The organism is Paenibacillus sp. 32352 (assembly GCF_002042965.1).
In the GTDB taxonomy this organism is placed as follows: domain Bacteria; phylum Bacillota; class Bacilli; order Paenibacillales; family NBRC-103111; genus Paenibacillus_S; species Paenibacillus_S vulneris.
Map to the genome: position 1 here is coordinate 807,402 of NZ_MZNT01000001.1, position 57,671 is coordinate 865,072.

Consider the following 57,671-nt stretch of genomic DNA (forward strand, 5'->3'; position numbering starts at 1 on the left):
TCTTGTGCTGCTGGGTACATCATCCACTAATGTGCTGCTGCTGGACCAGGCACGAGGCTATTTGCTACCGGAGCAGGGAACCGGGCTTCAGCCGGGACACGCGGCGGTTAGCCTGGCGAATTCGCCCTTTGTCGGAGAATATCAGGCGCTAAATGTCATAGCGAATGATATTGCAGGTCTCACCGCAGCTGTAGATGAACTGGTTCAGCTGGCGCCGCCGGCACCCGGAGCAGTTCAATTCCTCGGCGTGACACGGATTACGGCCTCGTCGGCTGTCTTGTCTTGGGCGTCCGATCCGCTGGCCTCCGGTTATCGGGTAGAACGGCGCAGCGGGGGAAGCGCCGCCTGGCAGACTGTAGCTGCCTCGGTTACGGGAACGACTTATCACGACGAAGGGCTCAGCCCCGGCGTGTTCTACACGTACCGGATCACAGGCTTCAACGGAAGCGGCGACGGACCCGCTGGCGACCCCGTCTATATCTTCGCTCAAGGCGTGCCTGCCGCAGAGACTAATCCTCCGCAAGCACCTGCCAATCTGACTGTGCTTGGAAGAACGGCTTCCTCAGTCCGGCTTGGCTGGAGCGAGCCAGTAGGGCATACAGCTATCGCAGGCTACGAGGTATACAAGGGATCCGAGAAAGTGAACAGCCAGACGGTGACGGGGACGACGTACACGGTATCCGGCTTGGCTCCGGCTACGTCCTATACGTTTACGGTCAAGACCAAAACGGCAGCAGGGCTCGAATCGCAGGATTCGCTGCCTGTCACGGCTGCAACCTACGCTTCACCGGGAGGAGTCTATAAGCTGGAACGGACCGGCTGGACGGCTGCGGCATCCCATCAACCAGCTAAGGCTGTGAGCGCACTGGACGGTAATCTTGCTACCCGGTGGGATACGGGGGTACATCAGCTAAGCGGGCAGTGGTTTCAGGTGGATATGGGTACGCAGAACATCTTCAACGGCCTCGAATTGGACGCTGCCGGAAGTGCTTACGACTATCCGAGAGGCTATGAAGTCTACGTATCCTCGGATGGGGTGAATTGGGGGACGGCCGTTGCTGCAGGCGCCGGCACGCAAAAGCTAACGATCCGTTTCCCGGAAGCGAAGACAGCGCGCTATATCAAGGTCGTACAGACAGGAAGCGTGGGCAATTATTGGTCCATTCATGAGTTGAATGTGCTGGAGTATCCGCCGGACTAAGCAAACCAGGGTGCAAAACGGCAACGGTTGGCGAATGTAACATCGGATACCCGGATTCGGGAGCTGCAGCATCTGAAGAATGGCCATAAGGGCTTTTACTAACAAGCCCGCAAAGTAAGACAAACAGAGCTTTAATGAAAAAGAAGGCAGCCGTTTATAAATGGCCGCTTTCTTTTTTATTGTTTTAGACTGACTAGAGCAAGTCTTTCCATTGACTTGCAGGACGGGCGGCACCGATGGACGAGCCGTATATTTCCCGAAAAAGTCCACTTGATTCCCTTTGTGAGCTCCCGTTAAGGAATGCCAAATGGAAGAAGATTGTTATGGCGGTGATCCATGATATGGGAAATGAAGGAAATAAGACCGAATACGCCCTGACAAAATTCGCCTAAGGCACATATCTTATTGGGAGTTCACGGTTCGAACAAAAGGAGAGGGTTTACTTGTGGAAGATTCGATTTCACCGTATGTTTCAGAAGGTGCCTCAACTTAGGAAATATTTGCCGGAAACTGCACTGTGCAACGAAGCAAGGTTAGCCGATTATTTAGACCGTTATCCAGCAGTATACATTAAACCGGATGGAGGCGGACGCGGAAAAGGTGTCATTAAAGCTTGGAAAAAGGGGAATTTGATTTATTACGTAAAGGTAAAAGGCGATGTGCAGAGCGTTAATTCCGTTAAAGAATTATTTCTTAAGTTGAAATTAAATAAACCGGTTCATATCGTTCAGCAAGCCATTGATCTTGCAAGAATCAACGGCCGCCCTTTTGATATTCGCGTGATGATGATGAGGGATCGACAAGAACGATGGAACTATATCGGAATGGTCGCCAAAGTTGCTGGAACCAAAAGCATAATCACTAATGTGGCTAGAGGAAAAGGGTACGTTTTACCCATTGATAGGGCGTTACGGGAATCATTAGGGCTTTCTGGTTCAAGGATTGCAAAGAAAAAAAACGAAATGATTCAAGTAGCTGAATTATGCACCCGTACCCATAGTAAAAGCCGATACGACTGGCAGATAGGTTACGACATTGCTATTGACCGTAAAGGCAAGGTATGGTTTATAGAAACGAACCCAGCCGTACCGGCTCATAATCTATTTCGTTCAGAGCCATCCGTTTACCGAACAATGAAACAGCTTGCCGCTTTTCATAAAAGAAAACAAAAACATGTCTAAGTCTCGCACTCTACTTATAGTCGAAGGGTTAAATCCACACAAAAACAAACCGCATTGTCAACAGACGCCTGTGGTTTGTTTTTGTGTGTAGGGTATTGTATATGACTAGGTGGTGGGGAACACCCGGCCTTAGACTTAGTTCGCACCAGATGACTTTTGCAGATGCTTACGAAGATCTGCGTAGGTCTTGATGATAGGGACAGTCGCTGAAGGTGCGTACGGTAAATATTTGTCAGCGTGGGACGTGTTGAATAGTACAACGGTCTCCGAACGGGCAATCCACCCCTTCTCCTGCAGCTGCAGCAGGCCAGCAAGCGTGGCGGCTCCTTCGGGCGAGCTGGAGATTCCGAGACGCCCCAACCGCTTTTGGGCGCTTTGGATTTCTTCGGCCGTCACGCTGACGGCTGCGCCCTGGGATTGCTTCAGGATGCGCACCACAAGCTCGCCATCCGGCGGATTTGGCACACGAAGACCTGTTGGGTTGGACCGGACTGAATCGGGCGGTGATGCAGTGAATGCCCCCCTAGTCATCGCGTCTACTAAAGGTTGGCATCCTTCTTCCTGTATGCTGACCATACGAGGGAGGCTCCCGCTTACCCATCCCAATTGATGCAGCTCTTGAAATGCTTTCCACATGCCGATGATGCCCGATCCGCCTCCTGTTGGATACAGAATCACATCGGGAAGCTTCCAGCCGAGCTGCTCGGCAAGCTCCAGCCCCATGGTCTTTTTTCCTTCAACTCTTCCGGGCTCCTTTAAAGTGCCGGCGTGGAACCAGCCTTGCTCTTTTACTCCTTCTTCGATAATGCAGCTCGCATCGTGAATCATACCGTCGACCACATAAGTCAAAGCACCGTAACGCAGGCACTCCTCAATGATGATACCCGGGCAATCCTTGGGAACGATGACGGTTGATTTTATTTGCGCCCTCGCCGCATAAGCGGCCATGGCTGAGGCTGCATTCCCGTTGGATGGCACGGCAACATGGTCAACCCCGTGCTCTTTCAAAAGGGATAAGGTTGAAGAGAAACCTCTTGACTTGAAGCTGCCAGTAGGATTTTGCTCCTCTCTTTTCAAATACACGCCTTGTATATCTAGCTCTCGCTCAAGGGGGTTCATCGGCAGGAGCGGTGTCCAGCCTTCTCCTAATGTAACAATAGACTTTTCATGTTCCAGTGGAAGCAGTTCCATATAGCGCCACATGGTGGCGGACCTCTCCCTCAGAACAGAAGGATGTAAGCTTCGGCTCACCTGTTCCAAATCGTACTCCACGAGCAAAGTACCGCCGCATTCGCACCTTCCTTTCAGGGAAAAGGGAAAGTGTTTGCTGCAGCGAGTGCACTTTTGACGAAATCTGCTCACAAGCCGCACCTCCTCGTACTGTCACCTCATAGTGTTTAATACGACAGAGCGAATTCGTATTACGATACGTTTTTTCGGCTGTAATGCGACGGCTTTGACCTAATTATCAGAAATTAAGGAAACATTAGGCGTTGCTCTCCATAGGATGTGGTGTAATTTCTTAAAGGAGGAATTCCATTGCTCCGTTTGATGTGTAAAGGCAAAATTCACCGGGCGACCGTCACGGAAGCTCGGCTTGATTACGTCGGAAGTATAACATTAGATGAACTGCTGATGAAAAAGGCCAATATCCAGCCGTATGAGATGGTGCAGATCACAAGCCTCCGCAATGCCACTCGCTGGAAAACATACGCCATTCCAGCACCCGAAGGCTCGGGCAAAGTATGTTTGAACGGTCCGCCTGCGCACTTGTTTCAGCCAGGAGATTTGGTCATCGTGCTCAGTCTCGGACTGTTCTCAGAGCAGGAGATGAACCAATTAAAGCCTTCGGTTGTCTTTGTCGATGAGAATAACCTCATTACCAAGGTGGAACATCATGACCTGGTCATATTGAGGCAGGATGCGGAGCTTAATGAAGAAAGTTAAGGGTCGTTTAAAGTAGGTTTATGACATGATCTGTATGGGGTAATAGACTTCAGCATCCGAATGACTACATTATGAACGGATTCAGACCCGCATCAATCGCGGGTTCTTTGGTTTTATCGGAACTGATTTTCACTTTCCTAAGAGAGGTACAAGAAGCTTGTAGGTATTTTTTTCTTTCATGAGAGTCTGGCTGCACAACCGTTTCGAGTCTATTTTTTCATCAAACGTACATCCATTGGGAAAATATTCCATCTTATTTAGCAGAGCTTTTCTTGTAATTATAGGTCACAGATATATACCGTACTAAAGAGGGGCTAGTTAATGAAAAGCGAAATAAGTAAGATAAATGGCTATCTTGAAGCCTTGGCTAATATAAACACTTTTCTTGGTAGTTGTTATGGTCATCAATACAGGTTGGTTGAACTGAATGTAAGCATCAGTGAGGCTGTGCGCCAGTTTAATAAAAACAGCAATCTTTCCACTCATAAGTATGTTGAGATTATCGGTTTAGAGGAATTAGAATCATGGGAAGAGAGCTTATCTGATCTCTGTACGTATTGGTTTTTTTCAATGTTAAAGATGAGAAACATCGTCTTGGGTGAGAATTATTATACAGATGGTAAAGTTGTACCATTAGAAAATAACAAAGAGTACAATACAGTTTCTACTCAACTAATAACGATGCTTAAGGCATTTTTAGGTTCAAATCTTAAGGTATACCAACTAACAACGAATCCTTCCAATGGTGAAGATGAATTTGAATGGGCGCAGATTTATTTTGATATCGGATCTAAAGTTTATGTTTTAGATTTTTATCAATGGGGCTAGTGTAGAGATAGTATGGAGTAAGGTGGAGCTCAAATATAAAATATAATGGGGCAGCTTGCGTTTCGGGGGATATGATGATATGGGAAAAATTGAACTTAAAGAGGCATATATTATCAATAGTGTTATGAAACGAGATAAAAAATTCGAGGATTGCGTTATTGTTTATGGCCGAATTTCTGGAGGAGAAGTCCTTAAAATTGGAGATAAGCTGATCGATGACCCTGATACAGGTTTCAAATGTATTATCATTAATTTCCCTTTACTTAGAAGAGTGCCTTTCTATGAAGATCATGTACATATCATAATAAAACCAGAAGACCCAGGTTACCCATTAAATGCTATGCGAAAAATGACGTTAATAAAAACAGAAACATCTTCTGGCTAGTTGTCGTGAAGGTGTCCACATTCATGGATATGGAAAGCCGATATTCCTATTATTATTGCAAAAGTTAAGTCAAATGCACAGACTGACCAACCCCTATGGAGAGGACAGTCTGTTTTTTATCGTGGGAATCCTATTCGATCGGAACGCCGTCCATTTTCTCGCCACGCTTGCCGTAATTGCGAAGCGGCGTGTCGTCATCGGCTCTAAAGCCGATACGTTCGTGTGCTGTCGTATCCTCGTACATGGTTTCCGGGTTGCCATCCGTTTCGATATCGATGTGCTCGTTAGGCATTGTTCTAGCCTCCTATTTATCATGATTTCATGGGTCAGCTTCTTTCCTTACCCCCATGACTTTCCGTTCTTTCCTTTATATAGTTAACCAATGATGAACTTTTATACGGCCGGGAGATCTTCATTCTTCTTCATGAAACTTTCATACGTGTAAAAGGAGAATTACAGCAATAAAATCAAGAAATGGATAAAAAATGATCAAATTACTCAATGAATTCTAAAAAAATTTAGTTTATGCTATATCTCATGTGGCGTTTCCAGATTAAATATAACATGTATCACGACCCTTGAAACCGCTTACTAAAAATTTTTATTAGTTAGGTGACACCATTAGGAGGGGAAAAAAGATGAAATTGACTAGAATTGCATCTTCTGTTGTATTGATCACAGTGCTTGCGGGTTGCAGCCAAGGAACAGGCACAAAGGATGATAAAGGGATTGTTGACAAAGGGGCGGGTCAACCGAAAGTTACAAACGAACCGATAACGCTTACGCTTTACCAGCACGCGGCGATCAGCAATGAGGAAATAGACAAATTTATAGTTCAGCCTGTACAAAAGAAATATCCTAACATTTCGTTTAATATTGTACGTAAAGGGACAGGCACCAATCCGGAGGAATTAGTGGCCGCAGGCATCGTCCCGGATCTGATCTATACGACAGACGCTAACACCCCTCTTTGGCGAGAACTTGATGTGCCGGAGGATCTGAATAATTTGATTAAGAGCAACAACTTCGATTTGAACCGTTTCGACCCTAATGCCATAGATGCTGTAAAAGTTTACAGCGGCGGAAAAGGTGCAATCTACGCTTTACCGGTCGCTCAAAATATTGCAGCTCTTCTCTATAATAAAGATATTTTTGATAAATTCGCTGTCCCGTATCCGAAAGACGGGATGAATTGGGATGAGATCATCCAGTTAGCCCGCCAGCTGACCAAAACCGAAAACGGGGTCCGATACATAGGGCTGAGTCCCGATACGGTTTCCCGTTTAGGCTATGGACTTTCTTTACCGTACGTTGATCCGGCTACGAACAAAGCGACCATTAATAATGATAATTGGAAAAAAGTTCTTACCACGATGAAAGCGATGATCGATATCCCCGGATTTCTCGGAGAGGATAAGAAGCTCAATTATGGCAGCGGCGATTTCTTTAAGAACGGGAATATAGCCATGCTGACTGCTTGGATTCCCGATATGATAGCGAGCACGGATCCGAGTATCGCTGATAAATTTCCATGGGATTTCGTCTCGCTTCCTAACTACCCTGAAGCCATCGGTACAGGCCGCATCATTACCCCACATACGATTATGCTGAACAAGCACAGCAAATATAAGAATGAAGCTTTTGAAGTGATGTCGATCTTTACTTCCGATGAGGTGCAAGCAGAGCTGAGTAAAAGCGGAAAAATTTCCGTTGTAGCCAAAGCGGACATTCAAACTCAGTATGGCACCAATGTACCTTATCTAAAAGGAAAGAACGTAAGCGGTATATTTAAGTCAAAAACACGCAAAATAAACGATCCTCTTACGGAATATGACGGTTTAGTTCGTTCGGCACTTGATTCCGCGGCTAAAGAATTGGCAGCAGGGAAAGATGTTAATACGGTCTTACGGGAAACCGAAGAAAAGGCGAACAAAGCAATTGAGGAAAAACTAAAAAAATAAACCGTTCGGTTACTGAAAAAGCCCATGATGATCATGGACTTTTTCTTTTTTGATACTTCCTGTACTGCAAAGGTGACAACCCTGTTGATTCTTTGAAAGCTTTTGAAAAATAATTACTGTCATTAAACCCGCAGTCGAAAGCGATTTGCCTGATAGAATGATTTGTACCTTTTAACATCTGCTTGGCCTTGTTGATTCTTATGATCTGCACATACTCTTTAAAGCCCAGCCCTGTAGTTTTAAGAAAAAGTCTGGATAGATGAGATTTGCTTAAATTAAGCATGTCAGACGCAGAGTCCAATGTTATCGATAAATGATAATTTGCATTAATGTACCGAACAAGTCTTTCTATAGTGGGGTTTGCATTGCTGCTGCTATTATAGACGAATTCCGACTTGTTTCTAATAAAGTAGGAAAGCAGCTGGATGAAATAACTTTTAATAAGATCAGAGGATAAGTCATCATTCCTATCCATTTCCTCTCCTATCATAAAGAATAGCTTTTTAATCCGTTCAGGGTCCTGTGGCTTGTAAATACACTGCTCAAAAAGAGGTCTCAATTTGCATATGAATTTTGAACCTATGTAGTCCTCGGTAAAGTTAATGACGGCCCTCTCATAGCTTCGCGAAATATAATTATTCTTGTGTAACGTTCCTTTGGGAATAAAAAGGATATTATGATCAGAAACCGAATAAGTTTTATCCTTTACAAAGTACTCGCTGCTGCCGGAAATAAGAAAATAAATTTCATAATTGTCATGATAATGATAGCTGGATTTAATAAGAACTGATTTAGAATAACCGTATTGAATCCCTGGTAGAGGGCTATCATCCTTTTTGGGCACTATCGTTCACCTTTCCATGACAATAATAGCAATAAAGCAGTTCTGCTATGCGAGGCGCGATGTAGGGCATTGACTCACTTCCTCACAGCAGAAGGCGGGTATCCCTTAATCGATTTGAAGACATTACTAAAATAGGAAATATCGTGAAAGCCACAACGTTCGGCAACCCCCGTTACAGAAAATCCCCCGGTCGACAAAAGCATCTCGGCATGATTGACACGGATCTGGTTCAAATATTCCTTAAACGAGCAGCCGGTATTGATTTTAAACAGCTTCCCCAGATAAGCCGGATGAAGATTGACGATCCTGGCTATCTTGGTTAAGTCCAATTCCTCCGAATAATGCTCCATGACGTATTCCAGCACTTGATTGATCCTTTTGTCGGATCGAACCGCAGCCTCTTTGCGATAGTAGATGGTCATAACCTGATGCATGATCAGCATGAATAACGCCCTTGATTGCATGATATATCCCGGCTGCCTGCCGGCCCAAACCTGATTGAACTGTCGGATGTAATTTAACATTTCACTTGTAATGATATTTTTGGTCACAATATCGAGCGGAAGCGCATCCGGGCTGCCCATGGGTAACCAGTTGAAATTGAAGGCATAGGAATGCATGGGGGTTTCCTTAATAGTATGAGCCTCGCGTTCGCTTCCCAAAGGGATGTAGATGACATCGCCTGCTTCCACCGTATATTTTACACCGTTGACGTAATAGTTTGATTTCCCCTCAACAACAAAGGTAAGATCATGGAATTGGATGATATCCCTTTCAATCTTCCATTCCGGGAAGCAGCGCCTATCTACAAAATGGATAATACCGGGGAGTCTTGTTTGAAGCTGTTCCATGTTCAACTTTGCCCACCACCTGTATCAAATCGAAAATAACCGGGTGCCTCAACAAAAGTCATCGTACAAGACCATAGTAACATTGATTCATGGCGCAATAAAGAGATGCCAGACAAAAATTATTTAATAATTACAAATAAAATCTAATTCCTCCATGGATTATGAAAGCGTTTTTACTATATAATGAATCCATTAGAAATGCCACAAGCCTAAGCCGATTAGACATGACGGAACGGGACCGCATGGAAACGCCGTATGACGTGCCGGATGGAGGTTCACTGCCCTAAAGCTGAATTATAAAATTACAAACTTTTCTGGTCTGTAAATGCAAGTTTTCTTATTGTAAACCACTATCGTTGAAAGCTGTTCTGCTATGATACATACGAGAAATCATGAATGATATGGGGAGGATCAGAATGAAGACGAGGAATTATTTGATTGTCACGGTTATGCTATCGCTGCTTTCGTTAACGGCTTGCGCAAGTCAGAAAAATGGCGCAGTAGAGACCAGCGGGGATGCTTCTGTAAATACGGAACCCGTTAAATTGAGACTGGCCGTAGTATCAACTGCGTTCTGTCAGTGATGACTAGCGATGAGGTGCAGAATCTGCTGAATAAAAACGGCGTACTTACCTCCTTGAAAAAAACGCCTGAGTTGATAAAGGAGTATGGCGCGGAAATTCCCACAGTCAAAGGGAAAAACGTGAATGCTCTCTTTGCCCTGAAGCCGGCAGTGAAAGAATTTACTAAATTTGAGGATAAAGGCAGATCCCTTGTAAATTCAGCTGCAAACGATGTGCTGCTTAAGGGTACGAACGTGAACACCGCATTGAAGAATGCGGAGGAACAATTGGACCAGTTTATTATACAGCAATCCCAAAATTAATGAGAGTTTCATTGGAAGGGTACCGTCTTCCGACACTTTAAAATGAAGCTTGCTTGACAAAAGCAGCCTGTATGATCCGGGTCGGGGTGATCAGGCTGCTTCTATTCTTGTTTTAAACTGAAAAAATCATAACAAATTCGCATCATTTTCTATTTTCTTAATCTGTAAAAAAGCTTAAAATATGTAATGGCGCAAGCGCTTTAATTAAGCAACGAAACGATGAGAACCGGGGGGACCGGCATGAGATGGTACCGTTGGATCGCCTCCAGTTTAAGGGCAAAAATGTTAGTCATGTTTGTGATGCTGACGGCGGTTCCCTTAATAGTGATAGGGATTATCAGCTACACGAAATCGTATAACACCGTTTCCAAGCACAGCATTGCAACGACGGAGCTTGTAGCGGAGCATCTGAAAAACGATATCGATGTGCTGTTTTCGGACAACCGGAAATTTTTGGACATCAGCAGAAACTCCAATGTGCTGAGGTTTCTGCTCATTCAGAGCGAGACATATAACGAGGCTAAGGATATATTAAAAACGTTCAGCCTTTACCGGGATACATACAGGTTCAGCAATGGCCTGACGAATATTATATTGTTTAACCGCTATGGCAAGGGGATTAGCGAGAAGCGAGGTATTTTTCAAATGGAGGAGGACCCGTTCTTCTATCCTGAGTTCAAGAGCTTGTTGGCTCATCCCGACGAGGTGCTTATCATTCCGCCTGCCGGCTCGCAAGGGATCAGCAATTTGGACCGGGCAGAGGAGGAGCGTCCGCCATTAATTTCGATTATTTCCACGGTAAAGCAGGAGATTACGGACGAAGTCATCGGTTTTATGGTGATGAATTTGGATGTATCGGTTATCGAAAATTTTTGCAACAATACCAAGATGGGGGACAGCGGCTTCTTTTATGTCATGGACCCGCAGGGCAAGCCGATTATTTTGCCAGAAAGGCTAAAATCAACAGGGGCTGTAGCAGGCTTGACGAAGCAGCAATTAAGTGCTGTGTCGGGGAACGACATTCGTGAGCTGGCGGGGAAGAGACAGTTTATCGTGTACAAGACTTCAGAGCTTACAGGCTGGAAGGTCGTCGGGGAAGTGCCTCTGGAGGAAGTGACCAAGGATGCGGATCAGATTCAGACCCTTATATTTGTCAGCGTCATCTTTACGATTGCCTTTACTATTGCTTTATACGCCTACGTATCCAACCGGTTGATCCGACCGATCCGGTACTTAAAAAATAAAATGCGCCAAGCGGCCTCCGGTTATTTGGATGCTAAGGTGCCTGGCGGGGGTCAGGATGAAATAGCCGATTTGGGGGTCAGCTTCAACATGATGCTCGACCAGATCAAGCTGCTGATTGAAGCTAGTATTAAGGAGCAAGAGCAGATCAAGCTTGCGGAGCTCCGGACCCTGCAGGCTCAAATTAACCCGCATTTTTTGTACAATACGCTCGATTCGATTATTTGGCTGGCGGAAAACGGAAAAAGCGAGGAAGTGATCGGCATTGTGAATGCGCTCGCAAGCTTCTTCAGGATTTCGTTAAGCAAAGGCAGGGATGAGATTACGATTAAAGAAGAGCTGGATCATATCGCCAACTATCTCACGATCCAGCAGATGAGGTACAGGGACATTCTGGACTATGAAATTGATGTGCAGGACAGCGTGCTTAGCTGCAGTGTTTTGAAAATGACACTCCAACCGCTGGTTGAAAATGCTTTGTATCACGGCATTAAGAACAAGCGGGGGAGGGGCTGTATTCGAATCACAGGCGGGTTTGGAGCTAACGGCAATATCGAGCTGTGCGTATCGGATAACGGCGCAGGCATGACGGCGGAGAAGCAAGAGCAGCTTAGACAGCTTCTTGCAGAGAGCAAGCACCTTCAAGCCCAGCCGGCGGGGTTCGGAATTATCAATGTGCACCAGAGAATTAATCTTTATAACGGAGACCCGTACGGTATTCGGATCGAAAGCGAATATGGCTTTGGCACGACAGTGCTCGTGAGTATACCGATAAGGAGAGAGCAAGATGAAAAAGGTGTTGTTGGTGGATGATGAAATCCTCGTTCGGGAAGGTATCTGCAACCGGATACAGTGGGAGAAAGAGGGGTTTATTTATTGCGGCGACGCATCGGACGGGGAGATGGCGCTCCCCTTAATCGAGAACCTGGCACCGGATATTTTGTTAACCGATATTAAAATGCCTTTTATGGACGGACTCCAGCTTAGCCGGATTGTGAAAGAGAAGATGCCTGCGGTCAAAATCATCATTTTAAGCGGGCACGATGAATTTCACTATGCAAGGGAAGCTTTGCGGATTGGGGTAGAGGAATACTGCTTAAAACCGATTAACGCGAAGGAGCTGCTTCAAGTACTCCAAGGGGTTGCGGCCAAAATCGATATGGAGCGCGAGGAACAGAAAAATAAAGAGCTGCTGCAGATGAGAGCGAGCATCAACCAGGAAACCGTCAGGGAACAGCTGCTGATCGACTTGTGCTCCGGCGCTATTCCGACAGCGGATGCTATTCATGCGGCCGAGGCGCTTGGTATTGGTCTCATTGCAAGGCATTACCTGGTAGTGCTTGCGGAGTTGACGGATGAAGCTGAGACACACTCGTTATTTAAACAATTATTGAGTGACATGTTGGGCCATCTGCATGTGAAACGCAGCAAAAAAGAGCATGTCTGGATAATAAAAGGGGAAGAAACGGTAGGGGTGGAGAATACTGCCCACGGCCTTATCCGCAAGCTGAAGCAGATAGAAGAAGGACTTGGCTGCATCCTTTATTATGGCAAAGGAACCGTGAAAGGGCGAGTCCAGGAAATTGCCGCGTCGTTTTCTGAAGCAGAGCAAAATAAGTGCTACCATTATTTTTTACGCAATCGTCCGATCGTCAGCGTGGATAAAGGAGGCTTGGCGGGCTATGACCGTCATCAAGTGACCAATTTTTTGAAAATGGGCGATGCTTCCAGGATCGAGAGTTTTGTTTGCGGTTACATTCATAGCATTGATAAGCAGACGGGGGCGGAAAGCAAGTTTTACTGGCATTATCTTATTCTGGATATGATTGCCTCTGTAATGGCGGTTATCCATGAATCGAACGGAGACGTGCAGGCATTTCTATCCGAGATGGCACCGGTGGAGGAAACGCTGTTAATGAGCAATACGCTGGAGGAGGTGCGGGCATGTGCCACCACAGTTCTCATGCTTGCCTTTCAGCATCGGGAGCGCATAACTGACAAATACGGCGAGCTGCTCGCCAAGGCGAAGGATTATATCGATAAAAATTTTGATAATCCGGACCTCTCCTTGCAGGCTGTTGCAGCCTATGTGAACGTAAGCCCCAGCCATTTCAGCGGGATTTTCTCTCAGGGGACAGGGCAGACATTTATCGATTATTTAATTAAGACGCGCATTAAGAGGGCGATGGAGCTGCTCAAAACAACGAGTGCCAAATCATATGAAATCGCTGCCATGGTGGGCTATAACGACCCGCATTATTTTAATACGGTATTTAAAAAAATCACTGGTGTTACAACCAAAGTATTCCGTAATCAGGCATAGCGATAAGAAGGGGGGAACGGCCATGCAGGCCCTAGTTACAAACCGGGCTTTACTGATTCTATGCTGCATTATGATAAGCCTGACCAGCGGCTGCAAGCAAGAGCCGACGGCAGCATCTTCAACTATTCAGCAGCATGGAGCGGGAGGGAGTGTGCAGAAGAAGGGCCGTACGTTCGCTATCGTCTACTCGACTGCCGATGTGTTTCACAAGGTAGTGACGAGCAGGGCAGAAGCCGTTGCAAGCAAGCTGGGTGCACAGCTCGTGATTAAGGCACCGGATGAGGCGAATCTCGAGCAGCAAATTCGGATGATGGAAAATCTGATCAAGCAGCGCGTGGACGGCATTGCAGTTAGTCCGGTTAATGCGGATGCATTAGCGCCTTACATTAATAAAGCGGTGGATGCCGGTATTCAAGTCATCTGCTTCGATAATGACGCACCGCAAAGCAAACGTGCCGCCTTCATAGGTGTCAATAATTATGAGGCTGGCCGTATGCTTGCTTCGTATATTGATCGCGCATTGGACGGGAAGGGAATGATCATTGCCGAGACAGGTACGATATCCTATTCCAGTATACAGCAGCGGGTTGCCGGGCTTAGAGACTACTTGGCCAGGTTGCCGGAAATGCAGCTCCTTGAACTGAGAACGGACGGGGATAGTCTTGATAAAGCGATAGCAAATGTAGAAAAGATGATAGATGCACATCCGCATTTTGAAGCCTATGCCGCCCTGGATTCGTTAGCGGGCTCTGCGGCGATTCTTGTTTGGAAAGCAAAGGGTTTAAGCCAATTATCGGTAACAACCAGCGGTTCCCCGGAGCTGTTGGACGGGGTTATGAACAAGCAGATTACCGCTCTAATGTCGCTTCAGGAGGATGCTTGGGGGGACAGGATCATCCAGCTGCTAAATGATGCTTGCGACGGAAAGGCGGTGCAGGAATGGAATCAGTTAGAGCCGACCTTTGTAACGCAGCAATCATTGAAGAGCATTAAATAATACAATGTGTCTTCATTTCGATAAGGGAAGGTGAATGGGGTGTATAATCGTTGGGGGAAGGCGGTCATCCTTTTGTTGGTATTTCTCTGCGCGTGTACATCTGTGCCTGTACCGAAGGAGACCCTTGTACAAGCTCCCGCCGTGCTCCAAACGGATTCCAGCCTGACAACGGCTCTCAAGCAAGACGAGCGGCCAGTCGTACTTGGGTTCTCGCAGGTTGGAGCGGAAAGCCGCTTTCGTAACGCGAATACCAAATCCATTCAGGATGCCGCCAGGCAAGCGGGAATCGACTTGAAATTTTCGGATGCCGAGCAGCAGCAAAGCAAGCAAATTGAAGCGATCCGTTCCTATATTGCGGCAAAGGTTGACGTGATAGCCTTCTCTCCTGTCATTGAGACAGGCTGGGACAACGTACTTATGGAAGCGAAAGAGGCTGGTATTCCCGTCATTATAACGGATCGGTCTGTGGACGTGAAGGACCACTCCTTGTATATTACGCTTATTGGCTCTAATTTTGTGGAAGAAGGCCGCAAAGCAGGGAAATATGTCATCGATAAAATGAGGAACGTTAACGGGTCCATCCGTATTGCCGAAATCCGCGGTACGGAGAACTCGGCACCTGCGCTGGATCGGAAGCGGGGATTTGAGGAAATTATTAAGGATAACCCGAACATGGAAATCATCGCCAGCGAAACGGGCAATTTTACAAGAGAAGAAGGCAAGGAAGTCATGACCCGTTTTTTAAAGAAGCATGGCCGCGATATTCAGGTGCTGTTCGCCCACAATGATGATATGGCGTTCGGAGCCATGGAAGCCATGGAGGAAATAGGCTTAAGACCCGGCAAGGATATCGTGATCGTTTCGGTCGATGGCGGGAAGGAAGCCTTTCAAGCGATGCTGGATGGCAGGCTCAACTGTACGGTGGAATGTAATCCGCTGTTCGGACCGCTCTTAATGCAGGCGGTTCGGGAGCTTATGGCGGGAAGGAATATCCCGAAGCGAATTATTGTTAAAGAGGGGGTGTTCACGCAGGGGACCGCCGCCCGTGAGATCGGCAATCGTAAATATTAGGATATAAAGCTGTAATAGCTCCGTATAAAGCCCAATTACCGGGCTTTTTTTGTTTATTCTTTGACGCGGCGGGACGAAAAAATTCAAATTACTTCATAAAAAAACAAAATTTCGATTCTCGAGGCTCGAAAACACCGAAAAAGACTCTAATTTATTCAGAATGGATTCTATTCAATCGCATTTGAAAGCGTTTTAAAATAAAGCTACACCCATCGATGGTGAAATAAAAGGAGGGTTTAACGGATGAAAATGAAGTGGAAATCAGGCGCGGCCGTCTTGATGATGGCATCTATGCTTCTAACCGCGGCGTGCGGCGGTAATGCGACGACAGGCGGGGCTAAGGACACAACTGCCAAAGGCGGCGATACGCCGAAACCGGCCGACAAGAAAATTGTGCTTGGCTTCGCTCAGGTTGGAGCGGAGAGCGGCTGGCGCACGGCTAATACCAAGTCCATCCAGGATTCGGCTAAGGAAGCGGGAATTGAACTGAAATTCTCCGACGCGCAGCAAAAGCAGGAAAACCAAATCAAGGCGATCCGCAGTTATATTGCACAAAAGGTGGATGTCATCGCATTCTCCCCGGTGGTTGAGTCTGGCTGGGATACGGTGCTAAAGGAAGCGAAGGATGCGAATATTCCGGTAGTACTGACCGACCGTGCGGTAGATTCCAAGGATACATCGCTGTATAAAACTTTTCTGGGCTCCGATTTCGTAGAAGAAGGACGCAATGCAGGGAAATGGCTGCTCGAAAAAGTGAAGGATCAGAAAGGTCCGGTCAACATTGTCGAGCTGCAAGGTACGACAGGCTCCGCACCGGCGATCGATCGCAAGAAAGGCTTTGAAGAAGTGATTAAAGATAACGCGAACCTGAAAATCGTGAAGTCCCAGACAGGTGACTTTACTCGCGCTAAAGGGAAGGAAGTTATGGAGGCGTTCATCAAGTCCGCGAAGGCGGAGAACACCAAAATGGATGTCTTGTACGCGCATAACGACGATATGGCGCTTGGTGCCATTCAGGCCCTTGAGGAAGCGGGCATGAAGCCGGGCAAAGATATTCTCATCATTTCCATGGACGGAACCAAGGATGCTTTCCAAGCCATGAAGGACGGCAAGATTAACGTAATTATCGAATGTAACCCGCTAATGGGGCCGCAAGTGATGCAAATTGTCAAGGATATTGTCGCTGGCAAAGAGGTGCCTAAGCGTATTTTGACCAAAGAAGGCGTGTTCCCGCAAGAAACAGCTGCGAAGGAATTACCGAATCGTCAATATTAATCTGACCATATTGTGAAAGAGAATGTCTCCCGCCGGCTGAAACAATGTAACTCTGCATCAAAAAACGCAGCTTGGCGGGAGAGTTTGGGATATAGAATGTATTCAGGATAGGAGGCAGCAAGGTGACAGATAAAAAACCTCGATTGCGCATGGAGCGAATTCATAAGCAGTTTCCCGGAGTGAAGGCTTTGACCAACGTATACTTTCGAATGTTTTCAGGTGAAATTCACGCTTTGATGGGTCAAAACGGTGCAGGCAAATCAACCCTCATTAAAGTATTGACAGGTGTACATGCCATCGACGAAGGCCAAGTATGGCTCGACGAGCAGCAAATTCGCGCTAAAAGCCCGTTGGAAGCTCAGGAGCTCGGGATTAGCACCGTTTATCAGGAGGTCAATTTATGTACCAATTTAACGGTTTCTGAAAATATTTTTATCGGGCGCGAGCCGATGCGAAGAGGTTTTATTGATTGGAAAGAAATGAATTCCCGTTCCCGAGAGCTGCTGAAGCGGCTAAATGTAGACATTGATCCCTCCAAGCTGCTCGGTTCCTATTCCATAGCCATTCAACAAATGGTCGCCATTGCCAGAGCCCTCAATGTTTCGGCGAAGATATTAATTTTGGATGAGCCGACATCCAGCTTAGATTCGAATGAAGTGAAGCAATTATTTAACGTCATGCGAAAATTGAAATCGGAAGGCTTGGCGATTTTATTCGTTACGCATTTCCTGGATCAAGTCTATGAAATGTCCGATCGGATCACGATATTGCGAAACGGCCAATTCGAAGGGGAGTACTTGACGGAAGAGCTGTCCCGCATGGATCTCGTATCCAAAATGATCGGCAAAGAGGTAACTGAGTTGGAACAGCTGCCGAATATGACGGCTTCACATAAAAAGAACAGCGGAAAGCAGCCTTTCCTGCAGGCAAAGCAGGTTGCGCGAAAAGGCTCCATCGAACCGTTCGATTTGAACTTGTATCCGGGTGAAGTGTTGAGCCTTGCGGGATTACTTGGTTCCGGCCGTACGGAAATCGCCCGTATTTTGTTCGGAGCCGACCGGGCGGATCAGGGGGAAATGAAAATCAGCGGAAAAGTGGTGCAGCTGAATTCCCCGCGCCAAGCGATAGACGCAAGAATAGCCTTTTGCCCCGAAAACCGGAAAACGGAGGCCATTATTGAGGATTTGACGGTGAGGGAAAATATTATTCTTGCAATGCAAGCAACATTTGGCACATTCCGGTATTTGACGAAGAAGAAGCAAACCGAGCTTGCGGATCAATATATCGAGCTGCTCAATATCAAAACGCCGGGTCCTGAGGCTTTAATCAAAAATTTAAGCGGCGGTAATCAGCAGAAGGTGATCTTGGCACGATGGCTGTTGACCAATCCCGAGCTGCTCATTCTGGATGAACCTACACGGGGGATTGACGTCGGGGCGAAGGCGGAAATTCAGAAACAGATGGCGCTGCTGTGCGAGAAAGGAATGTCCATCTTGTTCATTTCCTCCGAGCTGGAGGAAGTCGTTCGTTCCTCTCAAAAAATTGCCGTCCTGAGGGACAGGAAAAAAATTGCTGAAATAAGAAACGAAGGTGTGAGCCAGCAGGATATTATGAAATTAATTGCAGGAGGGGGAGGCGAATGAGCAACCGTTTGTTGTGGCCTTTAGTGACATTGGCTTTCTTATTGATCGCCAATGTCGTTCATAATCATGATTTTTTCTCCATTACGATGAAGGAAGGCCATCTGTTCGGCAGCCTGATTGATATTTTGAACCGCGCAGCGCCTCTTGTCCTAATCTCCATCGGTATGACATTCGTCATCGCTACCAAGGGGATTGATTTGTCGGTTGGCTCCATCGTTTCCATCGCAGGTGCGATGGCCTGCCTGCTCATCTCTAAGCAGGGCACCAGCGACATAAGCACACTGTTTATGGCTTTAGGCATTGCGTTGCTGCTTTCCTTGGCTGCAGGTGCTTGGAACGGGCTATTAGTCAGCTTCTTGGGCATTCAACCGATCGTCGCAACCTTAATCCTAATGGTCGCAGGGCGCGGGGTGGCACAATTAATTACGAACGGACAAATCATCACCGTGTCCTCCAAACCTTACTCCTTTATAGGAGGAGGGTATTTATTTGGCCTTCCGTTCTCGATTTTTATTATTACGTTCTTCTTTCTTATAGCAGTGATCCTAACAAGAAAAACAGCGATAGGGCTGTTTATCGAATCAGTCGGCTCCAATCCGACGGCGAGCCGGCTTGCAGGAATCCGGTCGAGCTCAATCATTTTTATCGTATATGTACTCTGTGCCTTTTTAAGCGGGCTTGCCGGTATTATCTTAAGCTCGAACGTATCCAGCGCAGATGGGAATAATGCCGGGCTATGGTATGAGCTTGATGCGATTCTGGCCGTTGTGATTGGCGGCAACTCATTGAACGGCGGGAGATTTTATTTATCAGGCACCATCATCGGCGCGCTCATCATTCAAACACTCACGACTTCCATCTATTCCATCGGTGTACCGCCGGAAATTACATTGGTCGTCAAGGCTATCGTTGTGCTGATCGTCTGCCTGATTCAATCGGATGCCTTCCGCGCATCGCTTGCAGCCAAGCGCAAAGCCAAACAAAAAAACGTGGAGCAGGGGGTTACCGTATGAGGCTGCGCAGCATAGATAAAAGATATTTACCGCTTCTGGTGACTATAGCCTTATTTGTTGTTATGTTTGCGGCGGGCTCAGTGGAGTATAGGGGATTTTTCTCACTGCAAGTTTTCTTTAATTTGCTGATCGATAATTCATTCCTGCTCATTGCAGCCATTGGGATGACCTTTGTCATCATTTCGGGCGGGATCGATTTATCCGTCGGTTCCATGATTGCATTAACTACTATGATATCCGCAAGCTTGGTCCAAAATCATCATTGGCCGCCAGGTGCCGTTATTCCGTTAGTGCTGCTTATGGGAAGCGTGTTTGGATGGTGCATGGGCAGTTTGATTTATCATTTCAATCTGCAGCCGTTTATCGTAACATTGGCGGGAATGTTTTTGGCAAGAGGACTATGCTATGTCATCAGCATTGAGAGTATTACGATCGAGAATGAATGGTATAAGGCGGTTTCACAGACCAAAGTGTACGTATTTGGCAGCTCCTATGTTTCCATTAGTGTCATTATCGCTCTATGTATGGTTGCTGGAGCTATCCTACTTGCACATTATACCCGATTTGGACGCAATATTTATGCATTAGGCGGCAACGAGCATTCGGCTATGTTAATGGGGTTGCCCGTCAAACGGACAAAAGTACTTGTCTATACCTTAAGCGGCTTCTGCTCTTCACTTGCGGGTGTGGTCTTTACCTTTTATATGCTGTCGGGTTACGGCTTACATGCGCTGGGGACGGAGTTGGATACGATAGCGGCTGTCGTCATTGGCGGCACCTTGCTGACCGGTGGCACCGGTTATATTGCGGGCACGCTGGTTGGTGTGTTGATTCAAGGTATCATCCAAACGTTGATCATGTTTGAAGGAACCCTTAGCTCCTGGTGGACCAAAATTGCAATCGGACTGCTGCTATTCTTGTTTATCGTACTGCAAAAGCTGCTTGGCACTAGAAAGAAGGCTGGCGGGGAGGTCGTCTGATATGCATAATACAACAGAAATCGGCTGGGAAATTTCAAAGACGGCGAATCAATTCCGTTCATCTTGTGTGCTGAAATTCGGGGATGTCATTGTTGACGCGAAAAGCATTCTTAGTGTGTTTGTGACCCTAGTTGATCATCACAATTATGAGCTGTATGTGATGGGCCCGGATGCGGAGGAAGCCAAGAAAGCGATGTCGGATTTATTCGCCCGCTATGATTTGTCTTATGTAATCAAATAAACGGGGGGAGAAAGAGTGGTCCGCCTATAGCGGACTGAGTCTGTCGAGAAACCTAGTTTTGCGAGAACTTTGCTAAATATGGAGGTGGGGTATTCCTCGGAAGAGTTTACGTCTGCCTTTGAAACCCGTGAAAATACCACTAAATCTGATCCCTTTCACGGGTTTCAACAGCTATGGGCTTTGTGTAGCAAAGCCTGCTTCGGAAGCCTGGCTAGAGGGGCATACCCCACCGTAGTATATTAGCAATAGTTCAAGCCTTATAGGTTTCTCGACAATCTGGGTCCGCCTATAGCGGACTGTTCTTACCACATAAATGTTTAACTTTATTAAAGCGCCAGCGTGGATAAAGATCATTTCTATTGGCGATAAAAACTACCGCTGAACGCGGTCGCTCATCATTGAAAAGACGTCGATAGACGGTTTTCTCATCTCCGATTGGGCTCAAAGCTTGGAACCGTATCATTTGGGAAAATCACTATTTCTTTAGTAATTACAAATAGTATCTAGTTATTCTATAGAATTTGGAATAGCCCCCCTTTATAATGTGGACAGATAGCGCTTACAAAGGGGGTTATTTTTTTAATAACGCAGGGAAATTACAAGATCGTTAATAAGGGGGGGATTGGCAAGATGATTGCTGTAAATTAGAAGCATAAAGCCATGCTAGAAAAGACAACTTAAGCCCTTCGAACCATTGCATCTTGCAGATAACTGAGCTTGTTCCCACTACATAAAACAAACTAACGCCCTCGATTGTTCAGACTTCAACGATAACATTTCCAGTAACGGCTGGTCTTAACTACTCTACCAAATCCCCTAGTCCGTTTCAGCTCGCCAACATAGATAGTTACCTTATTTTCCTAAATGCTGTAGAAATTCTTTAGCACCGAGCAACCCGACGGATTGCTGCAGGAATGCCTAAGCTTTCAAACAAAGGTTCCGAAAGCTGCTATTAACAAAAATTAAAGCGCTGCCAAAAAACTGGAAAAACCTTTGCATTTTCAAAAATGTAGATTGAGCCAATACGGGAGGTTTGAAATCCATGGGGAAATTATTGGTATTCGTACTCGTTTTTTCATTAATCATAAGCTCTTTGCCAGGTTTAACTGCACATGCGGATGGCATCACGGCCAAGAACCCCATTATATGGGCAGATGTGCCGGATGTCGATGTGATTAGGGTAAATGATACTTACTATATGACCAGCACGACAATGCACATGAACCCTGGGGTTCCAATCATGAAATCCAAGGATCTCGTCAATTGGGAGATCGTCAATTACGTATATGATATCCTCGCGTCTACTGACAAACAAACCCTCTCCAACGGAGAAAACATATATGGGAAAGGCTCATGGGCCAGCAGCATCCGTTTTCATAACGGCAAGTTTTATGTGGTTTTTGCCTCCAATGATATTGGAAAGACATATATCTTTCAAACGGCCGACATAGAAAAGGGTCCATGGGAAAAGTATGAGTTAGCCGGCGGAGTGTATCATGATATGTCCCTGCTGTTCGATGATGACGGACGCGTCTATATGGTCTACGGTAATGGAACCATAAAGATTATTGAGCTGACCTCAGATGCCACAGCCATCAAAGCAGGCGGAATGAATAAAACGATCATTCAAAATGCAAGCGCTCCCGGAGGATCGGGTGGCCTTGGAGCTGAGGGCTCACACGTTTATAAAATAAACGGTAAGTATTACATCTTCAATATCTCATGGCCATCAGGGGGCATCCGCACGGAATTAGTGCATAGGGCGGATACTATCGATGGTACCTATGAAGGAAAGATTGCTTTAAAATCGGGCAGTAATTCAAACAGCGCCGGTGTGGCACAAGGAGGGATTGTTCAATCTCCTGACGGAAAATGGTACGGAGTGTTGTTCCAGGACTACGGCTCCGTCGGGCGCATACCTTACATTGTTCCGATGACATGGAGCGAGGATGGATGGCCCGTCTTCGGGGATGTCAATGATACGGGAATTGCTGCAGGACTCTCAAGAACATGGGTCTCATCGGATAGCTTTGATCAAAGAGCAGAGAAAGTTGGCGCTTATCATACAGAGGCGGCAAACGGAGAAAACGATGACAACGGATCCAATCTTGCCCTGGTGTGGCAGTGGAACCATAATCCCGACAATCGGTACTGGTCCCTAACCGACCGGCCGGGGTATTTGAGACTCACTACGGGGAGCACTAGCAGCAGTATTCTTAATGCCCGAAATACGCTTTCCCAAAGAACCTTCGGTCCGGAAAGCTCGGGAACGGTTGCTATAGATGTCAGCCATATGAAAGACGGAGACTATGCCGGCATTGCCGCATTTCAGCAGAACTACGGGTTTGTCGGTGTGAAAATGAGCGGGACTACCAAATCTGTTGTGATGGTAAATGGAAGCTCAGGGACGGCAGTGGAAGCAGCAAGTATCCCTGTCACTCAGAATGTCATCTATTTAAGGACTGAATTGGATTATAAGAATAGGACGGACAAAGCCTATTTCTATTACAGTCTTGACGGTGAGCGTTGGGCATCCATAGGTAACACACTTCAAATGTCCTATACGCTGCCGCATTTTATGGGTTACCGATTTGCCTTATTCAATTTTGCCACAAAGACGACAGGCGGTTATATTGATTTCGATTATTTCAAAATAGATGACAAGTTAGCAGGCTCCAACTTTGATACGAATTTGAAGTCCCTCCAGGTGAACGGGGCGCAAGTGAGCGGGTTCAGTCCGAGTAGATACGACTATTCCCTGGATGTTCCTGCAGGATCGGTCCCCCAAGTTACCGCGACTCCCAATGATCCTGCTGCGAGTGTTTCTATTACCCAAGCATCAGGGGTGCCGGGAAAAGCCACGGTCACTGTAAGCAGGGAAGGCCTACAAACAGCGGTCTATACCATTCAGTTTAATACGCCTGTTTCCGTAGCTATTGAGGCAGAAACAGCAGCGGAAAATTCCGCTGAGGCGTACGTACATGGCACCGCCAACGGCCATACCTGGTCGCTTGTGGACGGACTTTCTACGAAAGCCATGCAGTTTTTGCCTGACGATGGCACTTCGGTGACGCCGGGCACAGATGCAGCCAGCCTTGCTGCCGGGTCCAGATTGAATTATAAAATCAACTTCACGACTGCCGGAACCTACTATGTTTGGATCCTTGCCAAGAGTCATAGCTACCAAACGGACTCCGTCCATGTTGGGTTGGATAATCAATATAAATTCACCTCCAACGGGATTGAAGGTGTCAGTGGCGGTCAGTTTAAATGGGTGAATCTCAGCAACGGCGGTACAGTAGTGACCGGAGGTATTCCTTTGAATATTTCTGCCGGCGCGCATGAATTGAACTTTTGGGGAAGGGAATCCGGCCTTGCCATAGACCGGATCTATTTGACCACAAGTACCGCAGCCACAGATCCGGTTTGGCCAGAGGCTAAGGTACCTACAGCCGCACTTAGCGCAGATAGCAGCGTGAAGCCTGGAAGCAGCTTTACCGTGGGCGTTAGCCTGAACAATTTGACACAAAATGTGTTTGCCCAGGACATCACCTTGTCTTATGATTCCAACGTATTTGACTATGTAAGTGCGGCAGGTGCGAACAGCAATATCCAGATCGTGACAGAGGATAAGGCGACTTCCGGAAAAGTAAGGCTCATTGCCGCCGATATCGGAGGCGTATCTGGAGTCAGCACGCCGGTTCTGAATGTAACCTTCAGGGTCAAAGCCGGTGTCCAGAATACAACCGGAACGATTGCGGCAGTCCAAGCCAAGCTGGGTGTGGCTCCTGAGGGAACTGTGATTCAGGCGGCGCTCAGCAGCAAGAGCATAGCTATAGGCAAGATTGATGCCGTTGTAGACAAGACGGCATTGGCAACAGCGATTACGAATGCACAAAGCTTGTATGACGCTGCTGTGGTTGGCACACTGCCGGGTCAATACCCGCAAGCAGCCAAGGATGCGTTCGGCGTAGCAATCAATGCAGCCAAAGCCGTCAAGGACAGCCCAAGCGCAACGCAGTCTCAGGTTGACAATGCAGTCACCGCACTGAACAGCGCGATAGATACCTTCAAAGCAGCTGTCATTAAGGAAGTGTCTGCAGACCTCAATAAGGATGGAATCATTGATGTAGGCGACCTCGCGATCGTTGCTTACCATTACGGTAAAGATTCCACCGGCGCAGACTGGGCAGCAGCTAAGACGGCGGATATGAACTACGATAATAAGATCGATATTATGGACCTGGCGTATGTTGCATCGAAAATAACGGAGTAAAACAGGACACAAGAAGCTATGGACGGGGATTCGCTCTCCCCCTCCATAGCCCTTAACAGGAGATGAAAACCATGATATCGCGATTGAGGAAATCACTTTGCGTATTTCTGGCATGTGTCACTGCGCTGCCACTAGTTTACGTGCCGGTATCTGCTGAAGTTTCAGCGGCTGCAGCTGCAAAGGAGGTTATCGTTAATTTATCGGCGGAGAAACAAGTGATTCGCGGCTTTGGAGGCATGAATCACTCCGTCTGGATCGGAGATTTGACACCGGCCCAAAGAGAAACCGCTTTTGGCAATGGGGAGAACCAGCTGGGTTTTTCTATATTAAGAATTCCTATACATTGGAACAAAAGCAATTGGCAAAAAGAGGTGGAAACAGCCAAAAAAGCCATTGAGCATGGAGCTATCGTATTTGCTTCCCCATGGAATCCTCCAAGTGAAATGGTAGAGACCTTCACTTTGGGTATGAGCTCAGGCAATGGTACCACTTATGAAGCGGAGTCGGGCACGACATTGAGTGATTCTTCAGTGCAAAGCTCCTATTCGGGCTATAGCGGTAGCGGGTATGTCCAATTTCAAGCTTCATCCGGGGCAGCCATTCAGTGGAACAGCATCGGCATTGGCACGACAGGAACCAAGAACGTTAAAGTCCGATATGCTCTCCAGTCAGGGACAAGTAATCTGGATGTTTATGTTAACGGGACGAAAGTGCTCAGTCAGGTGGCCTTTGCAGCAACCGGCAGCCCGGCTGCCTGGAGCGAACAATCGATCCAGGTGCCCATGAGCAGTGGGACTAACACGTTACAGTTTGTAGCTACCAATGAAGAAGGACCAAGCATAGATAACATCTACGTTACCGCCTATGCTGTGGACGCAACAGCGAAACGGCTAAAACATAATATGTACGCTGAATATGCGCAGTATCTGAATGAATTCGATTCCTTCATGAAGAGCAACGGAGTGGAGCTGTATGCTATTTCGGTTCAAAACGAGCCGGACTATGCACATGACTGGACATGGTGGAGTAAGGAAGAAATGCTTCGTTTTATGAAAGAAAATGCCGGATCCATCCATAACAGAGTCATTGCACCAGAGTCGTTTTCTTACGTAAAACAGATGTCAGACCCCATTCTGAACGACCCGGAAGCATTGGCCAATATGGATATTCTTGGCGCTCACACGTACGGCACTAGTTATAATGATTTCCCTTACCCCTTGTTTGAACAAAAAGGCGCAGGCAAAGAACTCTGGATGACGGAAGTATACTACCCGAACAGCGACACGAATTCGGCGGATCGCTGGCCTGAGGCATTGGGTGTTGCCGAGCATATGTATAACGCCATGGTAGAAGGGAATTTTCAGACCTACGTCTGGTGGTATATCCGCAGGCATTACGGTCCTATGAAGGATGACGGTACGATAAGCAAGCGGGGTTACAGCATGGCTCATTACTCAAAATTTGTTCGATCTGGCTATGTTAGGGTAGAAGCGACCAAAAATCCCGATCCGCAAGTGTTCACATCTGCATATAAAGGTGACAATAAGGTAGTTATTGTCGCTATCAACAAAGGTACTTCTGCAGTGAGTGAAAGGTTTGTTCTGCAGAACGGGTCTGCAGCGCAAGTAGCCTCCTGGGTAACGGACAGCAGCAGGAATCTTGCAGCCGGAGCACCTATGCCAGTGTCGAACGGCTCCTTCACAGCCGAGCTTCCGGCTCAAAGCGTTACAACCTTTGTAGCTGAGAATGTTGACAGCACAGGCACTACAGCTGCACTTACCGCAGACAGCAGCGTGAAGCCCGGAAGCAGCTTTACCGTAGGCGTTAGCCTGAACCATCTGACACAAAGCGTGTTTGCCCAGGACATCACCTTGGCTTATGATTCCAACGTATTTGACTACGTGAGTACGGCAGGTGCGAACAGCAATATCCAGATCGTGACAGAGGATAAGGCGACCGCCGGAAAAGTGAGACTCATTGCCGCCAATATCGGAGGCGTATCCGGAGGCAGCACGCCGGTTCTGAATGTAACCTTAAGGGTCAAAGCCGGTGTCCAGAATACAACCGGAACGATTGCGGCGACCCAAGCCAAGCTGGGCGTGGCTCCCGAGGGAACCGTGATTCAGGCGGCGCTCAGCAGCAAGAGCATAGCTATAGGCAAGATTGATGCCGTTGTAGACAAGACGGCATTGGCAACAGCGATTACGAATGCACAAAGCTTGTATGATGCTGCGGCGGTTGGCACACTGCCGGGTCAATACCCGCAAGCAGCCAAGGATGCGTTCGGCGTGGCGATCAATGCAGCCAAAGCAGTCAAAGACAGCTCAAGCGCGACGCAGTCCCAGGTCGACAATGCGGTCACCGCACTGAACAGTGCAGCAGATACGTTCAAGGCGGCTGTGATCAAGGAAGTGTCCGCAGACCTCAATAAGGACGGAATCATTGACGTTGGCGACCTCGCGATCGTTGCTTACCATTACGGTAAGGATTCCACCAGCGCAGACTGGGCAGCAGCTAAGATGGCGGATATGAACTACGATAATAAGATCGATATTATGGATCTGGCGTATGTTGCAACCAAGATAATCGATTAAGTCATCGGTACGTTCAATGCAGGCAGTACTGCTTACCATTTTCGTTATATGAATAACAAAGTTCTGGTGATGCCCTATCTTGGGAAGGGACTTCATTGGGGATAGGGCGCACTAGAATCGTTCCAAACGCATCATTGCACAAAATGCTAATCCTTAAAAAATCAACTTTTTAAAGAAGAAATTCCATCGTGATTTTCTAGTGACTTAGCTATAATAAAGGCAAAAAATGGGAGGGGTGCAAAATAAGGTAGAGGAACAGCGAGGCAACCCTGCATAACTTTGGATTTCAAGCATGAATGCTCGTCATAGTTAAAGCGCTATCATTATTGTTCAGGTCGGGATGCTCAGTATTCCTTCCTAATTCTCAAGATAAGGAGATTACCACATGAGAAAAGGAAAATTAACTTTTGTAATGTGTCTTATTGCTGTCATGATGGTTACTTGCATGTCCGGTGCCGGTTATGCAGAAGAAAATACGATCTTCACTCTGAGTCAAAGTGCGGAAAAGGCTCTGCCAAACCAAGCTCTAGAAGTTACGTTGAATGGAAGCAACTTAAAGGATCTCTATGCCTACGAGGTTTTGATTACATTCGACCCTGATATGGTTGAGCTGGATAAGGCAGAATCGAAGCTGGAAGGTTTTTTTATACCACCAAAGATAGATAACGGCAAAATAACGATGGCCTTTACGAAAATTGGCAAGAAGGAAGGAGAGCAGGGAAGCACAGCCTTGAGTACCATTGCCTTCAAAGGGAAGTCTCAGGGAGATGCCAATATTAAGCTGGTATCCGTGAAAGCGTTGAATCCGAATCTGACAGCGACGGTCTATAGCTATGGGACCACTTTTGACGATCTGGCGGGCTACGAATGGGCCAAGATGGAGATTGAGGCCCTCGCGTCCTCAGGAATTATCAAGGGTACGTCGGCTACTACCTTTAGCCCGGGAGCCGACATCACCAGGGCAGACTTCCTATGCTTGCTGGTCAGAGCATTAAATCTTAATGCAGAAATAGACGAGAATTTCAAGGATGTAGAGCAGTCCGACTATTATTACAAAGAAGTAGGAATTGCCAAAAAGCTTGGCATTGCTCAGGGTACAGGCGACAACCTGTTCGAGCCGAGAGTTAGCATATCCAGACAGGACATGATGGTAGTGGCTGCACGAGCGATGAAAATGGCCGGAAGAATGCTGGATGAGTCCATTTCAGACTTAGGAGGGTTCAGCGATGCCGGTGAAGTAGCGGATTATGCAGTAAGCCCCTTGGCTCAACTGGTCAAGAAAGGAGTCATCCAAGGCTACAATGGAATGATTAAACCGACGGATACGGCTAGAAGAGCGGAAGCAGCCGTTATCATATACCGCTTGTTGAACATGTAGAGTTGTTTCACTACTCAAAGGAGGTGTTTATTTTCAAGAGCAGGTAACAACAGCAGCTACTATTAAAAGAGAGGTGGAAGGATTCAGTGAAGCTATGGAAAAAAATGATGTCAGTGACGATGGCTTTAACGCTCATGGCCCCATTAACCCCGGTCATGGATAGGGCAGAGGCCGCAACAGCTGCGGTCGCCCCAGCACTTGCAAAAACGCCTGGAAAAGGCAATCCGCTATTTACGCAAAAGTTTGGTGCAGATCCCTATGCAATGGTTTATAACGGAAGAGTTTATGTTTATATGACAAACGATACGTTGGAGTACAATGCTGACGGGACCGTTAAGGATAACGGGTATAGTTTGATTAATAAGATAACGGTTGTTTCGTCTGACGACATGGTCAACTGGACAGACCACGGGGAAATCCCTGTAGCCGGGCCGCAGGGTGCCGCTAAATGGGCAAGAAACTCCTGGGCCCCGGCAGCAGCACATAAAACGATAGACGGGAAGGAGAAATTCTTCCTCTATTTTGCAGATAGTGCAAACGGGATCGGCGTGCTCTCAGCGGACAGTCCGATCGGACCGTTTACAGATCCCATTGGAAAGGCTCTGGTCAATAGAAATACCCCGGGAGCTAGTGATGTTACATGGCTTTTTGACCCAGCGGTACTGATTGATGATGATGGAAGCGGGTATATCTATTTTGGCGGCGGTGTTCCGACAGGTAAGGACGCTGACCCGGGAACCGCACGTGTTGCAAAGCTTGGAGCGGATATGATCAGTTTGGATCTGGCTGCTAGCGGAGGAGCGGTTAAGCCTATTAACCCGCCATGGTTGTTTGAGGACTCTGGAATTCACAAATACAACGGGAAATATTATTACTCTTATTGCACTAACTTCTCAGGCGGACATCCATCGGATATTCCTACAGGAGCTATTGCCTATATGGTAAGCGACAACCCGATGGGCCCTTTTACCTTTGTCAAAACCATACTGCCCAACCCCGCTACCTTCTTCGGAGTGGGAGGCAACAATCACCATGCCATCTTTGAATTCAACGGTCAATGGTATATCACTTACCATGCCCAAACTCTTGCAAAGGCCATGGCGGAAAGCGGGACGGTACCACAAATGGGAGGGCAGCCCCATGGATACCGAAATGCACACATTAATAAGGTAAGCTTCGATGGAAACGGAGTCATCCAGAATATTACCGGAGATTATGCAGGTGTTCCGCAGCTGAAAAATGCGAATCCCTACGCAAGGGTTGAGGCCGAAACCATTGCTTGGAACGGGGGAATAACCACGGAGAGCATTACCGAACCCGGAGGCATGGTAAGCAGCATCAACCTGGCTGTCAGCAATATTAATGACGGGGACTGGACGGCCGCATCCAAAGTGGATTTTGGCGCGACAGGCGCCGGGACATTTACAGCCAATGTTGCCAGCGGTTCGAGCGGAGGAACGATAGAGCTGCATCTCGATAGTGCGGATGGCCCGTTGGCGGGTACGCTTCCCATTTCCAACACAGGAGGGGAAAATAGCTGGAAGACAAAAACAACCAGCATTTCCGGTGCCACGGGTGTTCATGACCTGTATATGGTATACAGGGGAGCACCAACCGGTAATCTGTTCAAGGTCGATTATTGGCAGTTCGAGCAAAAGAGCGCTGCCCATCAACTGGCTGCCATCAACGCGTCCATCGATAAACAAAAGATTGATACCGTTTCCGGGACCAACACGGCAAGCATGAAGGTTATGGCGATCTATTCCGATGGAACGAGTGAAGATGTTACGGCCCAGGCAGTTGCTGCACCGGCGCAAAACGGCATTGTAAGTATCAGCAGCGGAATCATAACCGGCGTCGGCTATGGTTCGACAAGCATCGACATCAGCTATGGCGGAAAAACAGATTCACTGAATCTGCTGGTGAAAGACTTGAGCAGCGAGCTGAAGGTGAAGCAGATTACAGTGGACAATAGCTCCGTCGCACTCGATTCCGGTAAAACCGCTGCATTCAAAGTCACGGCAGAGTATTTCGACGGGCATACGGAGGATGTAACCAAATTAGCGACCTACAGCAATCCGAATCCGGACGTTGCTGACGTCTCCAACGGCACCATTACGGCCAAGGCCAGTGGAACAGCTAACGTGGTGGTTAGCTACAAGGGAGCATTGGGCGAAGCAGCAACCGCGCAAATTCGGATAAGCGTCAATACTCCTGCTGTTGTGGCTATTGAGGCGGAAACAGCAGCGGAAAACTCGGTCAACGCTTATGTATATGGCACCGCCAACGGCCATATCTGGTCGCTTGTGGACGGCCTATCTACGAAAGCCATGCAGTTTTTGCCTGACGATGGCACTTCGGTGACGCCGGGCACAGATGCAGCCAGCCTTGCTGCCGGGTCCAGATTGAATTATAAAATCAACTTCACGACTGCCGGAACCTACTATGTTTGGATCCTTGCCAAGAGTCATAGCTACCAAACGGACTCCGTCCATGTTGGGTTGGATAATCAATATAAATTCACCTCCAACGGGATTGAAGGTGTCAGTGGCGGTCAGTTTAAATGGGTGAATCTCAGCAACGGCGGTACGGTTGTGACGGGAGGTATTCCTTTGAATATTTCCGCCGGCGTGCATGAATTGAACTTTTGGGGAAGGGAATCCGGCCTTGCCATAGACCGGATCTATTTGACCACGAGTGCGGCAACGACAGATCCGGTTTGGCCGGAGACTAAGGTGCCTACAGCCGCACTTAGCGCAGACAGCAGCGTGAAGCCTGGAAGCAGCTTTACCGTAGGCGTTAGCCTGAACAACCTGACACAAAGTGTGTTTGCCCAGGACATCACCTTGTCTTATGATTCCAACGTATTTGACTATGTGAGTGCGGTAGGTGCAAATAATAACGTCCAGATCGTGACAGAGGATAAGGCGACCGCCGGAAAAGTGAGACTCATTGCCGCCAATATCGGAGGGGTATCCGGGGCAAGCACACCGGTTCTGAATGTAACCTTCAAGGTTAAGGCCGGTGTTCAGAATACAACCGGAACGATTGCGGCAACCCAAGCCAAGCTGGGTGTGGCTCCCGAGGGAACTGTGATTCAGGCGGCGCTCAGCAGCAAGAGCATAGCTATAGGCAAGATTGATGTCGTTGTAGACAAGACGGCATTGACAACCGCGATTACGAATGCACAAAGCTTGTATGACGCTGCTGTGGTTGGCACATTGCCGGGACAATACCCGCAAGCAGCCAAGGATGCACTCGGCATCGCGATCAACGCAGCCAAAGCCGTCAAAGACAGCTCAAGCGCGACGCAGTCTCAGGTTGACAATGCAGTCACCGCACTGAACAGCGCGGTAGATACCTTCAAAGCAGCTGTCATTAAGGAAGTGTCCGCAGACCTCAACAAGGATGGAATCATTGATGTAGGCGACCTCGCGATCGTTGCCTACCATTACGGTAAAGATTCCACCAGCGCAGACTGGGCAGCAGCTAAGATGGCGGATATGAACAACGATAATAAGATCGATATTATGGATCTGGCGTATGTTGCAACCAAGATAGACTAATAAATCAAGAAAAGGGCGATGGGAGACGTTTGTCTCCCATCCGTTCCTTATAGTGAGGGATCATAATGAAGATGCACAAACTTCCACTTTATTGCCTGGCTCTTATGTTAGCCGCCACGCTATTATCTTCTTCGGCTGCAGCGCAAGTTCCGGATGAATTCGTGTTGCGTTCCTCGGCCACCAATGTGAAGCTGGGTGATAACGTGACTATTTCTGTTGCTGGCCATGCACTTACAGATTTATATGCTGCGGGGATGGAGCTAACCTATGATGCACAGCTGCTAGAGTATACCGGTTATTCCAGCAGTCTAAGCAATCAAGCCTACGTGCTGGAGCCTAAAGTACAGGGAAACAAAATCCGGCTGCTATTCACTCTAACGGGCGATAAACCGGGAATAACCGGCGATAAGGATTTATTCACCCTTTCGTTTAAAGCATCCCGGGTAGGGACAGCTTCCGTTTCCCTAAGCTCCTTGACGCCAGTCAACAGTGAGCCGAGAAAAACCATCGGGAATATAGGCAGCGGAATAACCATGTCGGTCATTCAATCACACTCGGGCTCCCGTTCCGGCTCCTATTCTGCTCCTAATACCTGCTCCCTACAGGCGTCAACGCTGTTATCGCGAAGCTCCCAAGGGATCTCTGCTTTGTTTTTCGATATATGGTCTGCCACCAATGGTATTGCGTGCATTAATGTAGGGTCCAATGATCTACTTGAAGCAGGCAGCAATTCCAAAGACAGCTCGGTAACAATTAAGGTCAACACAGGTTTGGACGTAAACAAAATCCAGCTGAATCTGCCGGCATATCAGCTTCAACAGCTCAGCTCGGAACCAGGCAAAGTAAAGATGGTTAGGATTGAGACAGATCTTGCTTCCGTTTCCATTCATCGGGATGTACTTGATGGCAGCGTGGTATCAGAAATATCCAATTTGCAACTACAGATCGCAAAGGCAGATCCTGCCAGCTATTCACAGGATGTTAGAGCAAAGATCGGAAATTCCGTTATAAATGAGCTTCAATTGAGTTTAGACGGCAGCCCAATCACAAACTTTAACAAGAACCGTGTTGCAGTAGAAGTACCGTATACGTTGTTAGCGAATGAAAATCCAAATCAGGTAGTCCTTTACCATGTATCTGATGATGGAAAATTAGATGTGGTTAGGAACGGGTATTACAACCCGGCTGCAGGGAAGGTACAGTTCCATCCTGCCCGCTTCGGCATGTATGCGGCTAACCATGTTCAGGTTTCCTTTAACGATATGGATGGGCACACTTGGGCGAATGACGCCGTTCTTGGCTTGGCGGCCCGTGAAGTAGTGAATGGTAGAAGCGAGGGTCGTTTTACACCGGATGGGGAGGTAACAAGAGCCGAATTCGTGAAAATGCTGATTCAACTGTTTGATTTGGAGGACTCCTCTGCAATGGCGTCATTTACGGATGTTGCTCCAGGTGCATGGTATTACAATTCCATTGCTTCTGCGCAAAAGGCCAGCCTTGTGCAAGGCAAAGACGACGGCAGCTTCGGTGTGAACGATCCGATCACCCGCGAAGATATGGCGGTGCTGATTTACCGGGCATCCAGGATGATTAGTTCCGCAGCTGTTCAAGCAAACGGGACAACCGGGGATTTCCTTGATCAGGATCGAATCTCTGCCTATGCGAAGGATGCTGTTTTATTTGCTAAACAGACGGGCTTAATGGACGGAGTGGCAGAAGGGCATTTTGAACCAAAGGGTGTATCAACGAGGGCACAAGCTGCAACCGTAATCTACAGACTGTATCAAGCAGGGAAATGAAAGTAAAAAACTTTCAAAAGGAGCAACGTCATGAAACGGTTAAAAGGAATAAATAGGCCAATGAGGAAGAGCGCACCTAAGTTAATATCCTTAACATTAATGGCAAATCTAATGTCGGGTTTTTCTGGTTTCGCTATTCCGACATATGCAGCAGAATTAGATGGTTCAAAGCAGCTGGAGTTAAAATTTGAAAATAATATTGCAGATTCCTCTAGTAATAGAATTCAAGGGGTACTGAACGGCAACGCAAATTATGTTGACGGAAAAGTCGGGAAAGCATTGCAGCTAAACGGAACGAATAATTATATTGATTTAGGTACGTCACCCGCATTACAACCGCAAAATCTGACCGTTTCTTTTTGGGTAAAGCCAGATTCTGCGTTAAAAGGCGAGCATATGATCATGTGGAACAAGCCAAGTGGAAATTGGATGGGAGAAGGATGGTATTTAAGCATCCTGAGCGATACAGTTCCATTAAAGCTTTCCACGGGAACAAGTGTGCAGGAATCGTATGTGACAGGGGACAGAAGTGCATTCTTTCCCGTTGGAGAGTGGACTCATATTGCGGTCACCTATGATAGTGCAACAAAAAATGTGGGAATTTACCGTAATGGTATTGCTCAAAAGGTTTCTTATAATAAGCAGGGCGGCAGCATTGTAGCAAATAATACCGATCATAAGTATTTAGGCTTTAACTCCCCCCTCTACGGCGGAGGCTATTCAAAACTGAACGTGGATGAATTCAAGATTTACAGTGTCGCTGCGTCAGATGAAGCTATTCGGAACGTTTATAAAGCGGAAGGCGGGTTTATAGACGAAAAGATCATTGCACAGCAAGATAAGGATGCAATCATTCTACCGGAGACAACGAGAGGCAATCTTACGTTCCCGGCAAAAGGGATCAATGGAAGCTCCATCTCATGGAGTACTTCAAATGAAAATGTAATTTCAAATACAGGAGTGGTCACGGATCCAGGGGTAGATACTCCAATTACAATAACAGCCACTATAACCTATGGTTCCGTAACGTTAACCAAAGAATTTTCTGTCGTTGTGATAACCAGTAAGTATGCAGGAGATTCTGCAAAGCTCAAAAACTTTGACATGGAGCAGGTAGATGTTACAGATCCCTTTTATGTGAATGCATTCAATAAAGATGTTGAATATTTGTTAAAGCTTGATCCGGATCGTCTTTTGTCGGGATTCAGAACGGTAGCAGGTTTACCAAAGAAAGCAGAGCTTTATAACGGTTGGGAAGGCAGCTGGAGCTATCTTAGAGGGCATACATTGGGACATTACATGACAGCGTTATCACAGGCATATAAACAAACCAAAAATAATCCGGCTCTGAATGCGCAAGTGAAGAGCAAAATCGATTACATTATCAGTGAATTGAAGGCATGTCAGAATGCAAGCAGCAATGGATATGTTTTTGCAACACCGGAGGCTCATTTTGATGTGATTGAAGGCAAGATCGAGGGGCAAAGCTGGGTACCGTGGTATACCATGCATAAAATTATTGCAGGGCTTGTAGATATTTATAAGTACGAAGGAAATGGAGATGCCTTGCAGATTGCAAGCAAGTTGGGAGATTGGGCATATAACAGGACTCAAACATGGGACGATTCAACTCATACAAGAGTATTGAACGTAGAATATGGCGGTATCAACGACGCGCTATATGAACTCTATAAATACACCAGTAGCCCGAATCATTTAACGGCAGCCCATAGGTTTGATGAGGATTCCTTGTTTACCCCCATCGTTAACGGTCAAGATGTATTGTCGAACAAGCATGCAAATACACAAATTCCCAAGTTTATCGGCGCATTGAACCGATATCGTACATTAGGTGAAGCGGAATCGTTCTATTTGAAAGCAGCGGAGAATTTTTGGGAAATGGTGGTCAACGACCATACCTATGTAACAGGTGGAAATAGCGAAAACGAGCATTTCAGGGAACCCGGGCAGTTGGATAATTACAGGAATAACATAAACGATGAAACTTGTAATTCCTATAACATGTTGAAGCTTACAAGAGAGTTGTTCAGGCTTACCGGAGATATCAAATATGCAAATTATTATGAAAAGACATTGCAAAATGAGATCATGTCCTCCATTAATCCGGAGACTGGTATGAGTACGTACTTTAAACCGATGGGAACCGGATATTTCAAAGTATTTTCTACAGAGTTCGATAGCTTCTGGTGCGATACCGGAAGCGGTATGGAGAATTTCACCAAATTGGATGACAGTATCTACTATCATACCGATCAAGATCTTTATGTCAACATGTACCTGAGCTCGACGCTGAACTGGGCTGAAAAAGGCTTTCAGCTAACACAAGAAACCAATATCCCTCAAAGCGATAAGGCAACGTTTACAATTAATGCTGCACCTTCCGAGGCCATGAATATTAAATTTAGATCGCCAGAGTGGATTGCCCAAGGTCAAAAAGCAGCTGTGACGATTAACGGGGCAGCATTGAATGTGGAAGCAGCCAACGGATATATAGATATAAATCGTGTATGGAAGAAGGGGGATGTTGTTGAATTGACGTTCCCTTTGGAAGTACAGGTATCAACCCTTATAGATAATCCTGAAGCGGCAGCATTTACGTATGGTCCTCTTGTTTTAAGTGCAGGACTTGGAACGGAGCAGATGGTCGCGATTCCGCATCTTGCTTCGCAGAAAGCAAATTTGCCCCCGGGCGTAACCTTTAAGGATTATATCCTTGTTAAAGATGGCTCTGTTACAGACTGGATACATAATGTCAAAAATAATCTGGTTAAGACGGAAGGAAAGCTGGAATTCACTTTGCGGAATACGGATGAAGATAATCATTTGAAGTTTACACCCTATTATTCACTATACAAAGAAAGATATGGGATCTACTTCTATTTATCTGCCTTAGATTCCCCGACGTTCCAGAAAAATATTTTGAATAAAAAGAATGCGGCAAAAAGGGCCATTGCCAAGATCGATGAAGTGCAAATTACGAATGACCAGCATGAATTAGCGCATAACTTGCAAGGAAATACGGGAGGAGGTTCCTACGGCGGGGAACAGTATCGTCAAGCATGGGGCGGGGCAACAGGAGCCGCATGGATAAGTTATGATATGGCAGTCGATCCTTCCGTTACTAATTATATATCCACCAAATATTATAGCGGTGATAAAGGAAGAACCTTTAATGTATATGTTGATGGCAATCTCATTAAGGAAGAAACCATAGCAGCCAAAACCCCCGACCAATTTTATGAGGTTAGATATCAAATTCCGGCGAATTTGATAGCGGGAAAAACAAAAGTAACTGTAAAGTTCGCCAACAAAGGATCGGGTTACGTGGGCAGATTGTTCGGAACGGTTTCCATTCTGAAAGACTATAACAATAGCACGAAGCTTCAGAGCGTTACTGCAGGCGGAACGTCAGCGGCATTGACGGATAACCATTATTCAGTTTCTGTTCCTGCTCATTCTACAGAGGCTCTAGTTAAATTCACTCCCGAAAACGCGAATGCTTTGGTATATGTTGATAATATCTTAATTGACGATACAGCAGACAGAAAAGTAACTTTACTATCTGACACGACAACTTTGAACGTTAGAGTGGTTGCCGAGGATGGGGTAACAGAAACAGCTTATACCTTAAGCATCAACAAACAAGCACAAGAAGCAACGGCCGCACTTACCGCAGATAGCAGCGTGAAGCCTGGAAGCAGCTTTACTGTGGGCGTTAGCCTGAACAATCTGACACAAAGCGTGTTTGCCCAGGACACCACCTTGTCTTATGATTCTAACGTATTCGACTATGTAAGTGCGGTAGGTGCAAACAACAACATCCAGGTCGTGACAGAGGATAAAGCGACCGCAGGAAAAGTGAGGCTCATTGCCGCCAATATCGGAGGGGTATCCGGGGGCAGCACGCCGGTTCTGAATCTAACCTTCAAGGTCAAGGCCGGCGTACAGAATACGACCGGAACGATTGCGGCTGCCCAAGCCAAGCTGGGCGTGGCTCCCGAGGGAACGGTGATTCAGGCGGCTCTTGGAAGCAAGAGCATTGCTATAGGCAAGATTGATGCCGTTGTAGACAAGACGGCACTGACAACAGCCATTACGAGTGCACAGAGCTTGTATGACGCTGCCGTAGTGGGCACACTGCCGGGTCAATACCCGCAAGCAGCCAAGGATGTGTTCGGCATAGCAATCAATGCAGCCAAAGCCGTCAAAGACAGCCCAAGCGCGACGCAGTCCCAGGTTGACAATGCGGTTACCGCACTGAACAGCGCGGTAGCTACCTTCAAGGCGGCCGAGATTAAGGAAGTGTCTGCAGATCTCAACAAGGATGGAATCATTGATGTAGGTGACCTTGCAATGGTTGCTTACCATTACGGTAAGGATTCCAGCAGTGCAGACTGGACAACAGCCAAGATGGCGGATATGAATAGCGATAATAAGATAGATATTATGGATTTGGCGTATGTTGCGTCCAAAATATTTGAATAGGTGATTAGCTAGTCGTCATGATTAGAAACGAAGTGAAACAGAACATTGCAGCGAGATAGCAAGCAGCCAGTTCGGGCTTGCTCTCTCTGCTGCTCAGGCGAGCTTTGGATGACGGAGGTTTATTATCCGAATAGCGACAACAACTCGGCGGATCGCTGGCCCGGGGCTTTGGAGGTGGCTTATCATAGGCACAATGCTCTGGCAGAGGGAGACTTTCAAGCCTATGTATGGTGGTACATCCGCAGGCAATACAGCCCGATGAATGAGCCTTTGCAGCAACGGGAAGTTGGACCCATTGGGGGGGAGATCATTCAGGTGCCCATGAATAGCGGGACCAATACGTTCAAGGTGGTAACTATCGGTACGGAAGGACCCAATATAGACAGTACGCATGTTTCTGCTCAGTAGGTAAGAAGAACAAATCCCCGGATATCCGCAGGAAATTACTGCGTATAATCTCCTAAACGATAAAGGATCAGCCTCCCGGCTTAAGGGAGGCTGATTGCATTTTACCGATTCCAAGGGACCGTCAGAAGCTGCAGCATTACAAACTCAAGAAATTGTAAATCACTTGGGCTGCCTCCGCTCTAGTTCCGACTCCTTGAGGGATGAACCTGTTATCCTCCCGGCCCTCGATAAGATGCAAGCCTTTCGCATTCCTGACATAAGGCAAGGCCCATGGAGAAACCGCGTCCTCATCATCAAAGGCAGCTCCGGCAGGTATAGCATCTGCCTTATGCTGAATTAGATAGGTACGCATAAGCATGGCAACCATTTCTTCCCGTGAGATCGGAGTCCCGGGCTCGAAGGTCGTTTCGCTCGTTCCTTCAACCATTCCGGCCTTCACTGCAATGGAAACCTCAGGGAAGAACCAGTCAGATTCCGAAACATCCGAGAAGCGGATATCCCCTTTGTCGGTTAAATGAAGGGCCCTAACCAGCAAAGAGGTGAATTCAGCCCGGGTGATCATCCGTTCCGGCTCATAATTCATGTCGCTGGTACCAGCTACAATATGCTTGGCAGCAAGCTCCGTAATGACCTTCTTCGCCCAATGACTATGGGGAACATCCTCGAATACTTTGGTATATTCTAAGGCGGCATATTGGCTAAAATGATGAAGGTCGGCGGAAATTTCCCCATTGGTGAAGGTTCCGCCCATAAACTCAAGCGCTTCATCTTTCGTTATGTGATAAACGGAGACCAGCTTGGCGTCTAAGGAAGGATCTACTTTCAATCGCAAAGTAATCGGCTTTGTGAAGGTTGTCAAGGAAATGGTCTGATTTTCTCCTGTAATCAATTGCAGGCTGAATTCGTATACGTTGCCGGACAGCCTTAAACCGACGTGATGGGAATGCTGAAGCCGGTCTATCAGCTTCCCTGCGTCATCGGGAGGCAGCGGATTCATGACGAAATAGAGTGTACTGGTATTCAATTGTTCCTCGGATACAGCTCCTTTTAACTGCAGAAGCACCTCGGGAGGCAGCTCCACGCTCAGATTGTCGTTCCTGATCTCGAGGCGGGTCCGGGGGTCGGTGCCAATCTGGCTCATTGCTATTTTCACTTCCGTGGCGCCGGCAGGAAGCTCTACGGTTTTTTTGCCATGACCATCATCCGTCATTTTTACAGGAGCAGGAGTAGAGGACGGTCCGTTAGCACCGCCGGAAGCTCCTCCGCTGCTATGGCCTCCGCCGTTATTGCCGCTGCTTCTATTCACAATGCTAACGGTTTTCTTGACACCAATGGCTGCTTCTGAAGTATGCAATTGGGAATCAACAACATTCACCAAGGTCATTTGATCAAGCCCAATATCAGCCGTTCCGGCAGCTATCCCTGTGAAGGTAAGAGTAAAAAGGGTTTGGTCCCCGTTCAATCCCTGTACTGCCCCTACGCCTGTATGTGCGAGCAGAATCCTGTTGCCATTGATAATGGGGTCGACAGTAAACCCTCCGGATGCATTGCTTTCAGCGGAATGGAACTTGAGCCTCGTTGCATCATAGGTAAGGTTGACTTCGTATGCATATAAGTCCTCCAGCTGTAATCCTTTAACACTGACCTTCCATTCGCTGCCGACGGCAGCCGAGTCTGCGTTTGTTGTCAATATGAACCGGGGTGATCCTTCCGCATACGCATGCGATATGGAGGCCGAACTAATGGAGCTTATGAATATGATCGCAAGAATCATTCCTATCAAACCGTATCTTCTAGGCATAATGATAAGTCCTTTCTACCCAAAATGCCGGAAGGAAGGTAAAGGATAAGGGCTAAGGCTACCTTCCTCCGGAAAAACCATGGCTTGCTTCAATATTTCAGAATCAATCTTGCGATATACGCCAGGTCGGAAATATCTATCCGGCCATTTTGATTCAAATCGTAGCGCATATAAAGGCTCCAGTCCGGTGAATCGGAGGTTTTATTGTAGTTATTGGCCATGACTCCCAAATCCCCGATGGTAGCTTGGGTCTGAAGGGAGCTTTGGAAGGCTTGCAGCGCAAGGTTAAGCTGAGAGAGAGCCTGCTCCACCTGCTCTTGGGCAGCGGAAGGATTCGAGGCTGTTGCCTGTGCAGCGTTGACCGCTGCCTGCAGGGCCACCTTGGACCCGACTGGATATTGTCCCCAGAGAGTGCCTTCCGTGGCAGCATTCAAGCTCACAACGGCCGTTTCAATAGCGCGATTCAGTGCTGTTTTATCAACTGAGCTTATAACGACTCGATAGGCAGGCCCGCTGCTAACGTTCGAGACTGTTCCGTTACCGTCAGATACCTTTACATTCGTCAGGTATACGGCGCTAGTGACCGTGCTGGACACGGGAAGCGCCTTGAACTGAAGCTGAAGCAGGTCCCCGTCGCCGTTCACGGCGTTCTTCCCGCCTTGAGAGGCCGCCAGAATACGTATTTGGCCCGGTGCCGCTTCATGGCTGTCAACGACGGAAAGTCCAGTCTTCAAAGATTGAATGCCTAGAAGCTCTAGTTGGGAAGCGTTATAATTGACGGTTACATCCTGGGCGTAGACACTCTGTGTTACGTTACTCAATCCATAGTTCACGTTAAAGGACTGGCCGGGAACGACACGATCTACACCCGTTAATGCTGCTGAAAGTACGTTCGAGGGGAGCGTTCTAACCGATTTGGAGGGACCGTTCGTACTCCAATTGCCGGCCGTATCTCCTGCTTCAACCTTAAATGTGTAGCTCGTATTCGGCATTAAGCCAGTAACAGGATAGCTATATACAGCTCCGGATACAGGAATTGGTTCAGCATCTACTCCATTGTATATCCTGTAGCCGGCCACCCCGCTTACGTCCTCAGCCGCCGTCCACGTTAATGTGAGCCCCGTGCTGATTACATTGGATTCTTCGAGCCTGCTGCCTTGTGCCCATGTCGGCGGGGTCGTGTCAGCCGCTGTCCTGCCGATGAGGGTGAGGTTCCCGAATACCTCTGTGGATTTATTCGCTCTTCCAAGAATATCATTCCATGTAGCCACGCTCTGAAGCGTAGACCCGGTTGCATCGTTTACCTGCGCATCGAACCGGATCCTTGTACCGTTTTGCGGTGTTATCGTTTTAAACGGTATCTTCATTTCGACCACATAATTCGTTCCGTCTACAGCAGCTGCCGACTCAAAACCGGGGGATGTGGCCGGCGTCGAATTGCTGAGGAACTTGAAGGATTGCTCATTTGCGTAGTTGACTCTGTACTCTCCGTCATCTTCGCGATAAGGCCATGCGTCCACCCGGTCTTCGTCCACATAAGCTTCAACGGAGTCCTGGTTCGCCTTATTCGTGCTTGATTTACTGAGCTGCGTATCTTTTACCTGGAACAGTACATACAGATGGTTCTCATCCCAGAGAGCTCTCGCAGTTCCTGAAGCTCCTGCCGTTGCCATTAGAAAATGATTAATCTGCATCTCTGGGGCATGGTTCCAAATATCATCGACGGTTCCGTCGATTGCAGGTGTGCCATACGGAGCCGTGGAGCTGCTCGTCTCAGGCGGTGTATAGAGCGGATGCTCTGTCAGGTATTTATCCGGATCAATGATTGCGTAGTAGGCCGGCTTCGGCGCCAGAGAACCAACGAAAGGCAGCGGATTTTGGCTGGTTCTCCAGCTGAAATTATCCGCATATCCCCAGATGGTCACTCGTGCTATTTTATCGGCGTGCTTCTTATAGATTTTGAATAATTGCGCGTATAGACTTGCCTGTTTATCCGCCCATTCCGCAGATAGAGAGGAGTTCATTCCAGCCAGAACATCAAGCTCGCTGATGCTGAGCTCAACGCCCAACGAGGCGTACTTCACAATTGCAGCCTCAACATTGGCCGGGTTTGTTCTCATATCGTAATGAGACTGCAGACCGATACCGTCAACGAGGAGCTTTCCCGGGTGGGTCTGAGCATATCTATCGTTCATTTCTTTTATCATGTCGTAGATAGCATCTCTCTTCGCAGGGAATTCCTCATTGAAATCGTTATAGTACAGCTTTATGTTCCACTCGGGATGGTCATTCAGCACGGCTCTAGCCGCGAGGAATGCTTGCTCTACGAAGTCCGGGCCTACGGAATAATACCATGGCGATTTCCGCATCGCATCTTTCCAATTGGCAACAGCCGGCGGTCCATCCTGCATAGCCTCATTGACGACGTCCCAAGAGATTACTTGATCTCCGTAGTGCTCCATCACGGTTTTGATATGAGTCCTCATATTGGCAAGAGCCTCGTCACGGCTGAGGTAGATCGGATTACCAGCTGCATCCTTCAATGCATTTCCAGCTGCGTCTACCTTTTGAGTAAACCACGCAGGGGTCTGGCTGTGCCACACCAGCACATGGCCATGGATATTCATTCCCATACTCTGGGACTTCGCAACCATGCTGTCTGCGGTAGTAAATGTAAAGGTACCCTTGTTTTTCTGCAAAGCGTCCGGCTTCATCTCATTGCCAAAGGTCACGGTGTTAAAATGATAGTTATAGAAGGCATTCTGCCCGTTGCCCGGTGTCAGATCATTGGGTCCAGGCACATTTCCGAGCAGGAAGTCATTCTTATAAGCCTCTTTGAGAGGAACTATATTTGGCAAACCCGTGTCCTCGAAGCTGAAATCGTCGATATAGTAGGAGGCTGTAGTGCTGTTAGGGCTTTCCACATATAAAGTTACATCATCGTCCAAAAAACGATAGGTGCCTTCCAGCTTGACCCAGCCGGCTGTGTCACTTACTGTTTGCTGCTGAAGGCTAATATAGTAAGGTGTTGCCGCATGAACGACTGCGGTAAGCTTTAATTGCGCGCTTGTCGGGCTGGCGAGCTTGACCCATACGGCAGCTTTGTATTCGTGGCCGATCTTGACGGCGTTCTTCACATGGATGGAAGGCCCATCCGAATTGGCATTTCTTCCGGTTACTTTCAAAGCGTACGTTCCGCCTGTCGTATGATTGGCTTCGTTTGTCGGGGTTAGGGTTACGGTAGCGCTGCCCTGCGGAGTGAAGCCTTGAAGCGTCTGATCCTCAAAATCTTTGGTAATAGCTGCCGATCCGTCTCCTGCGATGGTAAGCGAGCGGATGCTTATACTGGCGGCTCCTTTAGTTATGGTCAGTACAAATTTCCCATCCTCAATGGAAATATGGCAGGTAACTCCAAGTGATTTTAGCTTTGCATCATGAGCAAGTAAATCTTGTGCTTTTGCTTGCAAGGTTACTGCGTCATTCCCGGCTGCATTTGGAACGGCAATACGGTTTCCTATTAGAGCCGCTGCTTGCTCCACCGCCTGTTGGTCGGAATTAACATTCCCAGGATCAGCCGCAGTCATCAATAAAGTCACATTGGAGAATGCCGCATCCAAATCGATGGAGCTGCTTTTGTTTACAGCAAACAGACGAAGCTTGGCATTTTGGAAGAAATCAGGGGTAAATGACACATTCGTTCCCATCGTATTCCAAGTGGAGCCGCCGGTCGTTGAATAATACCCCTGTACACCGGTTCCATTCTTCACTATCCGAATCCAATAGCTTGAACCATTCAGGTTGGTGCTCGAAGTATTATTCGTCGTGCTGGTACCCGATTTACTCGCATTATGAACTTTGGTATTCGTGTTTACCTTTTGGGCATCAATTTCATAATTATCTCCACTGGAAGTATTGTAGATGCCAATACCCGCTTGTGTGCCGTTTGTATCGGATGCACTAAGTGCTATATTCGTGTTAATGGTCGCTGTAAGGGTCCAATTCCCAGCTAGTGAAACCGGTAACTGCAGTATGTTACGGTTATTGGGGTAATCCGCATCCGCCTTAAAGGCTTTAACAGCTACAGCGCTCTTGGTTGTACTGATAGAAGCTTCAACATGGTCCGGGTTCAGGATCTCCCAGCCTGCCGGAAGCCCATTGGCAAAGCTTATGACTTCATTTGAATTAAATGCTATTCTATACGTTTTCACATTCTGTCCTTTAATAAAACGTACAACAGCTGTACCTAGATTACTTTCGGCCTGGGAAATACTTACTTGTTCATCCGGATCACTTGATGACGCCGTTACTATGGGTACGGTGCTTCCAGTAACGGTATACGAATAATCGGACTTACTCACATCAAAATCGGAAGGTTGGACTCCGTCAACGAAAATATGATAAGTGGATACAACTTCGGGTGTTAGCGAAAGCTGATCGGCAAAGAGGATGTTGGAATCCTTCGCATACAGGGCCAAAACCACCTTGGCTGTGCCATCCGGCTCATTATAAGTGAACGGTTGGTTAGGGGTCTCATGCCAGTCTGCCACCTGAACGTCGACAGGCTGGAAGGAGGTGAGGCCGAGCGGTCCGCCCTCAAGGATGCGGCCCACAAGTTGGCCATTGGCGTTCCAGTAGGCTGGATCTCCGGCTTCACGAGCTGCGTACGGCTCAGGCATATCACGGCCATTGATAGGAGTTAGGCCCAGCTGTTTTCCTTCGCTGTCGTAATATACCAGGGCAATTTCGACGTCGCCCGGGTTTTCCGCAGCAACATCATAGCTCTCCGGACGGCTCTTCATGGAGAGAAAATACCCCTTGAAGTTGTATTTTTCTCCTTTTGTCAGCTTGCCGGTAACATCCTGCCATATCCCGTCATATTGGCCAGCGGCATCAATGCGGCCGGAAATTTTTACAGAGCCGGCAACCTTCGATGTGGAGCTGTTCTTGAGATAACGCGAAAGACCCGAGTAACTCTGAATGGTATCGGCAGTTAAGGAAGGCTCTGTTACCGATTGTAGAAATGTCCCGTTATTGAATCTGCCGGTGGCCCAATTGTTTGTATTGGAGGCATTGGCGGTATCAAAGTCCCCGTTAAGAAGAATATTGCCTGGTATGGAAACGGTCGAGTTGTTAGCAGCGGTACTCCAGTCGGAATCATTGGCTCCGAATAAGAACCGGTCAACGGTTAGGGAACCATTGGTCCCGTTCGTCGCTGCTACGATATAAAGATCCTTATGTCCATATGCGCTAAGGTCCCCTGTAGCTACCATGTCTTGATATTTGCCGTACTTGTCGTTAGCCGGTACCTGAATTTTGGCTACCTGCGTACCTTGCGATACTATATCGGCCGTGTCGTTCACTGCGGTACCAGTTGGCAGGACGTAGGCAAGAAGACTGCCGCCTTGTGTTGACTTCACCTGTGCGTTTAGATACAACAAGTGTCTGCGGACCACACCGCCGTTAGCGGATCCATCTGCAAAGTTCACGTTTTTGTATGCGAGATATTTTCCGTCACTCAGTGTAACAGCTTCATTGGCACGGCCGGCATTGCCTGCGGTGTCGCCTGTAACGCCATTGTCGTTTCCTTCCGCTTCCAGGGAGGAGAAAATATCGCGCTCACCGTCAAGACCGTTATATGAGGCATAAGTGCCCTGGGACGGTACAATGGTGACGATACTGGCCGATGGAATGTCTATACGGAACTTGCCGTTTGTTACGGGAATCGCATCGAGCTTCTTCTGATTCTCGCTGCCTGAGGTACGGAATACAGTTACGCTCTTGGTGCCTGCCGGGAAGTCCTTCAGCGTAAATTCCAAAGGCTGAATGCTGTCGTCGTTATTGGCGTTGGTGACCGTGATGGAGAAATCATTGTTGTTCGGGTTCTTGAAGCCGACCACATTCACATCGGTTGCGGGTACCCGTGTGATATCGAAGCGTACGTCGCCCGGCTTCATAAAGCGGGAGAAATGGCCGAAGCCGTAAAAGCGCTTGAACACGCGGTATTCGCCGGTCAGCGTGCTGATGCGTCCGGACTTTTGCTGGGAGTTGGTAGTAACGAAGCGAATCAGGTCGGAGCCGTCTGCACCATTGCTATCCCACATACTCCACCAGACGAAGCCGTTAAAGCCCGGATTGCTGGTGAACATATTGGTCATCAGATTGGACCAGCGTACGGCGTCATAGATGTTCTGATTTCCGTAGCGCTGGGTGTAAGCACCGGCTGATCCGTCGCTCGTGTCCTGATTCATGAACTCTGCCTGCCACAGCTTATACCGGGTCAGGTATTCCGGATACTTGGATCCGTCCTTCGTATAATCCAACGGGCTCTGGGAAAAGTCTCCCGTATGGTAAAGCTTTGTCTCATCCGTGCCGATGCCGACGGTGCCATACAAATGGGTAGTAAACACGTCGAGGTATGGATTTTTGTTTAACGCATTGGCTTCGTCGGTTTCGGAAAAAACGGCGCCGCCTCTGCTTAGAGAAGCACTGAGGTTGGTTCCGTCCAACGCAGCAAGCTGAGGGATAAAATCAATGACCTTTCCGTCAGGATTCTTGATATCGTAGAGCGCGCCGCCGGGCTGCATGGATTTTTTTAGGGCAGGACCTATATAGCCGTCAATAAGCTCCTGGACATAGGCTGCGGTCCCGCCTGCGAGGTCAACCTCATTAAAGGGGTTGATATGGGTAATGGGGATCCCCCATTGCTCCCACATGCCGCGGATATAATTGACGAGATAATCGGCATAAGCCTGATAATAAATTTTTACGGTTTTTCCATCGATTGTGGCTGTGTCGCCGCGGATAATTTTGTTAGGAGCATTGGTCGAGGAATTGCTCATCCAGTAAGGTACCGTCCACGTGCAGGCGTAGAATTGCTTAACGCCATACTGCATAGCCTGGCGCATTGTCCACACCTGGTCGAAATCGAAGAGCTCTTTTCTCGTACGAGGAGAGTTTTTGATCACAACAGGATCGCTGTCAGGTGAGCTGAGGAGGTTGGTAGGGCCTCCGTCGTCATTGGCAATCGGCTGATTCCAAGACGGGTAATCCCATACGAAGCCCTCCACAGGCACCAGCGTACCCGGGTCATGCTCCGGCTCGTTAGGCCAGATACTATCGGTGTTGCCGTCGTAATAACGATCGCTTCCTTCTATTTTATAACCGTATTGGCCGGCCGTTCCTCTCATGGGGATGGGAGTCCCCTGGACGTCAAAGCCGGGCTTTGTTACATCGGCAAGCAAACCCGTTACCGGGTTAAAGCCAGGGCTTGCTGCCGTCCCGCTGGCGGTGAGGCCGCCGTTATCGCCAATGATCACGCGTACGATGTCGTGGCCGGTGCCGTCCTTCTCGCTGAATGTCAGATTAAGCAGATGCCTTACGGTATCCTGATGGCCTGCGGCAGCAAGCTGCATCATATGTACGGAATCGGTGTATGCATAAGCAGCGCCTGCACCGTCCATAGTCTGGTAGGTATTGTACCAGTTCGCTGTCACCGGAGCAGCCATAGCCGCAGCCTGAACCGGGGCGGAAAACGGCACAGGGCTGATGATGGAAAGCAGCAGCGTGCTAACCATCTTAGCGGCAAGTGCTTTTCGCCAGCTAATTTTTCTCATTCTACATGTTCCTCCTTAGCTTTCATCTTGTTAAACAAGGCTCGGCTCAATCAATCTAAACACCTGATTGGAAGCGCTGACAACAAACAGGATTCTCGGTCTTGCCGGCGATAAGCATCTCACCTCCTTCGAAAAAAACGTAAATGACCCATGCATGGTAAGGCTGGTCTACAGCTCATAATGTACCATCCCTATGACAATATTGAACATATACATTAATTTAAGACTTAACTTCCTCTATTACCGGAGAGAAGGAGGGAGACCTTACCATTTTTTGAGAGCTAACATCTTTTCCGTACAAACCAAAATCTGCTGACAGCTTCTACTAAGACCGGGGTCTTAGAGCATTTCTGGATGGAGGACGGGTTACAGGCGGATACGAATTTGGTATGATGGGGGGAACATGGGTATCGGGAAGGCAGGAGCGGTATGAAAGGTAAAAAGCAAGTCGGTATGGCATTGCTAGGGATCGGTTTGATCCTCTTAATCAGTGCTGTTCCGAAAGAAGGGATTACGTGGAAGCCCAACGAAGCGGCCGTGGGCGGGGGAAGCCTGCCGCAGACGATAGGGGTTCATGCATCCGGAATGAATGTAAGAATCGTTACGGAAGAAAGGGATGACGTGCTTGCCGTGATGGAGGGCAGCGGAGCACTGCATGCCGGTACTGTCGGCCAAGCGGTCGAAATCAGCGCGGAGCGCGGCCGGCTTACGCTGTTCCCGCTTCGCTCCACACTGGTCGTGCACCTTCCGTCGGCTTATCGAAATCGGCTGTCAGTGAATTATGACGAAGGAGACTTCGCTTTCGAAGTACCGAAGGAAGCGGAGGGAGGCGGCTTGTCGCTGGCAGAGCTGACGATTCAAGCCAGGACAGGACAGGCGAAGCTGGCAGGCGTACATGCAGATAGGCTGCAGTATACGGCAACGTCCGGCTCGTTCCGAGCGGAATCGGTCGTTGCCGGAAGCGCGTCCATCGAGCTGCAGACCGGTGACGTCCAACTCGATACCTTTGCCGGCAAGCTGAGCGTCGTTTTAAAGCAGGCGGGGGAGCTTTCTGCTGCCCATATGACGGTAAACGGGGGCGACGTTAATGTAAGGAGCGGTGAAGTCCGCTTGGAGCAGTACAGCGGCCCGCTGCGCGCTGAAATGCAGTCCGGCGAGCTGGTAGCGGACTTTCGCGAGCTGACCGGTCCGGCTTATGCTCGAGTAGGGAACGGAAGGGCCGAGGTTCATTTGCCAGCACCTGCGGACGCCCGGATAGAAGCGAAGGTCGAACGCGGTAACGTCGACAGCCGGTACCCATTCGAGAACATAGATAAGCGTTCTGAAAAAGAGCTCTTGGCATCCAGCGGGGAAGGCCGCATTCCAATCAACGTGGAGGTGTCCGCCGGTGAAATCACGATTAAATGAACGGCATCACCTTTCCGGGAACCGTGGCATGATCAAACGTATGGGCCGGCATCCGGTCACGTTTTTTGTCGTCGGGTTTGCTGTATTGTATTTCATTGCAGTCCGATATGGATACGGCGATTGGCTTGATCCGTTGTTCGGGCTCGGAGCAGGTTTACTTGTTTACCGCTATCTATCGAGAGCGGCCGCCGTCTTGCCATGGGCGTACGCCGTGGTCCAGGCGGCTGTGAGTCTGGGACTATCGAAGAGCGGTACGCTTATGGCCGCCGCAGTGATGGGCTGCGGATATTTGCTCTTGGCGGACTTTTCTCCAGGCCGCGTGTGGAAACGGCTTCGATGGACCGGTATGCACATTCGGTTAGACTATATGGAGCCTGTCCGCATTGATCGCGGTATGGGCGACGTTCGGCTTGATTTGTCTAGCGCGATCATCCCGAAAGGTGAGCACAGAGTGTTGGTCGAGCGATGGGTGGGAAGTATTGTTGTTTACGTTCCGCCCGATGTCGAAGTAAGCGTCGTAGGTAAGGCGGGCGCGGGCAGCATGGATGTGTTGGGCAGCAAATCAACCCGGTTCAACCGGTGCGTAGAGTATCAATCAGAGAAATATTCCCAGTCAGGCACGAGGCTCCATATCGTCGTGACGACTATGGCCGGAGATGTGGCGGTGAAGTATCTATGAAACGAACTCCATTTACGGGAATCCGGTGGAAATGGGTCTGCGTGCAGCTGCTCGCAGCCGTTCTCGTTATGTCGGCATCGGCTGTCGCGATAACGGCTTTGTTCGGGCTGCCAATTCCATTCTTGCTGCTAGCCCATACTCCGACACTGTTAGGCGCCGCCGTACTGATCGCTGCGGCCGGGACCGTCCCGGGTTACGTATACGGCGGACGAATGAAGCGGAAGCTGGAGCAGCTGGCCGACGCGGTTTATCACTATGAGCGGGGGTATTTTACCCATCGCATACCGGGGAACATGACCCTGGGGAACGATGAAATCGGCGTTCTGGGTGCCCATTTGAATACGATGGCGGAGCGCGTCGAGCTGCAGGTGGAGTCGCTGCAGCGTCTAGCGTCGGAAAAGTCGGAGCTAGGCGAGCGGCTCAAGGCTGCTGCTGTGCTCGAAGAGAGACAGCGCATTGCGCGCGACCTGCACGATGCGGTTAGCCAGCAGCTGTTTGCCATAACGATGATGACGTCGGCACTGGCCGAAAGCGAAGATTTGAACGCGGATAAATCACGCAAGCGCCTTGCTGCCGTACAGTCGCTGGCCGAAGAGGCGCAGAAGGAAATGCGGGCGCTGCTGCTGCAGCTGCGTCCCGCGGTTCTTCAAAGAGCAACCTTGAAGGAAGGCTTCGAGGAGCTGCTGCAGCAGTATGCGGAGAAGCATGATGTGTCGATTCAATCCGAGATCGAGGATTTGCACGGAATGGCCGGCGGGGTCGCCGATCATCTCGTTCGTATACTGCAGGAAAGCTTATCTAACGCGGCGAAGCATTCGCAAGCCGCATCGATTACCGTAAAGCTATTTTTGTCCGGCGGCCAAATCCATCTTAAAATAACGGACGACGGCATAGGCTTCGACAAAGCTAGGGTGCAAGCCTCATCGTACGGCTTGCGGATTATTAGGGAACGCGCCGTTGAAATCGGGGGCATTGCCGATATCGTATCGCTACCGGGATCAGGGACTCAGGTTCACGTCCTGGTGCCGTGTTCGGACCGGGAGCAGGAGCAGGAAGGGGAGCGCAGTTCATGATACGAGTATTATTGGTGGACGACCACGAAATGGTCAGAATGGGGTTATCCGCTTACTTGGAGATGCAGCAGGATATCGAAGTGGTCGGCGAAGCCTCGGACGGCAAGGAAGGGGTTCGGCTGGCCGATGAGCTGAAGCCTGATGTCGTCGTTATGGATCTGGTCATGGAACAGATGGACGGGATTGAAGCAACCCGAGCGATTTGCAGCAGCGGCGATCCGGTCAAGGTCATCGTGCTGACCAGCTTTTTGGATGACGATAAAGTCTATCCCGTTTTGGAAGCGGGAGCGCTCAGCTATTTGTTAAAAACGTCCCGAGCGGAGCAAATCGCCGAGGCGATTCGAGCGGCCGGCCGGGGAGAATCCGTGCTTGAGGCCAAAGTAACGGGCAAGGTGCTGTCCAAATTACGCCGCGGAGACGAGCCGAAGCCGCATGAAGCGCTGACGGCCAGGGAACTCGAGGTGCTCCGGCTCATCGCACTCGGGAAGTCGAATCAGGAAATTTCGGAGGAGCTTATTATCGCGATGAAAACAGTGAAAACGCATATCACGAACATTTTTGCCAAGCTCGGTGTAGAGGATCGTACGAAAGCCGCGGTTTACGTTCACCGCAACGGCTTGTTGTGATCGGTTTTCCGTTAGGACGAGTTCGGTCTGAGATGTCTAAGACCGTGGTCTTAGACGAAAATACGGTTATGGAACGTTTTGGCATCCGTTGTTTTTTTATAAGCTTAAAGCGTCAACAAGCTGTTGACCGAAAAAAACAACGGAAGAAGGCTGAACTCATTGAAACGATACTTAAGCATCACCAAAAAACTCGCCTGGCTTGCGCTGGCTGTCGCTGTTGCGGCGCATGCCCTGCTGACCCCTTCTGCAGCACATGCAGAGTCCTCTCGCTATAAGGAAGAACCGATTCAATTTCAAAGCGGAGAAACGAAGTTAAGTGGAACGGTTCTGATGCCGAACACGCCGGGCCCTCATCCGGCCGTCGTACTTGTGCATGGCTCCAATTCATCCGACAGGGAAAAATATCGCAGCGAAGCGGAGATGTTCGCGGCAGCCGGCATAGCGGCGCTTATCTATGACAAGCGGGCGGACGGATTCTCCCAATCCCGCGCCGGCGGCCGGTCGTATTCCATCCTGGCGGAGGATGTGAACGCGGCAGCGTCGGCATTAAGCGCCCGTTCGGACATAAACCGGAAGGCGGTCGGTCTGTGGGGCATCAGCGAAGGAGCTTGGGTCGCCTCGCTCGCCGCAACCCGGGAAGCTAGTCCGGCGGCTTTCCTAATCACCGTCGGCGCCGTAGGTGTGCTGCCGATCGAGCAGCAGTCGTGGCAGCTGGCGAACCGGATGCAGGATCAAGGCGTATCGTCTCCCGGGATGGCAAGAGCGTTCTCCGAGAAAAGCTTGCAGCTGGCTTTGTCCGGAGGCATGTTTGCCGAAGCTTTATACGATCCCATGCCGACGTTTGAACAGGTGAAGCAGCCGGTGCTTGCCATCTGGGGGAGCCGGGACCGGGTAGAGCCAGCGCTGGACAGCTCGAAACGGATTCAGCAGGCACTTCAGCGGGGCGGGAACGACAAGGTGACCCTTCGTTTTTTTGCCAACGCAGGCCATTTGCTGAAAGAGACAGCGGATGGCATTAAACAGCTCGATACCTATCCGGCGGGTTATGCGGAGTCTATGACGTCATGGATTCAGCAAACGGCGGGCGGGAACGCCCCTGAATCGGCGGTTGTCGGTGAATGGCCTAAGCAGGAAAGACACGCTCCTTCCGGCATTGGCAAATTGCACTGGCATAATAGTGTATGGCTGCAGGCCGCCATAGCGCTGGTTCTACTCTTCGGCTTTGCTGGAGTTGGCATCCGCACCGCATTTCGTACGCTGCGCAAGAATGCGGGAACAGCTGCTTCGGAACCGGGACGACGTTCGAAAATCGTCCTGTGCGCCGCCGCTTCCTTGACCGTGCTCGGGTTCCTGCTTTATTTCGGATTCCTGCTCACTTCGGGAGCAAAACAGCTTGCGCCGGTATGGCTTGGCCGCTCCTTGGTTTGGCTGGTGCTGCAAGGACTTGCCTACACTGCGCTGGCTGCCGCATTAGTTCATGCAAAATCGCTTTGGGCGGCTAGATTCGCCATGGCAGCGGCGGCTGTCAGAGTCCGCAGCGGGGCACTTCTTGCGGCAAGCGTGCTGTTTATCACCTGGGCGGCGTACTGGCAGCTGTTCTTCCGGTAACGGCTTCATGCGAACGTGAGCTGCCGACCAACTCTGGCATGCAGGATTGCAGCAGCGAAATTACATCAATAGGTAAAAGTCCAAAGCCACCACTTAGAATGGAGTGGTGGCTTTGGATAGAATCAGCTGGTGCCGATGACGAGTGCAATGATTGGTGCCTCGAAGTCATCCACGATCATCATCATGGTACCGGCATAGTGTAATAAGCCGAATTCTCATAATTACGATAATTTTACTATGCATAAATAAGTATTGGGCATACCTGCTTGTATCGCTGCATCATGCTCCGTCCATACTCTTATATCGAAAGTTTCACCGTTGTTAAGCTTGACGGGGAAAGATCCCTTGGAGCTGATGAATTCAGCCAGCGCATCATCTATATAAGCCAGGGGAGTGCTGCTATTTCCTATATGAATAGACATCTTAATACGATTAGCTAGAACCGGCTGACTCCAAGTGGCACAAACCGTAACCAGGTAAATTCCAGAGGTTTTAGCTTTGAAGCTGGAAGAAATCAGATCGAATTCGCCAATATTGTCCAGTTTTATGGATGGAAATGCGATTTTTGTTAATACACCTGCTGAAACAAACTGACTGACATCTGCGTAAGCATGAACGAAGCTAGGCTTTTTGATCGTAACGCTCTCTCCAAATACGACGCCCTCATTGGTGTAAGTTTCTGTAATCATTTTGGCCTCACCTGTGCCCAGCTTGTCAGCCATCAAGCCATCGCCATAATCCCAGTCTACACATCCGCGAAAGGTGGCGCGCTGTCGGGTATAGCTCCCTTCAAAGGCAACTAGTTTCTTCAGATTGTGCGGAAACGCCGTAACTTCATCAATCAGGATCTGACTGGCATTACCAATTCGTACAAAGTACTTACACACAGGCTCTCCATTCACTTTCGCCCCTATAGCCATGCAGGAGTCTCTAAAAATGATGCTTTTGGAAGGCTCTGCATTGGTTCCGCATGAAATTTGCACAAAGGAATCCAGACGGTGAGAGGAGCCTACTTCGAACCAGCAACGATGAAAATATACAGAGTCATATGGAGAATGATGGTCTTCGATAATAATCGGAGCCGTGCTGCCGCTGCCATCCTTAACGAACTGGCAATCTTGTACTCTTAAACCGGATGCGCCCTTAATCCATAATGCTGTATCATTACCTATGGTGTATAATTCACGAAGCGTATTTTGGCTGCAGGCCAATCCCAAAAACATGCCTACCTTGTTGTAGAAAAGATTGACCAGGTCGAAGGTATTAACATCACTGTACATGCCCCAGAACCCATATTCGAAGCGTTCAATTTGTACATTTCGAAACTCGACATTTCCATTATTATTATCTTTGACCCCGTATGTACCCGCTCCGTAATTCCCTCTTCCGGTTGATACCGCCATGGGGTTGTTAAGAGATACGCGAGTACTTCCCGTTGAGGTCAATGTGATATGATCGAGAGTGAAGCCCTGGACCGTATCGGCAAATCCGGTTGCGTGCTCTCCAAGCTCAAAGCATGCTCCTGTTCCTGCATAATTGATACGAGTGCCTCCTTCGGTTTTCCCGGAAGGATCCGTTGGCCGGCCGTGGCGCAGCCCTATGATTTGAACGCCCCTTTTGCGAATATGGATTGTAGAAGAGATGACATAATCCGGTTTGGTCAAATAGAGCTTACGATTATTAGTGCCGCTCGTCTCGATATGAGCAATGGCACGAAGAAATCGTCCCGTATCGTCGCTTTCAGGTGGAATAACCGGGAAATCCTCTTCCAGATCAATCCATAAATTCGCTTGCTTACGCATAATGGTATCGATACGAGGATCCGGATTCGGCCCCGGGTTTTCATATACGGCATTGGTAACGGTTGACATACCAAAGCTTTTGTTTCCCAGCAAACCAAATCCGGTTACTGCCGCAGCTCCTGTCATTCCTAAAGATAACAGAAGCTTTCTGCGAGATAGCTTCCCATCCTGAATATCCTCACCGGAGTCAGCATTCTCACTATGGTGCTTATGCGGATCTACTGGATTCATTTTATTCACTCCTCCATTTAGTAATCGCTTTCATAATACAACAGGCTATTGCTTAGAAAATAGTGAAAATAATTGCAATTTCTCGTGCTTTTTTTTGCTTATCCGTTGCAATGTTTCATAAAATTTTAACCAAAGGAGAGTATGGCTGAATGAATGCAGAGTATCCCATGGTTATCCGTACCGTCTCAGGGAAAATGATTCGTATCGATGTGTGGAACGAGAACGTATTCCGTGTCCGCATTCAGAATTCGGAGGATTGGGTGCGCTCTATCCTTGAACGCTATGGTTTCATACAACAAGGCGAACCGACGATGAAGGTCTATCAAATGATAGCAACTGACCAGTATACGAAAGTTCACACGAAGCAGGCTGCTCTAACCATTAAGCATTCGTCCGGCGAGCTGTTATTCGAGAGTTCAACAGGCAGATTTCAGTTGGAGCAGCTTACTAGTTCTTTGCAGGATGAAAGGTATCCGTCTTCCATTTGCTTCATGCTTAGTCCGGAAGAAAGGCTATACGGCCTTGGAGATGAGAACAGGAACATGCTTATGAAACGGGGGCATCGGACTCACATGATCGCAAGCGAGCATGGAGCACGTGCTCCGGTACCCTTCTTGATGAGCAGCTGCGGTTGGGGAGTGTTCCTGAATACAACGAGTCCGCACCTTTTTGATATCGGCAGTACGGATAGCAATCGGTTGACGATAAGCGGGCAGGACGACAAACTGGACTTGTTTCTTTTTGCCGGACAACATATGGCTCACATATTGGAATTATTTACGGAAGTATCAGGCCGGCCGGTTTTGCTGCCAATCTGGGCCTATGGCCTTACCTTCGTTTGTAATCAGCAGGCGGATGCGCGCGAAGTCCTGGAAGATGCGATGAAATTCAGGGAAGAAGGAATACCATGCGATGTCATTGGGTTGGAGCCGGGTTGGATGAAACCGGGGGATGAAGGCTCTATCCATAAACAATGGCATCCTGAGCGGTTCTATGTTCCGCAATGGAGCCCCAAAGGACAGCACACTTTTATCGGCGCTCTCCGCAATAGGGGCTTCAAGCTTAGCTTATGGATGACCTGCTATTATGATCTAAGCCGCTACGAGGAGGAAAGAATCGGGGGAAGCATACGAATCAGCAGTGGTCCTTCCGGCGAGCCTGGAGGAGATCCCGTTTACGGGAGTGAAGAGAGGTGGTATCAGCATTGGGAGACATTCGTGGATCAAGGGACGGCTGCCTTCAAGCTAAGCGCTGCTTATATCCGGCCGAACAACAGCAATAGACAGTGGGCTAACGGTCTAACGACCGAGTCCATGTGCAACCTATATCCCTTGCTGCTCGCAAAACAAATGCATCAAGGTTTTGTTGAACAGACCAGCCGTCGTCCTATGATCTACTCCGAGGTAGGTTATATGGGGCTGCAGCAATACTCGGC

36 protein-coding genes and 4 pseudogenes (2 of these 40 cut by a window edge) are annotated in these 57,671 nt (G+C 48.3%); 33 read left to right on the top strand and 7 right to left on the bottom strand.

Annotated features, from left to right (window positions below; translation table 11 throughout):
- Positions 1-1,201, top strand: the final stretch of a protein-coding gene (locus B1728_RS03620; protein WP_079908786.1) for a fibronectin type III domain-containing protein. The gene continues 5,636 nt to the left of window position 1, outside the view; only the last 1,201 of its 6,837 coding nucleotides appear in the window; its start codon lies off the left edge, out of view; it ends in the stop codon at positions 1,199-1,201.
- 443 nt (positions 1,202-1,644) lie between these two features.
- Positions 1,645-2,382, top strand: a complete 738-nt coding sequence (locus B1728_RS03625; protein ID WP_079908787.1) for a YheC/YheD family protein — start codon at positions 1,645-1,647, stop codon at positions 2,380-2,382.
- Between the two features lie 135 nt (positions 2,383-2,517).
- Here B1728_RS03625 and B1728_RS03630 read toward each other — a convergent pair whose 3' ends face one another.
- A complete protein-coding gene (locus B1728_RS03630) occupies positions 2,518-3,753 on the bottom strand; it encodes a threonine synthase (protein ID WP_306293502.1) in 1,236 nt (411 codons plus the stop codon).
- A gap of 168 nt (positions 3,754-3,921) precedes the next feature.
- Between B1728_RS03630 and panD the strand changes: the two genes are divergently transcribed.
- The 3 genes from panD (at position 3,922) to B1728_RS03645 (ending at position 5,542) form a co-directional block, all read left to right on the top strand.
- Positions 3,922-4,329: an aspartate 1-decarboxylase gene (panD, locus tag B1728_RS03635; protein ID WP_079908789.1), complete on the top strand. Its 408-nt coding sequence runs from the start codon at positions 3,922-3,924 to the stop codon at positions 4,327-4,329.
- Positions 4,330-4,650: 321 nt separating this feature from the next.
- Positions 4,651-5,157 carry a hypothetical protein gene (locus B1728_RS03640; RefSeq protein WP_079908790.1) on the top strand — a complete coding sequence of 169 codons (507 nt, stop codon included), beginning with the start codon at positions 4,651-4,653 and terminating at the stop codon, positions 5,155-5,157.
- 79 nt (positions 5,158-5,236) lie between these two features.
- The gene (locus tag B1728_RS03645) at positions 5,237-5,542 is read left to right on the top strand and encodes a hypothetical protein (RefSeq protein WP_079908791.1); all 306 of its coding nucleotides are present in this window, start codon (positions 5,237-5,239) and stop codon (positions 5,540-5,542) included.
- Between the two features lie 130 nt (positions 5,543-5,672).
- On the opposite strand, the gene B1728_RS36105 is transcribed toward B1728_RS03645, so the two are convergent.
- Positions 5,673-5,834 carry a hypothetical protein gene (locus tag B1728_RS36105; protein WP_179135864.1) on the bottom strand — a complete coding sequence of 54 codons (162 nt, stop codon included), beginning with the start codon at positions 5,832-5,834 and terminating at the stop codon, positions 5,673-5,675.
- Between the two features lie 346 nt (positions 5,835-6,180).
- Between B1728_RS36105 and B1728_RS03650 the strand changes: the two genes are divergently transcribed.
- Complete coding sequence (locus B1728_RS03650; protein ID WP_079908792.1) at positions 6,181-7,503, top strand: ABC transporter substrate-binding protein; 1,323 nt, start codon at positions 6,181-6,183, stop codon at positions 7,501-7,503.
- A gap of 31 nt (positions 7,504-7,534) precedes the next feature.
- Here the strand turns inward: B1728_RS03650 and B1728_RS03655 are convergent, their stop codons facing one another.
- Together B1728_RS03655 and B1728_RS03660 are read right to left on the bottom strand one after the other, a co-directional pair.
- Positions 7,535-8,347 (bottom strand): AraC family transcriptional regulator, encoded by an 813-nt coding sequence (locus tag B1728_RS03655; protein WP_079908793.1) that lies wholly within the window; start codon positions 8,345-8,347, stop codon positions 7,535-7,537.
- Positions 8,348-8,421: 74 nt separating this feature from the next.
- Positions 8,422-9,198, bottom strand: a complete 777-nt coding sequence (locus B1728_RS03660) for an AraC family transcriptional regulator (RefSeq protein ID WP_079908981.1) — start codon at positions 9,196-9,198, stop codon at positions 8,422-8,424.
- Positions 9,199-9,614: 416 nt separating this feature from the next.
- On the opposite strand from B1728_RS03660, the gene B1728_RS36110 reads away from it, so the two are divergent.
- The 21 genes and pseudogenes from B1728_RS36110 to B1728_RS35660 all read left to right on the top strand — a co-directional run.
- A complete protein-coding gene (locus tag B1728_RS36110; protein WP_179135865.1) occupies positions 9,615-9,782 on the top strand; it encodes a hypothetical protein in 168 nt (55 codons plus the stop codon).
- Positions 9,779-10,084, top strand: coding sequence for a hypothetical protein (locus B1728_RS03665; protein ID WP_144027741.1), 306 nt, complete (start codon positions 9,779-9,781; stop codon positions 10,082-10,084). The genes B1728_RS36110 and B1728_RS03665 overlap by 4 nt, the downstream gene beginning before the upstream one ends.
- Positions 10,085-10,324: 240 nt before the next feature.
- The gene (locus tag B1728_RS03670; protein ID WP_079908795.1) at positions 10,325-12,139 is read left to right on the top strand and encodes a sensor histidine kinase; all 1,815 of its coding nucleotides are present in this window, start codon (positions 10,325-10,327) and stop codon (positions 12,137-12,139) included.
- The gene (locus B1728_RS03675) at positions 12,114-13,649 is read left to right on the top strand and encodes a response regulator (RefSeq protein ID WP_079908796.1); all 1,536 of its coding nucleotides are present in this window, start codon (positions 12,114-12,116) and stop codon (positions 13,647-13,649) included. Before B1728_RS03670 ends, B1728_RS03675 begins: the two co-directional genes overlap by 26 nt.
- A 22-nt stretch (positions 13,650-13,671) precedes the next feature.
- Entirely contained in the window at positions 13,672-14,646 is a 975-nt protein-coding gene (locus B1728_RS03680) for a sugar ABC transporter substrate-binding protein (protein ID WP_179135866.1), read from the top strand.
- 39 nt (positions 14,647-14,685) lie between these two features.
- Positions 14,686-15,717 carry an ABC transporter substrate-binding protein gene (locus B1728_RS03685; protein ID WP_256865212.1) on the top strand — a complete coding sequence of 344 codons (1,032 nt, stop codon included), beginning with the start codon at positions 14,686-14,688 and terminating at the stop codon, positions 15,715-15,717.
- Positions 15,718-15,960: 243 nt separating this feature from the next.
- Positions 15,961-16,992 carry an ABC transporter substrate-binding protein gene (locus B1728_RS03690; protein ID WP_079908798.1) on the top strand — a complete coding sequence of 344 codons (1,032 nt, stop codon included), beginning with the start codon at positions 15,961-15,963 and terminating at the stop codon, positions 16,990-16,992.
- A gap of 122 nt (positions 16,993-17,114) precedes the next feature.
- Positions 17,115-18,635 (top strand): sugar ABC transporter ATP-binding protein, encoded by a 1,521-nt coding sequence (locus B1728_RS03695; protein ID WP_256865213.1) that lies wholly within the window; start codon positions 17,115-17,117, stop codon positions 18,633-18,635.
- Positions 18,632-19,648 carry an ABC transporter permease gene (locus B1728_RS03700; protein ID WP_079908800.1) on the top strand — a complete coding sequence of 339 codons (1,017 nt, stop codon included), beginning with the start codon at positions 18,632-18,634 and terminating at the stop codon, positions 19,646-19,648. The genes B1728_RS03695 and B1728_RS03700 overlap by 4 nt, the downstream gene beginning before the upstream one ends.
- The gene (gene yjfF, locus B1728_RS03705; RefSeq protein WP_079908801.1) at positions 19,645-20,628 is read left to right on the top strand and encodes a galactofuranose ABC transporter, permease protein YjfF; all 984 of its coding nucleotides are present in this window, start codon (positions 19,645-19,647) and stop codon (positions 20,626-20,628) included. Before B1728_RS03700 ends, yjfF begins: the two co-directional genes overlap by 4 nt.
- Before the next feature lies 1 nt (position 20,629).
- The gene (locus tag B1728_RS03710; RefSeq protein ID WP_079908802.1) at positions 20,630-20,869 is read left to right on the top strand and encodes an HPr family phosphocarrier protein; all 240 of its coding nucleotides are present in this window, start codon (positions 20,630-20,632) and stop codon (positions 20,867-20,869) included.
- A 1,042-nt stretch (positions 20,870-21,911) separates the two neighbouring features.
- Complete coding sequence (locus B1728_RS37165; RefSeq protein WP_079908803.1) at positions 21,912-25,145, top strand: family 43 glycosylhydrolase; 3,234 nt, start codon at positions 21,912-21,914, stop codon at positions 25,143-25,145.
- A 71-nt stretch (positions 25,146-25,216) separates the two neighbouring features.
- Positions 25,217-25,603: pseudogene (locus B1728_RS36665) on the top strand (hypothetical protein); the annotation flags it as partial.
- A 9-nt stretch (positions 25,604-25,612) separates the two neighbouring features.
- Positions 25,613-25,981 (top strand): annotated as a pseudogene (locus tag B1728_RS36670) (carbohydrate-binding protein); the annotation flags it as partial.
- A gap of 36 nt (positions 25,982-26,017) precedes the next feature.
- Positions 26,018-26,890, top strand: a pseudogene (locus tag B1728_RS37305) (glycoside hydrolase); the annotation flags it as partial.
- 666 nt (positions 26,891-27,556) lie between these two features.
- Positions 27,557-27,739, top strand: coding sequence for a dockerin type I domain-containing protein (locus B1728_RS37465; protein ID WP_256865228.1), 183 nt, complete (start codon positions 27,557-27,559; stop codon positions 27,737-27,739).
- Between the two features lie 385 nt (positions 27,740-28,124).
- Positions 28,125-29,117, top strand: coding sequence for an S-layer homology domain-containing protein (locus B1728_RS03725; protein WP_079908805.1), 993 nt, complete (start codon positions 28,125-28,127; stop codon positions 29,115-29,117).
- 107 nt (positions 29,118-29,224) lie between these two features.
- On the top strand, positions 29,225-32,683 hold the full coding sequence (locus tag B1728_RS36115) for a carbohydrate-binding protein (RefSeq protein WP_483310964.1): 3,459 nt from the start codon (positions 29,225-29,227) through the stop codon (positions 32,681-32,683).
- A 65-nt stretch (positions 32,684-32,748) separates the two neighbouring features.
- Complete coding sequence (locus B1728_RS03735; RefSeq protein WP_079908806.1) at positions 32,749-34,482, top strand: S-layer homology domain-containing protein; 1,734 nt, start codon at positions 32,749-32,751, stop codon at positions 34,480-34,482.
- Positions 34,483-34,512: 30 nt separating this feature from the next.
- Positions 34,513-38,988 carry a beta-L-arabinofuranosidase domain-containing protein gene (locus B1728_RS03740; RefSeq protein WP_079908807.1) on the top strand — a complete coding sequence of 1,492 codons (4,476 nt, stop codon included), beginning with the start codon at positions 34,513-34,515 and terminating at the stop codon, positions 38,986-38,988.
- Positions 38,989-39,087: 99 nt separating this feature from the next.
- Positions 39,088-39,255 (top strand): annotated as a pseudogene (locus B1728_RS35660) (carbohydrate-binding protein); the annotation flags it as partial.
- A gap of 277 nt (positions 39,256-39,532) precedes the next feature.
- Here B1728_RS35660 and B1728_RS03750 read toward each other — a convergent pair.
- Positions 39,533-41,086, bottom strand: a complete 1,554-nt coding sequence (locus B1728_RS03750; RefSeq protein ID WP_179135868.1) for an S-layer homology domain-containing protein — start codon at positions 41,084-41,086, stop codon at positions 39,533-39,535.
- Between the two features lie 200 nt (positions 41,087-41,286).
- On the bottom strand, positions 41,287-48,810 hold the full coding sequence (locus B1728_RS03755; RefSeq protein WP_079908810.1) for an endo-1,4-beta-xylanase: 7,524 nt from the start codon (positions 48,808-48,810) through the stop codon (positions 41,287-41,289).
- Positions 48,811-49,239: 429 nt separating this feature from the next.
- On the opposite strand from B1728_RS03755, the gene B1728_RS03760 reads away from it, so the two are divergent.
- From B1728_RS03760 to B1728_RS03780, 5 genes are all read left to right on the top strand, one after another.
- Positions 49,240-50,217 carry a DUF4097 family beta strand repeat-containing protein gene (locus B1728_RS03760; protein WP_079908811.1) on the top strand — a complete coding sequence of 326 codons (978 nt, stop codon included), beginning with the start codon at positions 49,240-49,242 and terminating at the stop codon, positions 50,215-50,217.
- Positions 50,198-50,896 (top strand): cell wall-active antibiotics response protein LiaF, encoded by a 699-nt coding sequence (gene liaF, locus B1728_RS03765; protein WP_079908812.1) that lies wholly within the window; start codon positions 50,198-50,200, stop codon positions 50,894-50,896. Before B1728_RS03760 ends, liaF begins: the two co-directional genes overlap by 20 nt.
- Positions 50,893-51,969 carry a HAMP domain-containing sensor histidine kinase gene (locus B1728_RS03770; RefSeq protein ID WP_079908813.1) on the top strand — a complete coding sequence of 359 codons (1,077 nt, stop codon included), beginning with the start codon at positions 50,893-50,895 and terminating at the stop codon, positions 51,967-51,969. The genes liaF and B1728_RS03770 overlap by 4 nt, the downstream gene beginning before the upstream one ends.
- The gene (locus tag B1728_RS03775) at positions 51,966-52,595 is read left to right on the top strand and encodes a response regulator (protein WP_079908814.1); all 630 of its coding nucleotides are present in this window, start codon (positions 51,966-51,968) and stop codon (positions 52,593-52,595) included. The genes B1728_RS03770 and B1728_RS03775 overlap by 4 nt, the downstream gene beginning before the upstream one ends.
- Before the next feature lie 159 nt (positions 52,596-52,754).
- Positions 52,755-54,203: an alpha/beta hydrolase family protein gene (locus tag B1728_RS03780; RefSeq protein WP_179135869.1), complete on the top strand. Its 1,449-nt coding sequence runs from the start codon at positions 52,755-52,757 to the stop codon at positions 54,201-54,203.
- A 221-nt stretch (positions 54,204-54,424) separates the two neighbouring features.
- Here the strand turns inward: B1728_RS03780 and B1728_RS03785 are convergent, their stop codons facing one another.
- Positions 54,425-56,236, bottom strand: coding sequence for a hypothetical protein (locus B1728_RS03785; protein WP_079908815.1), 1,812 nt, complete (start codon positions 56,234-56,236; stop codon positions 54,425-54,427).
- A 149-nt stretch (positions 56,237-56,385) separates the two neighbouring features.
- On the opposite strand from B1728_RS03785, the gene B1728_RS03790 reads away from it, so the two are divergent.
- On the top strand, positions 56,386-57,671 hold the 5' end (the start) of the coding sequence (locus tag B1728_RS03790) for a TIM-barrel domain-containing protein (protein ID WP_079908816.1). It continues 1,678 nt past the right edge of the window; 1,286 of the gene's 2,964 nt are visible here — the first part of the coding sequence; it begins with the start codon at positions 56,386-56,388; its stop codon lies off the right edge, out of view.

Excerpts from the sequence above, each read along its gene's own strand:
- B1728_RS03640 (WP_079908790.1), top strand. The coding sequence starts at position 4,651 with ATGAAAAGCGAAATAAGTAAGATAAATGGCTATCTTGAAGCCTTGGCT.
- B1728_RS03645 (WP_079908791.1), top strand. The coding sequence starts at position 5,237 with ATGGGAAAAATTGAACTTAAAGAGGCATATATTATCAATAGTGTTATG.
- B1728_RS36105 (WP_179135864.1), bottom strand. The coding sequence starts at position 5,834 with ATGCCTAACGAGCACATCGATATCGAAACGGATGGCAACCCGGAAACC.
- B1728_RS03650 (WP_079908792.1), top strand. The coding sequence starts at position 6,181 with ATGAAATTGACTAGAATTGCATCTTCTGTTGTATTGATCACAGTGCTT.
- B1728_RS03660 (WP_079908981.1), bottom strand. The coding sequence starts at position 9,198 with ATGGAACAGCTTCAAACAAGACTCCCCGGTATTATCCATTTTGTAGAT.
- B1728_RS36110 (WP_179135865.1), top strand. The coding sequence starts at position 9,615 with ATGAAGACGAGGAATTATTTGATTGTCACGGTTATGCTATCGCTGCTT.
- B1728_RS03670 (WP_079908795.1), top strand. The coding sequence starts at position 10,325 with ATGAGATGGTACCGTTGGATCGCCTCCAGTTTAAGGGCAAAAATGTTA.
- B1728_RS03675 (WP_079908796.1), top strand. The coding sequence starts at position 12,114 with ATGAAAAAGGTGTTGTTGGTGGATGATGAAATCCTCGTTCGGGAAGGT.
- B1728_RS03680 (WP_179135866.1), top strand. The coding sequence starts at position 13,672 with ATGCAGGCCCTAGTTACAAACCGGGCTTTACTGATTCTATGCTGCATT.
- B1728_RS03690 (WP_079908798.1), top strand. The coding sequence starts at position 15,961 with ATGAAAATGAAGTGGAAATCAGGCGCGGCCGTCTTGATGATGGCATCT.
- B1728_RS03700 (WP_079908800.1), top strand. The coding sequence starts at position 18,632 with ATGAGCAACCGTTTGTTGTGGCCTTTAGTGACATTGGCTTTCTTATTG.
- yjfF (WP_079908801.1), top strand. The coding sequence starts at position 19,645 with ATGAGGCTGCGCAGCATAGATAAAAGATATTTACCGCTTCTGGTGACT.
- B1728_RS03710 (WP_079908802.1), top strand. The coding sequence starts at position 20,630 with ATGCATAATACAACAGAAATCGGCTGGGAAATTTCAAAGACGGCGAAT.
- B1728_RS37165 (WP_079908803.1), top strand. The coding sequence starts at position 21,912 with ATGGGGAAATTATTGGTATTCGTACTCGTTTTTTCATTAATCATAAGC.
- B1728_RS03725 (WP_079908805.1), top strand. The coding sequence starts at position 28,125 with ATGAGAAAAGGAAAATTAACTTTTGTAATGTGTCTTATTGCTGTCATG.
- B1728_RS36115 (WP_483310964.1), top strand. The coding sequence starts at position 29,225 with ATGTCAGTGACGATGGCTTTAACGCTCATGGCCCCATTAACCCCGGTC.
- B1728_RS03735 (WP_079908806.1), top strand. The coding sequence starts at position 32,749 with ATGAAGATGCACAAACTTCCACTTTATTGCCTGGCTCTTATGTTAGCC.
- B1728_RS03740 (WP_079908807.1), top strand. The coding sequence starts at position 34,513 with ATGAAACGGTTAAAAGGAATAAATAGGCCAATGAGGAAGAGCGCACCT.
- B1728_RS03755 (WP_079908810.1), bottom strand. The coding sequence starts at position 48,810 with ATGAGAAAAATTAGCTGGCGAAAAGCACTTGCCGCTAAGATGGTTAGC.
- B1728_RS03760 (WP_079908811.1), top strand. The coding sequence starts at position 49,240 with ATGAAAGGTAAAAAGCAAGTCGGTATGGCATTGCTAGGGATCGGTTTG.
- B1728_RS03770 (WP_079908813.1), top strand. The coding sequence starts at position 50,893 with ATGAAACGAACTCCATTTACGGGAATCCGGTGGAAATGGGTCTGCGTG.
- B1728_RS03775 (WP_079908814.1), top strand. The coding sequence starts at position 51,966 with ATGATACGAGTATTATTGGTGGACGACCACGAAATGGTCAGAATGGGG.
- B1728_RS03785 (WP_079908815.1), bottom strand. The coding sequence starts at position 56,236 with ATGAATCCAGTAGATCCGCATAAGCACCATAGTGAGAATGCTGACTCC.